55 protein-coding genes and 1 pseudogene (2 of these 56 only partly in view) are annotated in these 57042 nt (G+C 68.9%); 21 read left to right on the top strand and 35 right to left on the bottom strand.

Annotated elements, in window-relative coordinates; genetic code table 11:
- Window positions 1–59: the final stretch of an amidohydrolase family protein gene (locus tag EDD30_RS29495; RefSeq protein ID WP_071803084.1), read on the top strand. It extends 1108 nt beyond the left edge of the window; only the last 59 of its 1167 coding nucleotides appear in the window; the start codon falls outside the window, past its left edge; it ends in the stop codon at window positions 57–59.
- On the opposite strand, the gene EDD30_RS29490 is transcribed toward EDD30_RS29495, so the two are convergent.
- From EDD30_RS29490 to EDD30_RS29455, 8 genes are all read right to left on the bottom strand, one after another.
- Window positions 12–1166: an MAB_1171c family putative transporter gene (locus tag EDD30_RS29490; RefSeq protein WP_342353749.1), complete on the bottom strand. Its 1155-nt coding sequence runs from the start codon at window positions 1164–1166 to the stop codon at window positions 12–14. The two genes, EDD30_RS29495 and EDD30_RS29490, sit on opposite strands and share 48 nt — an antisense overlap.
- Before the next feature lie 51 nt (window positions 1167–1217).
- Complete coding sequence (locus tag EDD30_RS29485; protein ID WP_071803086.1) at window positions 1218–1859, bottom strand: NADPH-dependent F420 reductase; 642 nt, start codon at window positions 1857–1859, stop codon at window positions 1218–1220.
- Between the two features lie 310 nt (window positions 1860–2169).
- Window positions 2170–2631: a flavin reductase family protein gene (locus tag EDD30_RS29480; RefSeq protein WP_211277658.1), complete on the bottom strand. Its 462-nt coding sequence runs from the start codon at window positions 2629–2631 to the stop codon at window positions 2170–2172.
- A gap of 58 nt (window positions 2632–2689) precedes the next feature.
- Window positions 2690–3928, bottom strand: a complete 1239-nt coding sequence (locus EDD30_RS29475; RefSeq protein ID WP_211277659.1) for a cation:proton antiporter — start codon at window positions 3926–3928, stop codon at window positions 2690–2692.
- A gap of 32 nt (window positions 3929–3960) precedes the next feature.
- The gene (locus EDD30_RS29470) at window positions 3961–5544 is read right to left on the bottom strand and encodes a tryptophan halogenase family protein (RefSeq protein ID WP_071803089.1); all 1584 of its coding nucleotides are present in this window, start codon (window positions 5542–5544) and stop codon (window positions 3961–3963) included.
- A gap of 98 nt (window positions 5545–5642) precedes the next feature.
- On the bottom strand, window positions 5643–6314 hold the full coding sequence (locus EDD30_RS29465; protein WP_071803090.1) for a response regulator transcription factor: 672 nt from the start codon (window positions 6312–6314) through the stop codon (window positions 5643–5645).
- Complete coding sequence (locus EDD30_RS29460) at window positions 6239–7636, bottom strand: sensor histidine kinase (protein WP_084556096.1); 1398 nt, start codon at window positions 7634–7636, stop codon at window positions 6239–6241. The genes EDD30_RS29465 and EDD30_RS29460 overlap by 76 nt, the downstream gene beginning before the upstream one ends.
- A 96-nt stretch (window positions 7637–7732) precedes the next feature.
- Window positions 7733–8158, bottom strand: a complete 426-nt coding sequence (locus tag EDD30_RS29455) for a hypothetical protein (RefSeq protein WP_071803091.1) — start codon at window positions 8156–8158, stop codon at window positions 7733–7735.
- Window positions 8159–8744: 586 nt separating this feature from the next.
- On the opposite strand from EDD30_RS29455, the gene EDD30_RS39375 reads away from it, so the two are divergent.
- Complete coding sequence (locus tag EDD30_RS39375; protein WP_170047098.1) at window positions 8745–8897, top strand: hypothetical protein; 153 nt, start codon at window positions 8745–8747, stop codon at window positions 8895–8897.
- 37 nt (window positions 8898–8934) lie between these two features.
- Here the strand turns inward: EDD30_RS39375 and EDD30_RS29445 are convergent, their stop codons facing one another.
- Genes EDD30_RS29445 through EDD30_RS41600 form a run of 5 tightly spaced genes read right to left on the bottom strand, consistent with a single transcriptional unit; the run spans window position 8935 to window position 17383 of the window.
- Window positions 8935–9324, bottom strand: coding sequence for a TY-Chap domain-containing protein (locus EDD30_RS29445; RefSeq protein WP_071803093.1), 390 nt, complete (start codon window positions 9322–9324; stop codon window positions 8935–8937).
- 7 nt (window positions 9325–9331) lie between these two features.
- Entirely contained in the window at window positions 9332–9814 is a 483-nt protein-coding gene (locus EDD30_RS29440) for a DUF6301 family protein (protein ID WP_071803094.1), read from the bottom strand.
- Window positions 9815–9854: 40 nt separating this feature from the next.
- Window positions 9855–16502 (bottom strand): toxin glutamine deamidase domain-containing protein, encoded by a 6648-nt coding sequence (locus EDD30_RS29435; RefSeq protein WP_123678570.1) that lies wholly within the window; start codon window positions 16500–16502, stop codon window positions 9855–9857.
- A 4-nt stretch (window positions 16503–16506) separates the two neighbouring features.
- A complete protein-coding gene (locus EDD30_RS29430; RefSeq protein WP_071805259.1) occupies window positions 16507–16833 on the bottom strand; it encodes a hypothetical protein in 327 nt (108 codons plus the stop codon).
- Window positions 16823–17383 (bottom strand): YbaB/EbfC family nucleoid-associated protein, encoded by a 561-nt coding sequence (locus tag EDD30_RS41600; protein ID WP_084556378.1) that lies wholly within the window; start codon window positions 17381–17383, stop codon window positions 16823–16825. The genes EDD30_RS29430 and EDD30_RS41600 overlap by 11 nt, the downstream gene beginning before the upstream one ends.
- On the opposite strand from EDD30_RS41600, the gene EDD30_RS29420 reads away from it, so the two are divergent.
- The gene (locus EDD30_RS29420) at window positions 17355–18590 is read left to right on the top strand and encodes an SUKH-3 domain-containing protein (RefSeq protein WP_071805263.1); all 1236 of its coding nucleotides are present in this window, start codon (window positions 17355–17357) and stop codon (window positions 18588–18590) included. The genes EDD30_RS41600 and EDD30_RS29420 overlap by 29 nt on opposite strands.
- A gap of 11 nt (window positions 18591–18601) precedes the next feature.
- The gene (locus tag EDD30_RS29415; RefSeq protein ID WP_170047252.1) at window positions 18602–19858 is read left to right on the top strand and encodes an SUKH-3 domain-containing protein; all 1257 of its coding nucleotides are present in this window, start codon (window positions 18602–18604) and stop codon (window positions 19856–19858) included.
- An 8-nt stretch (window positions 19859–19866) separates the two neighbouring features.
- Here the strand turns inward: EDD30_RS29415 and EDD30_RS40010 are convergent, their stop codons facing one another.
- Window positions 19867–20211: an APC family permease gene (locus EDD30_RS40010; RefSeq protein ID WP_211277775.1), complete on the bottom strand. Its 345-nt coding sequence runs from the start codon at window positions 20209–20211 to the stop codon at window positions 19867–19869.
- Window positions 20212–20327: 116 nt separating this feature from the next.
- On the opposite strand from EDD30_RS40010, the gene EDD30_RS41595 reads away from it, so the two are divergent.
- A complete protein-coding gene (locus tag EDD30_RS41595) occupies window positions 20328–20657 on the top strand; it encodes a hypothetical protein (RefSeq protein WP_211277776.1) in 330 nt (109 codons plus the stop codon).
- A 167-nt stretch (window positions 20658–20824) separates the two neighbouring features.
- A complete protein-coding gene (locus EDD30_RS29400) occupies window positions 20825–21607 on the top strand; it encodes an IS5/IS1182 family transposase (protein ID WP_071805267.1) in 783 nt (260 codons plus the stop codon).
- A gap of 7 nt (window positions 21608–21614) precedes the next feature.
- Here the strand turns inward: EDD30_RS29400 and EDD30_RS29395 are convergent, their stop codons facing one another.
- From EDD30_RS29395 to EDD30_RS38475, 7 genes and pseudogenes are all read right to left on the bottom strand, one after another.
- Window positions 21615–22028 (bottom strand): DUF2550 family protein, encoded by a 414-nt coding sequence (locus EDD30_RS29395; protein ID WP_170047254.1) that lies wholly within the window; start codon window positions 22026–22028, stop codon window positions 21615–21617.
- A gap of 172 nt (window positions 22029–22200) precedes the next feature.
- The gene (locus tag EDD30_RS29390; RefSeq protein WP_123678569.1) at window positions 22201–23058 is read right to left on the bottom strand and encodes an IS5 family transposase; all 858 of its coding nucleotides are present in this window, start codon (window positions 23056–23058) and stop codon (window positions 22201–22203) included.
- Between the two features lie 267 nt (window positions 23059–23325).
- On the bottom strand, window positions 23326–23838 hold the full coding sequence (locus EDD30_RS29385) for a hypothetical protein (protein WP_143162863.1): 513 nt from the start codon (window positions 23836–23838) through the stop codon (window positions 23326–23328).
- Window positions 23839–23999: 161 nt separating this feature from the next.
- A pseudogene (locus tag EDD30_RS40985) lies at window positions 24000–24383 on the bottom strand (transposase); the annotation flags it as partial.
- A gap of 84 nt (window positions 24384–24467) precedes the next feature.
- Window positions 24468–24803 (bottom strand): hypothetical protein, encoded by a 336-nt coding sequence (locus tag EDD30_RS39370; protein WP_170047499.1) that lies wholly within the window; start codon window positions 24801–24803, stop codon window positions 24468–24470.
- A 280-nt stretch (window positions 24804–25083) separates the two neighbouring features.
- Window positions 25084–25482 (bottom strand): beta/gamma crystallin-related protein, encoded by a 399-nt coding sequence (locus EDD30_RS29375; protein WP_071807791.1) that lies wholly within the window; start codon window positions 25480–25482, stop codon window positions 25084–25086.
- Between the two features lie 115 nt (window positions 25483–25597).
- A complete protein-coding gene (locus EDD30_RS38475; protein WP_071807792.1) occupies window positions 25598–25879 on the bottom strand; it encodes a hypothetical protein in 282 nt (93 codons plus the stop codon).
- Window positions 25880–26131: 252 nt separating this feature from the next.
- Here EDD30_RS38475 and EDD30_RS29365 point away from each other — a divergent pair, with 252 nt between their 5' ends.
- The 4 genes from EDD30_RS29365 to EDD30_RS42105 all read left to right on the top strand — a co-directional run bounded on the left by EDD30_RS29365 (window position 26132) and on the right by EDD30_RS42105 (window position 30305).
- Window positions 26132–26761: a hypothetical protein gene (locus tag EDD30_RS29365; protein WP_071807793.1), complete on the top strand. Its 630-nt coding sequence runs from the start codon at window positions 26132–26134 to the stop codon at window positions 26759–26761.
- Window positions 26762–27224: 463 nt separating this feature from the next.
- On the top strand, window positions 27225–28184 hold the full coding sequence (locus tag EDD30_RS29355) for a hypothetical protein (RefSeq protein ID WP_071807794.1): 960 nt from the start codon (window positions 27225–27227) through the stop codon (window positions 28182–28184).
- Entirely contained in the window at window positions 28181–29863 is a 1683-nt protein-coding gene (locus EDD30_RS29350) for a peptidase M16 family protein (protein WP_071807795.1), read from the top strand. The genes EDD30_RS29355 and EDD30_RS29350 overlap by 4 nt, the downstream gene beginning before the upstream one ends.
- Window positions 29864–30077: 214 nt before the next feature.
- Window positions 30078–30305: a hypothetical protein gene (locus EDD30_RS42105; protein WP_071807796.1), complete on the top strand. Its 228-nt coding sequence runs from the start codon at window positions 30078–30080 to the stop codon at window positions 30303–30305.
- Between the two features lie 491 nt (window positions 30306–30796).
- On the opposite strand, the gene EDD30_RS29335 is transcribed toward EDD30_RS42105, so the two are convergent.
- Complete coding sequence (locus tag EDD30_RS29335) at window positions 30797–31192, bottom strand: hypothetical protein (RefSeq protein ID WP_143162864.1); 396 nt, start codon at window positions 31190–31192, stop codon at window positions 30797–30799.
- Window positions 31193–31919: 727 nt separating this feature from the next.
- On the opposite strand from EDD30_RS29335, the gene EDD30_RS42100 reads away from it, so the two are divergent.
- Both EDD30_RS42100 and EDD30_RS29320 read left to right on the top strand, forming a co-directional pair.
- Window positions 31920–32129: a HEAT repeat domain-containing protein gene (locus EDD30_RS42100; RefSeq protein ID WP_394328293.1), complete on the top strand. Its 210-nt coding sequence runs from the start codon at window positions 31920–31922 to the stop codon at window positions 32127–32129.
- A gap of 492 nt (window positions 32130–32621) precedes the next feature.
- Entirely contained in the window at window positions 32622–32960 is a 339-nt protein-coding gene (locus tag EDD30_RS29320; RefSeq protein ID WP_071807799.1) for a hypothetical protein, read from the top strand.
- Window positions 32961–33246: 286 nt separating this feature from the next.
- Here EDD30_RS29320 and EDD30_RS29315 read toward each other — a convergent pair whose 3' ends face one another.
- Together EDD30_RS29315 and EDD30_RS29310 are read right to left on the bottom strand one after the other, a co-directional pair.
- Window positions 33247–34164: an alpha/beta fold hydrolase gene (locus tag EDD30_RS29315; RefSeq protein ID WP_071807800.1), complete on the bottom strand. Its 918-nt coding sequence runs from the start codon at window positions 34162–34164 to the stop codon at window positions 33247–33249.
- A gap of 312 nt (window positions 34165–34476) precedes the next feature.
- A complete protein-coding gene (locus EDD30_RS29310; RefSeq protein ID WP_071807801.1) occupies window positions 34477–35022 on the bottom strand; it encodes a hypothetical protein in 546 nt (181 codons plus the stop codon).
- A gap of 552 nt (window positions 35023–35574) precedes the next feature.
- On the opposite strand from EDD30_RS29310, the gene EDD30_RS29305 reads away from it, so the two are divergent.
- Entirely contained in the window at window positions 35575–36627 is a 1053-nt protein-coding gene (locus EDD30_RS29305) for a glycoside hydrolase family 26 protein (protein WP_123678567.1), read from the top strand.
- Between the two features lie 150 nt (window positions 36628–36777).
- The gene (locus EDD30_RS29300; RefSeq protein WP_071804795.1) at window positions 36778–37242 is read left to right on the top strand and encodes a DUF4262 domain-containing protein; all 465 of its coding nucleotides are present in this window, start codon (window positions 36778–36780) and stop codon (window positions 37240–37242) included.
- On the opposite strand, the gene rph is transcribed toward EDD30_RS29300, so the two are convergent.
- A complete protein-coding gene (gene rph, locus EDD30_RS29295; protein ID WP_071804796.1) occupies window positions 37231–39861 on the bottom strand; it encodes a rifamycin-inactivating phosphotransferase in 2631 nt (876 codons plus the stop codon). The genes EDD30_RS29300 and rph overlap by 12 nt on opposite strands.
- On the opposite strand from rph, the gene EDD30_RS40975 reads away from it, so the two are divergent.
- On the top strand, window positions 39860–40360 hold the full coding sequence (locus tag EDD30_RS40975) for a hypothetical protein (protein ID WP_244945443.1): 501 nt from the start codon (window positions 39860–39862) through the stop codon (window positions 40358–40360). The genes rph and EDD30_RS40975 overlap by 2 nt on opposite strands.
- Before the next feature lie 50 nt (window positions 40361–40410).
- Window positions 40411–41184, top strand: a complete 774-nt coding sequence (locus EDD30_RS29285) for a class I SAM-dependent methyltransferase (RefSeq protein ID WP_084556300.1) — start codon at window positions 40411–40413, stop codon at window positions 41182–41184.
- Between the two features lie 16 nt (window positions 41185–41200).
- On the opposite strand, the gene EDD30_RS39995 is transcribed toward EDD30_RS29285, so the two are convergent.
- The 5 genes from EDD30_RS39995 to EDD30_RS29260 all read right to left on the bottom strand — a co-directional run bounded on the left by EDD30_RS39995 (window position 41201) and on the right by EDD30_RS29260 (window position 46928).
- On the bottom strand, window positions 41201–41332 hold the full coding sequence (locus EDD30_RS39995; protein ID WP_211277747.1) for a hypothetical protein: 132 nt from the start codon (window positions 41330–41332) through the stop codon (window positions 41201–41203).
- Between the two features lie 318 nt (window positions 41333–41650).
- Window positions 41651–42826 carry a pyridoxal phosphate-dependent aminotransferase gene (locus EDD30_RS29275; RefSeq protein WP_071804797.1) on the bottom strand — a complete coding sequence of 392 codons (1176 nt, stop codon included), beginning with the start codon at window positions 42824–42826 and terminating at the stop codon, window positions 41651–41653.
- A gap of 29 nt (window positions 42827–42855) precedes the next feature.
- A complete protein-coding gene (locus tag EDD30_RS29270; RefSeq protein WP_071804798.1) occupies window positions 42856–44454 on the bottom strand; it encodes a thiamine pyrophosphate-dependent enzyme in 1599 nt (532 codons plus the stop codon).
- A gap of 10 nt (window positions 44455–44464) precedes the next feature.
- Entirely contained in the window at window positions 44465–45592 is a 1128-nt protein-coding gene (locus EDD30_RS29265; protein WP_071804799.1) for an SDR family oxidoreductase, read from the bottom strand.
- Between the two features lies 1 nt (window position 45593).
- Entirely contained in the window at window positions 45594–46928 is a 1335-nt protein-coding gene (locus EDD30_RS29260; RefSeq protein WP_071804800.1) for a phenylacetate--CoA ligase family protein, read from the bottom strand.
- A gap of 354 nt (window positions 46929–47282) precedes the next feature.
- Here EDD30_RS29260 and EDD30_RS29255 point away from each other — a divergent pair, with 354 nt between their 5' ends.
- The gene (locus EDD30_RS29255; protein ID WP_084556296.1) at window positions 47283–48107 is read left to right on the top strand and encodes a PIG-L deacetylase family protein; all 825 of its coding nucleotides are present in this window, start codon (window positions 47283–47285) and stop codon (window positions 48105–48107) included.
- A 7-nt stretch (window positions 48108–48114) separates the two neighbouring features.
- On the opposite strand, the gene EDD30_RS29250 is transcribed toward EDD30_RS29255, so the two are convergent.
- From EDD30_RS29250 to EDD30_RS29230, 5 genes are all read right to left on the bottom strand, one after another.
- Window positions 48115–49659 carry a DHA2 family efflux MFS transporter permease subunit gene (locus EDD30_RS29250; RefSeq protein WP_071804802.1) on the bottom strand — a complete coding sequence of 515 codons (1545 nt, stop codon included), beginning with the start codon at window positions 49657–49659 and terminating at the stop codon, window positions 48115–48117.
- 9 nt (window positions 49660–49668) lie between these two features.
- Window positions 49669–50859, bottom strand: a complete 1191-nt coding sequence (gene solA, locus EDD30_RS29245; protein ID WP_071804803.1) for an N-methyl-L-tryptophan oxidase — start codon at window positions 50857–50859, stop codon at window positions 49669–49671.
- A gap of 2 nt (window positions 50860–50861) precedes the next feature.
- A complete protein-coding gene (locus tag EDD30_RS29240) occupies window positions 50862–51842 on the bottom strand; it encodes a methyltransferase (protein WP_084556297.1) in 981 nt (326 codons plus the stop codon).
- On the bottom strand, window positions 51835–52671 hold the full coding sequence (locus tag EDD30_RS29235; RefSeq protein WP_071804805.1) for a pyrroline-5-carboxylate reductase family protein: 837 nt from the start codon (window positions 52669–52671) through the stop codon (window positions 51835–51837). Before EDD30_RS29235 ends, EDD30_RS29240 begins: the two co-directional genes overlap by 8 nt.
- A 66-nt stretch (window positions 52672–52737) precedes the next feature.
- Window positions 52738–53676, bottom strand: coding sequence for a TauD/TfdA dioxygenase family protein (locus EDD30_RS29230; protein WP_071804806.1), 939 nt, complete (start codon window positions 53674–53676; stop codon window positions 52738–52740).
- Window positions 53677–54249: 573 nt separating this feature from the next.
- Here EDD30_RS29230 and EDD30_RS29225 point away from each other — a divergent pair.
- From EDD30_RS29225 to EDD30_RS29210, 4 genes are all read left to right on the top strand, one after another.
- Complete coding sequence (locus EDD30_RS29225; RefSeq protein WP_071804807.1) at window positions 54250–54930, top strand: cytidylyltransferase domain-containing protein; 681 nt, start codon at window positions 54250–54252, stop codon at window positions 54928–54930.
- A gap of 2 nt (window positions 54931–54932) precedes the next feature.
- Entirely contained in the window at window positions 54933–56117 is a 1185-nt protein-coding gene (locus tag EDD30_RS29220; RefSeq protein WP_071804808.1) for a M20 family metallopeptidase, read from the top strand.
- 28 nt (window positions 56118–56145) lie between these two features.
- A complete protein-coding gene (locus tag EDD30_RS29215; protein WP_071804809.1) occupies window positions 56146–56913 on the top strand; it encodes a helix-turn-helix domain-containing protein in 768 nt (255 codons plus the stop codon).
- Between the two features lie 75 nt (window positions 56914–56988).
- Window positions 56989–57042: the start of a glycosyltransferase family 2 protein gene (locus EDD30_RS29210; protein WP_071804810.1), read on the top strand. 795 nt of this gene lie beyond the right edge of the window; the window shows 54 of its 849 coding nt (coding positions 1–54); its start codon is at window positions 56989–56991; the stop codon falls past the right edge of the window.

The following is a 57042-nucleotide window of genomic DNA, read 5'->3' as shown; positions in this document are numbered from 1 at the left end:
ACGTGTCGGCCCTACGGCACCCTCTCGCGATTCACCGCGCGGGAATGCTCGTCAGCTGACGGCTGAGGAAGCTCGCGGTAGGCAGTTCGCACGGCCGTCAACCAACGCAGCTCGCTGTCGAGATCGTCCCCGCCGCTGGTGGCGACGGCGGGGACCTCCATGGACCGCGCCGCGCCGGCCTGCTTTGCGGCTCGGCCGAGGGCGAGACACCGAGCGGTGACGGCACCCGTCGCCGCCATACCGGACAGTCCCTGTTCGGAAACCTCAGCTGTCACCGCGGCCAGCTGCTCCGAGGTAACCCACTCACGAAGAGTGATCGCGGCGTCTCGAATCTCGATGACTCGCCGCTGGAGTCGCATGGCGTTGCGGCGTATCCGGAGGAGATCGCGTCCGAGTGACGGGGTTTCCTCCAGCACGACACCAGGCACGGCTTCTGTCAGGCTGCGCCAGAGGTGGAAGAGTCGGCACCGCTGCCACCAGGCTCGAACCCCAGCGACAACCGGGGCCACCACCACAATCGCGCAACCGAGGACGAAGCATAGGAAGTAGGTCATCGACGCATACATGACGAGGAGCGCGCTGGGAGAGCCGGGCTCCGAACCGTCCACGATCGTGACGGCTCGACCGGCTACGTAGACGACGCTCGCGCAGGTGCCGAGGCAGAGCAGCGCGAGGGCAAGCCGGAGCGCTCCGAAGCTCGCAGCCCGCCCATGACGCCACAGCCGCCGGGTGGAGTCGGTGGAGGCAACTGCCATGAACACCAGGTAAGCGGCCCAGCCGACGGTGATGATGTTCCGAGATGCCGACATGGGTAACGCCCGGTGGCGCGTCATCTCCGCGCCGACGATGGACCACAGCTCCACGACCAGCATTACGGTCACGGTCAACGCGGTGAACCAGAACCGGAATCGGCGGCCGAGCCTCGACGGCGTACTGGACGAATCCGCACTCGCGATGGTCCACAGGATCGACATCATGGCGACGTGACAGAAACCACCGAGGTAGACGTCGAGATTCGGCACGCCGCTGACCCTGAGCACCGTCGCCGCGACGACATCTTGGAGCAGGGCGATCTCCACGGCCAGGGCCAGCAGCACCAACCACACGGGACGTTGCCGCGCCGAGAAGGCGGCCTGCGTACGGAGGATGAGCGCTGTCCAGCTCACCACGAGGAGAACGAGCCGGACGATCTGCTGGGACGTCACGGACAGCAGGCCCTACGAGCCTTCGCGCAGCCGACGTTTCATATCGGCCACCGTGAACATCTGCGGGAAGAGCACCCCTCCAGGGTCAAGCGGTGCGGATTTAGCCAAGCTGCCGATGTCGACCGGCACGAAGCCTGTTGCCTTCACGATGTCGCCGACGGTTGCCTTCGCCCTACTGTCGTCACCGGCGATCGCCATCGCCCACAAACCGGGCTGCCGTCGGCCACGAACGGCGAGCAACTCCTCCATCACATGCGTGAATGCTCGCACCACGATCACCGATCGCAACGACTTCGCCAACCGGGATCCGACGGTGTCGTTCCCGTCCAGCCCGGAAATGATGTGCCCGTCGGGCGAGAGTGCGACCGGATTGGTCGGATCCACCACGATCCGGCCCGCACCGCCAGTGGGCCAATCGGCCACGACGTCGTCCACAGCGACGTACGGAACAGCCAGGACGACGACATCCGCGCGCTCCACGGCAGAACGCCAGTCCATACACGGGACGTCAGCCGCAACGATGCCCGACGTCAGCCGGTCGGGGTCGCGGCTACCGATGATGACGTCATGCCCCTCGTCGCGCAACAACGCGGTCAGAGCTCTTCCGACAGGTCCATAGCCCACTATCGCGATCCTGCCCGGACCGTCCATCATGTATCGATCCCCATGATCGCGACCTTATCAGACATTCCATCCGGCTCATGCCCGGTTCGAAACCGGTACAGCTAGCGATAGTCATTTCTTACAACCAGGGCTACAGCGCGATCCGACGACGCGGTGCTTCACTGACATACGCAACAGCGCAGCGAAGTCCTTCCGGCGGTCGGCACGCTTCCCAGTGCGACCCGCCCGCCGAAGTTCCCCACGGCACGGGGAACGGCGAGGAAGCCGGTCCGTGCGGGTCGTCCCCCGTTGATCCGCACGGACCGGCTTCCCGGTCGATCACCAAGCAGTCTCTGACATCTCAAGCAACGGACCAGGACGAGTACTGCCGCAGTCCGTACAGCAGCGGCGACGGGTCGGCGACCACAGGGTGCTGCACGCGAAGCACCTCACCGAATACCACGATGTGGTCATGGGCCGAGACCGTCCGGCTGATCCGGCAATCGGCGATCGCATGTGCGTCGTCGACCAGGTGCGGACCGCCCGCCTCCGGATCGGCCGACCAACGCACGAGGTCGAACCGATGGGGGTTTCCGGAGGCGAACAGATCCGCCGTCGCCCTGCCGCGGGTGTGCAGCAGGTTCACCGCGAGGGTGGAGCGACGCAACATGGCAGTCAGGGTGGGACTCCCTCGGCGGAGGCACAGAAGCAACGTCGGCGGTTCCAGCGTAACGCTGCACACCGACGAGCACGTCATTCCCCACGGCTGCCCGTCGAGGTCCGACGTGGTCACGACGGCCACACCACTGGGAAACGTCGACATGAGCGAACGGAACTGCGCTGGAGTGGCTGTCGTCGCCGCTGCGGAGCATCCGGCCGAGCTATCCAGCGCGGAGTGTCTCATGATCAACTATTCCTTCCACTGAGAGGGCCGCCACGTTCCAGCGGCGCGGCACGCGTCGTTCGAGCAGTGCGTAGGCTGGTCCGGTCATTGCCGTGGTCACCAACGCCATGACCACCAGGGCGAGGAACACCGGTGCGGTAAGGATTCCGGCGCTGTACCCCGCCTGGAGCACCACCAGTTCGGTGAGGCCCCGGGTATTCACCAGCACCCCGACGCGCACCGCGTCGGAGGCCGGCGCACCGCCGAACCTGGCTCCGAGGTACCCGCCACCCACCTTGCCGGCGATGCCCAGGACGGTGGCGAGCACGATCGCGAACCACGGCGTCGCACCGAACTGCGCGCTGAACACGCTGATCCCGGTGACCACGAAGAACACCGGCACCAGAGGGCGTCCGACGCGGGTCACCAGGCGCACCACCCCATGCCATCCGTCGCCGGGGATGGCAAGCCCGACCAGCAGGGCGCCGAAAATTTCGGTCACGCCCTGTTCCTGGAACGCCCAGGAACTCACCAGCGCGGCCACCCCGACCAGAACGGCCGTGAGCCGGCCGAAGCGGTCCCGGAACGCCGTCACGGCGGCGGTGCGCAGCAGCCGCCTGAGGCAGAACATCACCACCAGCCCGGCGGCGACCACCGTGGCGAGCCGCGGCACGCCACCCGCCCCGCCCGCGGCCAACCCGATGGCGAGCGCGAGCAGGAGCCAGGCGACGACGTCAATGATTATCGCCGCGGTCATGGAGAGCTTGCCGACCGGCGTGTCGAGCAGTTCCCGCTCTTCGAGGATGCGCGCGAGCACCGGCACAGCGGTCACCGACAACGAGACCGCGAGCAGCAGCGCGAGCGCCACGGCGGGCGCGGTGCCGCGCAACGCGGGATCGGCCAGCACCGCCACCGCGAATCCGCAACCCGCCAGCATCGGGACCACCAGGGCGCCCGCGGTGGTCCAGCCGACCAACCGCCCGCGGGCCGGCGCGGTCGTGCGACGGAGCTCGTGCGCGACCCCGACAAGGAACAGCACCAGCCCGATATGCCCCGCGTAGCGCAGCCAGCCGATCGCCTCCGCGGGCAGGGCCTGCTCACCGCCGAGAGAAAGCACGATCGGACCGATCGTGAGCCCGAGGGCGATCTCTGCGATGACGGTGGGCTGCCGCAGCAGGCGGGCCATCGCGCGGCCGAGGAACGCGACCAGGAGCACCACCAGCAGTGCAAGCGCCACGTGGCCGGTCCTGGCCGCAAACTCGGCGAGGTTCATCGCCCCGCGGTCGCCGTCCGCCGCGCCGGCGGCAGACCGTGCAGGTGGGCGAAGTACTCGTACTGGCTGGGCAGCTTCTCGAGCAGCGCGGCCGCCTGGTCGGCCACCTGCTGGAACTCCCGGTCAGCCGCGGTGCCGTCAAGCTTGCCCAGCACGGGCAGCGATGGCACCGGCAGCCCGCCCAGGCCGAGGATGATCGCGCGGTAGGAGTACGACTCGAAGCCGTGGTAGTGCGGGTAGATCGAGTCCTGATCGGGCAGCTTGACCTTCCACTGCTCCAGCCGCTCGGCCAGGCCATCGGGGATCGTCCGCGTCTTGGTGTCCTTCCAGTACTGGTTGTCGGCGCGACCCGAGGCGTACCAATGGAGCACCATGAACTCCCGCAGGCCGTCCATCACGTGCGCGGCCTGCCGGTTGTAGGCCTTGCGGAGCCCGTCGTCGGTCTCCGCGTGACCGACAGGGAAGTTCTTGACCAGCTGCTCGATACCGTTCTGGATGATGAAGATGCCGGTGGACTCCAGCGGCTCGACGAACCCGTTCGAAAGGCCGATCGCCACGCAGTTCTTCACCCACGCCCGCTGGCTGCGGCCGATGCGCATCCGGATGTGGTTGGCGGCGACGTCGTCCGCGGCCGGGCCGACGAACTCCCGCAGCGTCCGCTCGGCTTCCTCGGGGGTGGCGTACTCGCTGGCGTACACGTAACCGGTGCCGACCCGTTCGAACAGCGGGATCGTCCAGATCCAGCCCGCGTCCTTCGCGGTCGCGGTGGTGGCCGGGCGCAGACCTTCCGCAGCCATGTCCGACGGCACGCGCAGAGCCACCGCGCTGTCGTTCGGCAGGTGGTCCTGGAACGAGATGAACGGCTCCTCGAGCGCCTTGTGCACCAGCAGGGCGCGGAAGCCCGTGCAGTCGACGAAGAGGTCGCCGTGGACGTCACCCTGCTGGCGGGTGCGGACGTGGTCGATGGCGCCCTGGTCGTCCAGCACGACGTCCACCACGTCGTCGAGCACGTGCCGCACCCCGCGCGCCACGCCGTAGCGGGTCAGGAACTTCGCCAGCAGCGCCGCATCGAAGTGGTACGCGTAGGGGAACTGCGTGTTCTGCTCGCTCAGCGTGGTGCGTCCCCCGTCGCTCAGATCGAAGATGCTGTCGAACAGCGAGCCGTCCAGATAGCGTGGCGAGCTCTTCGCGTCGCACATCGAGGCGAGGAGGAAGGAGTCCCGGTCGAAACGCTCGGTCGGCTTCTTCTGCACCCACCAGTCGGTCAGCGGGAACCCGTCGACGATGCGATTGCGCTCAAACGGGTGGTAGAAGACGTGGCCCGGCTCACGCCAGTCCTCGAACCGGACGGCCAGTTTGTAGGTGGCGTGGCACTCCGGCATCCACTCACCCTCGTCCACGCCGAGGTAGTTGAAGAAGTGCCGAATGGTGCTGAAGGTTGCCTCCCCCACCCCGATCGAAGGCACATTCTTCGATTCGACGAGGGTTACGTTCACCCGGTCGCCGAATGCCGCTTTCAGGTAGGACGCCGTCATCCACCCCGAGGTACCGCCGCCGACGATGACCACGTTGCTAGCCATGCAAACCCCTTATTCGCCGCTGATGAATGTGCTTGGTCGAGTCTCTCGGAACCGCCTGCGCACAGCCATCTCTTTGAGCGACGGGCGAAACTGGACGGTCAGGGCGAGGAACGCAGGTACGTCAGTACGGCAAGCACACGGCGGTGACCGTCGTCCTCGGACAGCCCGAATTTCAGGAAGATGCTGCCGATGTTCTTGGCGACGGTGGGCTGGCTGACGTTCAGCGCCGCCGCGATGACGGCGTTCGTCTTGCCCTCGGCCATCAGCGCCAGCACGCCTCGCTCCCGCGGACTCAGCCGGCTCAGCGGCTCGTTCATCTGCCGGCGCCGCAAGAGCTGCCAGACGACCTCCTGGTCGATGACCGTGCCACCGGTGCCCACGCGCTCGATCGCCGCCAGGAACTCAGCCACCGCGCCGATCCGATCCTTGAGCAGGTAGCCGAGGCCACCGCCGGAGTGCTCACCGGACTCCAACAGCTCGCACGCGTACGCCGTCGCGGCGTACTGCGTGAGCACCAGGACCGCGAGCGCCGGGTAGCGACCGCGTAGGCACATCGCCGCCCGCAGGCCGTCGTCGTTGAAGTCCGGCGGCATCCGTACGTCGGTCACCACGATGTCGGGCCGGTACATCTCCACCGCCTCGCTCAGGCCGCGGCTGTCGTCGACCGCCGCCACGACCTCATGCCCGAACCGTTTCAGCAGTTGGACGAGTCCTTCTCGCAGCAGGACGTCGTCCTCGGCGAGCACGATGCGGAATTGACTGTTCGCCACGGCAGCTCCACTACGAGTTCGGTTGGTCCGCCGGGCGGGCTGAGCAGCTTGAGCCTGCCCCCCACCACTGCGACACGATCGGCAAGGCCTTGCAATCCGCTGCCGCCCTCGGGCCGGGCGCCGCCCACACCGTCGTCGACGACGCGCAGCACCAGGTGGTCCCGCTCCTGGCGGCCGGTCACCCGCGCCGCTCGGGCGCGGCTGTGCTTCACCACGTTGGCAAGCCCCTCCTTCACCGCGAAATACGCGACCGACTCCACAGCAGGCACGAGGCGCTGCGCGATGGTGATGTCGACGTCCACCGGCACCGGGCTGCGGTCGGCGACCTCGGCCACCGCGGCCGCGACGCCGCGGGCGGTCAGCAACTGGGGGTGGATGCCGTGGATCAGCTCCCGCAGCTCGGCCAGCACGCCTTCGGCCTGCTTGCGGGCGTTGGCCACCAGCTCAGCACGGTCGGACTGCTCCTGAGCGAACTCGTGCTCCACGACACCCAGCGTCATGATCAACCCAACCAGCCGCTGCTGCGCGCCGTCGTGCAGGTCGCGCTCGATGCGCCTGCGTTCGGCCTCGAACGCGTCCGCCAGGCGGATGCGCGAACGGGTCAGCGCCTGGACGCGGGCGACCAACTCGGACTCGCGCGGCGCCAGCAGCAGGCGTACGAACGACGCCCGGCCCACGGCCAGCACGGTCACCAGGTAGGCCGCCAGCGGGAGCAGAGCGAGGCCGAGGAGCACCACCAACCCTTTGTCGAGCGGGGTGGAGACGTGCCAGAAGCCGAGGATGACCAGCGGACCAAGGTCGACAAGGGGTTCCACGAACGGAGCGAGGACGAGGATGACCACGACCCCCACCAGCAGGACACCGCTGAGGTCGATCAGCGGCAGCAGGCTCGTCCAGGCGATCGCATAGCCGAACTCGCGCCAGGTCGCCGCCTCGCCGACGCGCAGCCACAGCCAAGCCCTCAGGCCGGGCTCGCCCGGAGTCACGTGGGGATTACCGACGGGCTCGGTGTCCACCATCCGCAGGCGGAAGCGTTCCACCGCGGCGACCGGCATGGCGATCAGGACGGTCAGGAGCAGCACCACCATCAGTTCGGCGTAACCGGGCAGGCTCTTGATGAAGAACAGCCCGTTCGTCACCCCGCCCGCCACCGGAAGCGCAACCAGCGCACCGCAGAACAGGTAACCGAACGACCGCCACGGCCAGCTGGACGTCAACAGCAGGCGAGGACCCCGAGCCAGCGCCTGTCGGCAGTTCAGCGGGATCGCGTCCGGCGGGCACGCGTTCGCTCGCACCTGAGCCCCGATACTCGGATTCGACATCACTAAAGGGTGACACCTGCGCAGAGTTCCACGGGCCACAGCGAACACCGACGGGCCGCAAACACACAAGGGCGCCGCCATGCCTTTCCCTACAATTCAACATGGCATGGCTGCGGCGGCACGGATCTCCTCCGCCGGTGGGGCGTCGCCGTAGCTGGCAAGGGTGACCGTGCGCTCATGTTCGACCCAATCGACGGCCCCATCGCAGACCTGCGCCAGGGCCTGCTCGGCCAGTCGGGCGTCGACATCGATCTTCTGGGCCCGGGCCAGCACGGCCGCCGGGCTACTGTCGGCACCGTGGGCGCCCTCGTCGAAATAGAACCGCGAGAACAGGCTCCCGTCGTGCGCCACGTCTCGTGCGCACAACACCGGCCAGCGACCTGTCCGGTCGACCACGGCCCGGGCCGCCGCCCACCTGTCGAGCATCTCGTCCGGGGACACGTCGACGAGCAACGCCGTGCCCCCATCGGCGGCATCCTGCACACGGGCCTGCCGGCCGCTCAAACCGGTGGCGTCGAGCACGGACTGATCATGCGAGTCCACGGGCCAACCATACGTTTCGCCGAACGCTGTGCACTGCCGCTCCGAGGCTCGGATCGGTCGATCACTCTGCTGGCGCTGTCGTCGTCACGGCAGGTGAGCGCCACCACGGGTTCGGAAAGCGACCGGGTGGGGCCAGCGCTCGTCCAAACCACTTCGCGACTGAGCCGGGTGGGGCCACAACCCGTCCGTAGGTGGAGCCAGCTTCCATCCGCAGAGCCATCCATCGGCAACTACGCCGTGACGGCATCCGAGTCGGCCGCAAACGCGTCGAGCGACTGACGACTGTCCGGCATCGTCACCTCGGGCATCGTCAGCGCCCTCGACCGGACCATCCAGGCGCCCGGCGACGGCGGGCAGGCGGGGGCTTGCGCCTCAGCGCGGACTTGCCACGGCTGGTGCTCCTGGTCGGGGCGGGGAGGATAGCGCGACTCGTCGCCTCCGACCGACCCCTGCGGCGTGCCTATTTCCGGCCGCAAACGCGAGGACGGCTCACCGGTCGATTCGCCGGAGGCCAGGGCGTCCACCGTGGGGTCCGGTGGCGGATGGTCCGGGCGCGGCTCCGCGGATGCAGGACACGCCTGACGCGGTGGTCGAATGCCACACGGACTGGTATCTGACCGAGGCCTCCGAGCAGGACCGTGCCCGCGACACCGGCACGGAGAACGCCGATCCGGCCCGCGAGGCGGCGCTTCTGGAGTGCCTGAAGAAAGCGGCGTGACCGTTCCCCAATCGGCATGGGATCAGCTGCGCTCAGCTCAATCGAGGATGTTGTCGGTCTGCTCGACGAGCGTGTCGGGGCTGACGATGCCGTAGACGTCGCGCAACGCGGCCACCATCCGCTCGGCCAGGCGCAGGCCGTCGCGGGTGGAGAACGGCGCGGGCTGCCTGATCCACCAGTTGTAGGTGGCCGGCGGCGCGGGCCGGGTCCAGCCCGCCGCGGCCAGTTGCTCCTGCTGCGCCGCCGACAGCTGCTGATGAGCCGGCAGGTGGTGGTTAGACACCGCCTCGACGTCCAGCTCGTCGGTGTCGCGGTGCACCTGGGTGTAGTGGGCACCGCTCTGCAGGATCACGATGTCGCCCACCGGCAGCAGCGGCAGCCGCCGGCCGAGGTCTTGGGTCAACTGTTCCCACGACTGTTGCGTCACGACGGCGTCACTCCTGGCTGAGGGCGTCCCAGTGGTCCTGGAACGCGTTGGTCGACCAGACCAGCGTCACGGCGACGGCGGGCACCTGCAGAACGAGCGTGGCCTGCTCGCCACGCCACCGCACCTGTCCGCCGCCGGCCGGCCCGGTGGTGGGCTCGCCGAGGACCTCCGCGCCCAGGGCAGCGGCCTGCTGGCATACCTCCCGCAGGAAGGCCTGGTCGGTCTGGTCGTCCTCGTCGATGATCGAGGTGATCCGCATGGTGATCCGCCGCACCTGGCCGTCGTCGAAGGCGAACCGGACGGCCTTTCTGCCGAGGCCGTGTCCCGGGTCGGCGACCGCGCCGGTGCCGGTGACGACCTCACCCAGATGCCAACCGAGCCCGGCCGCCAGCGCCGGCACGTCGGCCTCGCGCCAGGACCAGGACGTGTCGCGCAGCCCGCTCAGCAGTGACCGCAGGGCGTCCTTGTCCAGGCTCCGGTGCGCTGTCACTGCTCGTCACTCCCGTCGAGGGCCGGTGCGTCGCCACTGGTCAAGGCGATCCTGCCACATCAATGGTCCAGTACTGCCACCTCTCGGGCGGCAGGCTGTAGGGCTTCACGTTGACGGTGCCGTCGATGCGGGTACGGGCCACCAGATAATCCACCTTGCCCTGCGTGATGGCCTGCTGCACGGCCGCGCGCAGCTCTTCGTCGCCCGCGAGTTCCACGCCCAGCTTGTTGTCGTGCCGCAGGAGGTCCCGGAGATACTCGGGGCTCATCTGCTGGGCGACGACCTTCTCGGCGCCCGGGTCGGCAGGGTCCTCGACCCGCCTGGTGCCGAGCGGGCTGTCGACACCCTTCTCCTCGATGACCACCAGCCGGCCGCTGTCCGGGTCGTAGAGCACCCGGTCGAAGTTGCCCGGCGTGCCCCGCTCCCACACGTCGCCGCCGGTGATGCGCTCCGCGTCCGGATACCTCGTCGCCTGGACGAGGTTGCCGCCCGCGGTGCCGAGCCGCTCGCTGGCACGCCGTAGTTCGGCCGACAGTTCGGCCCACCGCAGGCCGAGCTTCTCCAGCGTCACCAGGTCCTCGACGCTGAGGTGCTCCTCGGCGTGCAGCATGAGTTTATCGAAACTGCTCGCCGACTGCCCGCTCTTGACGGTGGTGTCGAAGGTGGACTCCTTGACCTCGATGCCCTCGTCGCGCAGCGTGTCGACGATCGCACCGAGGCCCTCGTCCCAGACCCGCTGTTTGTCGGCGGCGACCTGTGCCCGCTCCGCGGCCGCGTCGAGGACGGCGGTATCGGCGGCCTGCGGGTCCTGCGTGTTCGGGGTGAGTTTGTACCGGTCCGCCTTGGGCCCCGGCACCGGAGTCTTGTCGATTCCCCGATCGGCCGCGCTGTTGGGGTCGTCGCAGAAGTGGCCGGTCTGGTCGCGCAGCTGGCCGTCCTCGACTCGCCGGTAGGTGCCTTCCGGATCGTTCACCCGGTGGTACTTGCCGTCGGTGCCGAGCCACATCTCCTTGCCGTTCTTGGCGTCGCGCACCGGTTCCTGACCCTCGAAATCCGCCGCCGAGTACAGGCGGGGCTCCTCCTGCGCGCCGGTGCCGCCGGGGGCAGTGCCCGGGTCGCCGGACGGTGCCGCACCTGCGGTCGCCGGTCCGGCCGGGTCGGCGGCGACGAGCGGCCGGGCTCCGTCGCCGGTCAGCGGCCGGTGGCGGCCTTCGCCGTCGACGGTCAGCGCGTCCATGCGGACCACGTCCGACGGGAAGCCCATGCCCGTGTGCGTGCGCAGCGGCCCCGATTCGCTGATGCTGCGGTTCTGCGGGTCGAGGTAGAGGATCGTGCCGTGGTGGTTCACCGCGGCGATCGCGTGGGTGCGGCCACCCTGGTCCTGCGTCACCAGGAACGCGAACGACCCGTGCCCCGATCCGAGCAGGTGGTTGCGCACCCGGCTCTCGGCCAGCCGCACCTGGGTACGCGCGTCCTGCGGGTCGAGGCCGCGCACGTCGGTCATGCCCTCGAAGCGGCCACCGACCGTGGCTTCGATACGCGCCGAGACACCCCGCTCCGCACCGCTGGGGCGGCTCGGGTCACCGTCGTGGTAGCCGTCGAACGTGCGCGGCGCGGACACCCGCGGCCGGCCGTGCAGGTACGTGTCGAACAGCGACAGCACCGTGTCACCACAGTTGATCGACCGTGTCGGGTCGGCCTCCGGACCACCGTCGTTGACCAGTGAGAACCAGGTGCCTTCGCGTGGATCGGCGTGCCGGACGACGATGCCGTCGGTGTCGCGCGGCATGGCGCGTTCGAGGTCGGTCTGGTGGATCCGCAGCGGCGGCCGCAGCCCGCCGCGCTCGAAGTACCGGCGCGTCCGGTCGATCGACAGCGGCCCGTCGTCTCCGGTCAGTGCCGACCGGTCACCGGTCTCGACCGGGCCCGGCGCGAGGTCGCTCACGCTGTCGTTGGCCCGTTCCCAGTCGCGCCCGGACAGTTCGACGTCGCCGATCTGCCCGCCGTTGTCGACGGTGATCGCGCGATCCACCAGGTCGTCCGCCGCGGCCAGCTCCCGCTCGCGTTCTTCCCGGTGCGCGGTGGCCTGCGCGTCGTTGCCGCGCTCGTCCGCCTGCCGGATCAGGACGCCCAGGTCCTCTGCCCGGGCCCGCTTCGTCGCCGCTTGCTCCCGCAGGTCCTGCGCCAGCCGCTGCCGATGCGACTCGTCGGCCTCGCGCCGGACACGATCGTTGGCGTACTGATAGTCCGCCCGCGCCCGCTGCTCGGCGATGTCCTGGGGATCGATCGTCGGTGTCGGCGTGGGGTGCGGCGCGGGCGTCACCGGCGTGTCCGGCGACAACGCGAGCCTGATGTCCTCCGCCTTCGGTCGCGGCGCAGGGTCCAGCACGACGAGCGGATCGCTGCCGTCCGGTCTGGTCATGGAGTCCGGGTCCAGCACCGACAACAGGTCGAGCGGCCGTCGCTGCGGCTGCGATTGCCGGGTACGCGGTGAGCGCTCGTCGTCGGGGCCGAGCTGAGTCGGCGGGATGGCGTCCTGCACGGCAGGCGTCGGGGTCGGCGGCTCGTCGGATCGTGGCCGCGGGACCGTTGCTTCGTCCGCCGGCGGCTGCTGCACGCTGGGTGTCTGCGGCTGGACGACCTGCGGCGCCGGTGTCTGCGCCTGCTGAGTGTTCACCACCGGAGCCGGCGCAGGTGTCGGAGCCGGGCCTGGCGCCGGCGGTTGCGGCGGATTCACCACCGGAGCCGGCGCGGGAGCCGGAGCCGGGTTCATGACCGGGGCCGGCGCGGGGGCCGGAGCCGGGTTCATGACCGGGGCCGGCGCGGGGGCCGGAGCCGGGTTCATGACCGGGGCCGGCGCGGGAGCCGGCGTCGGCGCGGGAGCTGGGGCCGGTGTCTGTGGCGGATTCACGACCGGAGCCGGCGGCTGCTGGTGCACCACCGGCTGGGGCTGCTGGACCGGCGGCGGAGGTGGCGTACTCCGTCCGCTGTAGAACGGCGCCGGCGGCGTGTTCGGCACGGCCATCGGCCTGCCCTGGCCGTCGACCATGAGGGCGTTGATCTCGACGACGTTGGAGCCGTGGGCGGTTCCGGTGTGGCCGTAGAGGGTGCGGAGTCCCGGAGTGCCCGCGTCGGCGTAACGCCCGGACTGCGGATCGAGGAAGACGATCGTGCCGTGGTGGTTGACGGCGTTCCAGGCGTGGGCGCCCGCGCCTTCCCACTTGTTGATGATGATTGCGGTGGAGCCGTGGCCGCCTTGCAACAGGGTACGGGCCACTGCCGCGAAACCCTGGTCGATCCGTGCTTGGGCCTGGGTCGGCGACAGGCCGCCAACATGCGGGGTGACCTGGGTGAACCCGCTGCCGGTGGCCCGTTCGGCGCGGAGATGACCATCCGTCTCGCCCACGTGGCCGTCGGGTTGGCCGACCGTATAGCTGTCGAAGGTGCGCGGCGCGGACACGGTGGGGCGACCGTGTACGTAGGTCTCGAAGAACGACAGCGAACAGTCGAGGCAGTTCACGCCTCGGGTGGGGTCCGCGCCGGGACCGCCGTCGTTCAGCAGCTTCAGGATCGCGCCTCTAGGGTCCGGGGTGCGCAGCGGTACGCCGTTCTGGTCCCGCGGCGCGACCCGCTCAAGGTCCGCCTGGTGCTGCGCGAGCGGCATGCGCAGGCCGCCGACGGCGTAGTAGGGCCGCAGGGTCCGCGCGTTCGGCGGGTTGCCGCTGCCGGTCAGCGCCGACTGATCAGTGCCCCAGATCGGCCGGTCGGACAGATGCGCCCGCTCGGTATTCGCGTCCCGGAAGTCGTGGCCCTGCAGCGGCAACTCGCTGCCCGGTTTGTCAAGCTGCTGGCGCACCTGGATGGCCTGCTGCTCCCGGGACCGGTACATCGATTCCATGGCCCGGTAAAGGTTCTCGCTGTGCTTGTCAAACCTCAGCTTCGCCTTCAGCGCCTGTCGCCAGGCCTGTCGCCGGCCGGATCGAACCTGGGCAATGTTGAGGTCGGCTTCCCGCCGGTACCCGTCGATCACCCTGCCGATGAGAGCCTGCTTCGTACGCTCGGGGGCGTCGAAGTAGGCCTGCTCGGCCCGCGCCTGCTCGGGCGTCCGCATGACCAGCAGCGGGTTGGCATGAGAGCCGCCCGCGGGCGGCGGCTCAGCACGCCCGGATGCGTCGTTACGCCCGACCGCCTCACCACGGACTGGCGCGTCACCACGCGCAGGCGCCTCGGTACGGCCTGATGGGTCGGTGCGTGCGGCCGAGTCGGTACGGCCCGGTGAATCGCTGCGGGCGGGCGGGTCGGTACGGCCGGTATCCGGGCTCGGTCGATCCGATGGCGCCGACGCATGGGGCGATGTCGGCTCCGACGCCGACGGTGTGGCGGGAGTCGGGGTGCCGGCGGCAGTGCCAGGGTTCGGCCGCCCCGGCTGGGTCCCGTCCGAGGGTGTCGAGGGTGCCGATGTCGCCGGCAGGGTTCCCGTCGCCGAGGCGAGCGGGGCGTCGATCCGCGGCGTGCTCGAGCGGGCAGTGTCAGTGGTCGGATTGGGGCCGGTGGCGGTCGTGCCGGTGTCCGGCCGGCCGCCGGTGAGCGGGCTGTTCGGCTGCGGGCCGGTGGTGTTGGGGCCTCCGGCGGCAGGCCCTGTCGTGTTCGGGCCGGTGAGGTTCGGGCTGGTGAGGTTCGGGCTGGTGAGGTTCGGTCCGGTGAGGTTCGGGCCGGTGGTGCGCGGGCCGGCGGTGACGTTGGCCGGCGCGGCGCTGTTCGGGGAGGAACCCGCGGCGGGGCCGTTCGTGACCGAACCGGAGTGGGGACCCGCCGGGGCCGACGTCGACGGGCCCGAGGTGGACATGGGCCCTGTCGATGACGGCGGTCCGCCGGTGGTGAGCGGGCCACCGGTGGTGACGGAACCGCTGGTGGTGAGTGAGCCACCGAGGCCCAGAGACCCGCTCGTGCTCGGCCCGCCCGCGGACACCGGTCCTGCCGGCGCGATGGAGCCGCCGGCGAGCATGCCGCCCGGACCGCTTGTCCCGCCGGCCGGGGCGAAGCCGACCGGACCCCCACCCGCCGGTACGCCGCCGGTGGGCGGGCCCGCCGAGGTCGGCGCGGGCGGGGAACCCGTCGGCGCGGAGGCGCTGCTCGGCGCGGGGGCATCGATCGGCGGCGCGACCGACGACAGCGTGGCGCCGCTCGAGGCCGGCGCGGCCACGGTCGGTGAGGCCGCGCTCCCGGCGGAGGACGTGTCGACGGTCGGCGCGGCCGCGCTCGCGGCGGCCGACGTGTGAACGGTCGCGGGCGTCCCGCTCGGCGCGGAAGCGTCGTGCACGGTCGCGGTGGCCCCGCTCGGCGCGGAAGCGTCGTGCACGGTCGCGGTGGCCCCGCTCGGGGCGGCAGAGGTGTCGACGGTCCCGGACGCCGGGTGCGCGGCCTCGGTGGTAGGCGGGCCTGTGGACGCCGACGAACTCGACGGGGAATGCGTGGACGATCCCGGTGCGCTGTGATTGTCCGAGGAGTTCCCGCTGCCGGCCAAGTCGGACGACGTCCCACTGAAGGCACCGCCGCCACTGCCCGTGGCGGTGCTGCCCCCGCCCGTCGCGCCGCCGTTGAAGGCGTCGGGGTTTACGGAAGTGGTCCCCGTACCCAAGGAATTCGGTCCGCCGGACGACGCGGACGGCAGATCGCCGAGGCTGAGATCACCGGCTGTACCCAGGTTGGCGCGCATGGCGCTGAAGTCGTGGCGAGCGCCGTCGACGGCAGAGCCGGCGGCGCCCGAGGTGCCGGCCTTGGCGAGGCTTTCGAAGCTGGGCAGGTCGCCGGTGACAGCGGCGCCGCCGAACTCGCCGAGGACCTCTCCCGCTGCGCCGCGCAGGAGCCCTCCGCGGCCTCCGGCACCGATGTAGGCGCCACTGGCTGCCGCGCCGCCGGCAAAGCCGGCGGCGGTCGAGATGCCGAGTTCCTTGACGTCCAGGCCGTCACGGCGGCCAGTCGAATTCTGGTACGTCTGGATGGCGAGATTGGTGGCCGCCTCCTCGCGCGCCTCGTCCAGGCCTTCCCGGAGACCGTTCTTGCCGAGTTGCTTCAGGCCCTGCTTGGAGAGCAACTGCTTGGCGGCGCGCTCGCCGGCTTCCTTCAGCGTCTTCTTGATGGCCTTCTTGGAGAGCTGCGCAATCAGCTTCTTGAAGATCATCTGGATCGCCAAGCGGGTCGCGGCGATGATGCCGCCGGCCGCGGGCGAGGCGGCGCCCAGCGTCAGGACGACGGTGACCGAGAGGGCGATCAGCTCGGTGACGAAGATGCCGAGTTCGATCCAGGCCTCGAGCTTGGCTCCCTCGATGTCGCAGCCGCATTCCTCGACCATCTTGCCCATCTCGTTGCTGAACTCGAGCAACGCGTTGAGCGGGGCTTCGGACCCGTCGGCAACGGCCTTCCACGCGGTGATGAACGCGTCGATCGTGGTGCCGCTGCCGCCATAGGCATTGATGATCTGCTGTGCGGCCTCGCTGGCGTCCTGACGGGGTCCGACGATGGAGTTCGCGAGTTCGTACCACTGGTCGGCGATATCCCATGTGGTCTTCTCGTTGCCCTCGGGCCAGTCGAAACCGACGACCCATTCGAGGCCCTCGTAGACCCAACCAGGCAGATCCCAGGGCGAGAAGTCCAGCGGATGCGGGATGGGGCTGGGCAGAATGGACATCGGCTCAGGACCGGTAGGCCTTGGTCACGGTCGCCTGGGCGCGGTCGTCGGCACCGGTGTTGTCGTGGACGCTCTGCTCCGCGGCATCACCGAGGCCCTCGACGTACTGCGCGACCTTCGCGAAGGCAGCCGTGAACTGTGTCAGCAACGGTGCATAGTTCTTGTGGAATGCCGCACCGATCTCGTCCTTTCCCCACGGCTGGTCCCCGCTCGCCTGAGCGATGTCGGCAACGACGCCGTTGTTCAGGTTGACCAGGTGGGTACCCGACGCGGAGAGGTCGCGGCTGGCCGCGATGGCACGTTGCGGATCGAGATTGAGTTCACCGGCCATCGTTCTCATCCGCCTCACGCATGATTTGGTCCTGGCGGCTGAGCAGCTGGCCGAAATCGCCGTCGCGCAGGAAGCCGGCAGCGCCGGAGTCGGGCGGCAGATACTCCGACAGCATCTCCTGCACCTGGTCGGTCGTCCTGGCGACGGCCTCCTCGACGGTGCGCAGGATCGTACGGGCGAGTTCGTCCGGGTCGCCGCGGCGGTAGATCTCGCGGTCGAGCTTGAGGTCGACGAGTTGTCCGCGGGGACCGACGGTGGCACGGACCAGAGCGTCCGGTGACTCGACCGTGACGGCCATCCTCGCGAGGCGCTGCTGCATCTCATCCATGCCCGAGCGCAGGCGCTCGTAGCGTGACCGTACGTCGTCAAAGCGGGCTCGTAGGGCACGGTTCGCATCACGGTCGGCTTGGTGCGGCACGCAGGCCCTCCCCCGGGACTCAAGTGGGGGTCGAATGCTACCGGCATCGCGCGAGGTTGCTGTCCGGTAGTTTCTAGGCCTCGACCGAAGGGGGACGGCCTCGATGATCTCGCTGGCGGAGGCGCAGTACATCGCCATCAGATGGGCTCACCGACAGTCGCAGCGACGTGGCTATGCGTGCACCCCGCACGTCGACGAGTTGTCACTCGGCTACGCGGTGTGGATGCAACTGCCGCCCGAAGTGCGCACGGAACCCGGCGAAGATGTGACGACCATCATCGACCGAGAGACCGGCCGCCTCTCGCATTGGCCCCCCGCGCCGCCCAGCGAGCTCGACCATCGCTACCGCGAACGCCGCGACGCCATCGTCGCCCCGCACCAGACCTCCGACCCCGAGGCGGAGCTGCGCCGTGAGGCCGACCGCCTGGTCAGCCCTTCGGTCGCCGCGCACCTCACGCTCGGCGACCGGCTCTTCCGCGCCCGCGGCGCCAAGGGCGACGTCGCGCCACGCCACCACCCGCTGGTCGCCCAGTGGCTGGAAGCGATCCCCGTCGTCAACCTGATCCGCGGCGCCGAGCGGCACGCCGAACTGCTGGTCGTCTCGGACGTCCTGCAGGAGGCGGACCGGACCCGGGCAGCAGCCGCCGGTTCGCCGCTCACCCTCGACGAGGCGCGAGACCTCCTGAAACACGGCCAGTTCGACACGTTCCACATCCGCGAGCGCGGCGACCAGCTCGGCGGCCGGCCGGCAGAGTCGTGCGCCACCTGCTACGACGTGCTGGCCCGGCTCGGGGTCCTTCCGCGAGAACACCGGACGTGCCTGGACGACCGGAAGCTGAGCGACGGCACCGACCCGCAACCCGGCCGCTTCCCTGCAGAGGTCGCCTGGGAACTCGCCGCCGCCGGCTGGGACCCCCAGGTGCTGCGCGAGGAGGACAGCGACCGTGCCCTGGCGAGGATCGAGACCCGGGCGGGACTGGAGTTCGGGCAGCAGCGGTTCCCTGCGGCCTCCGCCGCCTACGCCGAGTTCCTCCGTGTCGCGCCGAGCCGCAGCGGCCCCGGAATAGCGCAGCGGATCCGGCGGTTCCGCATCGGCAGCGGCCAGTTGGCGGGCCTGGCCGATCCGCTGCACGAACTCGGCACCATCATCGGCGCCCGGATGTTCCCGCTGGGCGTCGAAGGCCTCGACGAGGCGGTCCTGGCAATCGACGAGCGAGGCCGGGTCTTCTCCCTGGACCAGGGTGGTGAATGGTTCATCGCCGAGACCCTCGACGAGGCGCTGACCGCGCTGCTCACGGGTGCTCCGGCGACCCGGATCCGCAACAACGGCACCTGGTGAAGGACAACATCATGATCACCCGTGAGGACGCGGAAGCCAGCGCGGCGGCGTGGGCCCGCGCCGAGTCACTGACCAAGGGCAACGAGTACCGCGCAACGGTCGAGGAGTTCGACCTCGGTTTCATCGTCACCACCGCCTCGGTAAGGCGCCTGTTCTCCCGCTCCGAACTCGGCAGCGGCACCACGGTCATCGACCGCGAGACCGGCCGGGTGTCGATCTGGCCGCGCTGGCCCTCGGAAACGGTGCAGGAGGTCTACCGCGAACAACGCGCCACCATCGTCGACCCGCCCCGCACCGCCGACCCGGAGGTACAACTACGCCGCGAAGCCCGGCGCCGGACCGCGCCGGGCGTCGCCGCGCACGTCACCGCTGACGGCCGTGTCTACATCGCCCGCGGCGCCAAAGGCGATCAGAAACTCCACCACCACCGCCTGGTCCTAGGCCTGCTCGCCGAGCAGACCCCGGGGCAACAGGTACGAGGCTGTGAGCGGCACGCCGAACTGATCGTCTGCTCCGACGTCCTGCACGACGCCGACCGCAAACGCGCATCGGAAGGCCTGCCACCGCTGACCCTCGCCGACGCACGACAACTGCTCGGGGCCGCGCAGTTCGAACGGTTCCGCATCCGCGAACCCGGCGACCCTCTCGGCAAAGAGCCAGGCAACCCGTGCGAGAGCTGCATCTACGTCCTCACCCTGCTGACGCTCCTGCCCTGGGCCGAGACCGGCGCGCTCTACGACTCCATCGCCCCGCAACAACCCAATCCCGACCCCACCCGCTTCCCGGACGAACTCGCCTCGGAAATGCTCAAGTGGGGGTGGGAGCCGGTTCCGCACGAGCTCTACGCAGGTATAGCCGAACCCATGGTCCAGGACATCGTCGCGATCAGAGGCCAGGAACATCGCCACCAGGTATTCCCGGCTCTCTTCGAGGCGTACGGTCATACGGGTTCGCTGGGCATCGGCCGCCGGTGCGCCGGCGTCGAGCAGCGCTCCCGCTTCTTCGAGATTTTCCCGATCCGGGCCGCCTACAGCGCCGACGTGTTGCACGAGTTCGGGCAGGTCATCGGTGCGCGGCTCTTCCCGCTCGGGTCGATCGACGAGGAGTCCATTCTCGCGATCGATGAGCGGGGGCGGGTCTTCGACCTGGACCAGGCCGGCGAATGGTTCGTCGCCGACACCTACCTCGAAGCACTCGCCACCCTCGCCCTCGGCAAGCGCACCTACCGCGTCCACGACGACGGAACCTGGGGACCCGGAACCGACTGAGCCACCGCCTAGTGCTTGAGGCCGGTCGGGTCGAGGGTGGTCTCCTGGCGCAGGACGTAGCGGTTCGTCAGGAACGTGAGGATCCAGAGCACGACCCCGATCACCAGCAGGATGCCGGCCACCCGATAGTCCGCGGTGGCCCGGCCCGACAGCGGACCGGCCAGGTAGGCGCAGGCGATCGTGCCGAGCACCGGAACCACGGTGGGCGCCCGGAAGTGGCGGTGCTCGACCGGGTCGCGTCGAAGCACCAGCACCGCGACGTTGACGACGGTGAACACGCACAGCATCAGCAACGAGGTGGTCCCGCCGAGCGCCGTCAGGTCGGCGAACCAGATCAGCCCGAACGCGAACACCGTGGTGAACAGGATGCCGACCCCACGGCGTGCGCCGGGTGCGGTGCACCCGGCCGAGGATCCTGGGCAGCATCCGCTCGTTCGCCATGCCGTAGAGCACCCGGCTGGCCATCAGCATGTTGATCAGCGCTGAGTTCGCCACGGCGAACATCGTGATGAACGCGAAGATCCACAGCGGCAACGCCGCCGCGCCGGCCTCGACGACCTTGAGCAGCGGTGCGTCGCCCTCACCCAGTTCGGCTCGTCTCGGCGTGGATCATCAGCAGTTGCAGCAGTTCCTGACCTCGTCGACGTGGGATGTCATCGGCGTGCGCCGGCGGGTCGCGACGGCTGCCGTGCAGGTGGTGGCGAGGTTATCCGTTGGCACACGAGTGGCAGGTTGCGCACGGAGAGCTGGAGATCGGCGATCGATTAGTGCCGAAGCGGCCATTCGTCCTGGGAGGTGAGTACAGCTTGGCGAACATCGTGGCAATGGAGGCCGTGAGAGGAATGAGCGTTTTCCAACTGGGTTTGCGCAGCTCGAGGCGTGTCCTGAGGCGAGGTGCGGGTTGAGGTGAGGCTCCCGGTAAGACAAGCAATCGACCAAGAAAGATGCCCCTTCCGGGGAGCCTCGTTGCTGTCTTACCCTGCCGCGATCCCGCTGTCCACCCGATCGCTGAACCACCTCGCCGACCTGATCCGTGCCCACCGCCACCAGCGGCGATCGCACTGGCGTCGCCTGGATCCCGGCCGTCAGGCGCTGCTCGCGCTGGCTCACCTGCGCAATGGCGACACGTTCACCCGCCTCGCCGCCGGCTTCGAGATCGGCGTGGCCACCGCCTGGCGCTACGTGCGTGAGGCGATCACCCTGCTCGCCGCGACCGCCGACGATCTGCTAGCGGCCATGACACGCATCCGCCTGCTGGCCTACGCAATCCTCGACGGCATCCTGATCCCGATCGACCGGGTCCACCACCAGAAGCCGTACTACTCCGGAAAACACCGACGGCACGGTATGAACGTGCAGATCATCGCGGATGCGGTAGGCCGGCTGGTGTGGGCCTCAGCGACCCTGCCGGGATCCACGCATGACCTGACCGCGGCCCGCAAGCACGGCATCATCACCGCGCTGACCAGCGCCGAGGTGATGACCTTCGCGGACAAGGCGTACCAAGGCGCCGGCGGCACCGTGCGCACGCCATTCAAACGCCACCGTGATCGACCGAAGCTGTCAGCCTGTCAGAAGGCCGTGAACAAGGCCCACGCCCGCATCCGGGCTCGCGGCGAATGCGCGGTCGCGACCTTGAAGACGTGGAAAATCCTGGCCAAGCTGCGCTGCAGCCCGTCCCGGACGACCGCGATCGTGCAGGCCATCATCGTCCTACACCACATCGAGAACCCGATTTATCGAGCCTGAACGCTCATCAGCCACGGCGGAACCTTGCAACGGCACCACGGACGAATTGAACTTCGTTCTGAGGAACCGCCAGCTCAACCGGCCCGCCCGGCGTTTCGCAGTACAGGACAGTCAAGTCACCGTTGAGAAACCATCGCTCCCATGCCCTCAAGTCACGCTGCTCAACGATCCGAAGGTCTCTCAAGGCAACCGGGCTTCGCCTTGCCGTACGCAACCGGTCCGCGACCCACGCCAGGTCGTCGTCGCAGGCACGGATGTAGCCATGCCGCCACCGGCCGCCGATTCCATCCCTTGAGCGATCGCGGTACGCCGCTATCACGCGCCGCTCGTCCTGCGGCCTTCGGCGAGCGAATCGACCAAGCTTGTCGCCAATCCAAAAGCCAACGGCGTCGGCAAGGAAGTCTCCCAGCAGGCCGAACACGGACCTAGGGTACCTGGTAACCATGTTCGCCATCGGTAGGTGAGCCCTCAAACAACCTACCTGCCCTACCACGCACCCAAGTTGGAAAGGGCTCAATGTGTTCTAGGGGTGATCTCGCGGTCCAAATCCGGAACTTGCCTAAGAGGACGTCTGATTAACGTATTTTGTGGTGTTATGTAATTTGGGGGTCTCGCCAGGTTGGGGTGGTTTCACCGGTGATTCGGCGAGCGAGGTTGTCGATCATGGCAAGGGTGATCATGGCTTCGGAGTTGCTGGGCCGGGTTTCGTAGTCGCGCACCAGGCGGCGGTGGTGCATGAGCCAGCCAATGGTGCGCTCGACGACCCAGCGTCGTTTGACCACGTTGAAGCCTTTGACCTGCGGTTCTTTGTTGACGATCTCGACGTCGATGTCGAGACTGGCGCCGTGTTCGACGGTTTTGACTTTGAAGCCGGCATCGACCCAGGTCTTGGTCAGGGCGGAGTGGGTGGCGGTGGCCTGGTCGAGCAGATCGTTGCCGATCACGTTGTCGCTGACGCTGGCGGCGGTGACGATCACGGCGAGCAGCAGGCCGAGGGTGTCGGTGATGATGCCGCGTTTACGGCCGGCGATCTTTTTGCCGGCGTCGATGCCCTGGGCCTTGAGCGGCACGTTGGTGGAGGTCTTGACGCTCTGGGTGTCCATGATCGATGCGGTGGGTTCGGCGGATCGGCCGTGGTGGTCACGGACGAGTCCGGTGAGGTTGTAGTTGAGGGCGGTGAAGATCCCTTCCTTACTCCATAGGGCGAAGTAGCCGTAGACCGTCGCGTGTGGAGGGAAGTCGTGCGGGAGGTAACGCCAGGCAATGCCGGTGCGGTTGACGTAGAGGATGGCGTTGAAAATCTCCCGCAGGTCGTGGCTGGGGGTGCGGCCTTTGATGCCGATCGCGGTGCGGGCGTCGGTGCGGGCCTGACGCCACGCGGTCAGCCGGGGCGCGATCAAGGCCCAGCGGGCGTCGGACAGGTCGGACGGGTATGCGCGACGTTCGGTCATAGCAGTGGATTACGGTGGTGGAGTCGTGCGGTGAGGACACCATGTCCGCCGATTCCGAGGTGGAAGTCAATGAAACACGATCGAGGGACGAAAAGCCGCGGACCCTCACAGATCTGAAGCACCTGATACTGCGTTATTCGGTTAGATCGGCCAGGCGGGTACTGCCATCGCCTGCTGTTAACCGTTCTTTAGCACCATCAATGCCAACAAAACGTCCAGTTAGTGTCCTCTCGTCCGTTCTGGTCCTCGTCGACATTACACGCCGTGCTATTTTCCCTCATCGGGATCCTCGTCATGGAAACGCCACTGGTGTTTGGAGAGGAGAAGGACGAAAACGATGCCGCCGATGGACCCGATCGGAGCGGCGATGACTCCGCGCAGCCAAAGGTCGGTCGAATCGCCGGTGATTGCGTAGGTGTCGATGGCGAAGGTTGTGGGATCGGCGGGATCGGTACAGATCCTCACGGTGGAGTGTCTCTGCAGTGTCTGGTCACTTTGGTAATGAAGCGTGCCGTGGTGGCGGACGCCGTTGACCACGTAGGTGAGGTCCGCGGACTTGCCGAGCCGCAGGCTCTTGAGCCACCCGGCCTTTTCGACTTTTGCGTCCAGACAGTGTCCGTTTTCGCCTAGGTCGCCGACCGCGTCGATTTCGCTCTGAATGACCACGATTCCGATGATGGCAACGAGGAAGGATGTGACGGCGATCGCCGCCTCGAGCGGTTCGAAGCGCATTGCCCTGCGCAGGGAGAACCGGCCTTTCGGCTGCGATCGCCGTCCCATCGCTGTTACTCCTTCTGTTGGTGCGTTACGAGGCCATGGAGGGTGCTGTCCGTCACGGACCGATGACGTTGAGGACGACTCCGTAGGTTCCGAGAGCGAAGGTAAAAGCGTTCTCGACCTTGGTTCTCATTCGGGAGGGCACCTTCTTGATGATGCCCTTCTTGTGATGTCGGAGCTGGTACATCATCTTGCCACCGTCCCGGCGCCCCTTTTTTCGCGTCGATGTGGCTGCCGTCCATCGCCGCCCTCGACCAGTCGATCTGGTTCGCCGCGTTCAGCTTGGCGAGCAGGATCTGATGCACCTGGTCGAACACGCCCGCCACGGTCCAGCGTTGCAGCCTGCGCCAGCAGGTCATCCCGGAGCCGAACCCGAGTTCCTGTGGCAGGTCTTCCCAGCCGATCCCGGTATGCAGCACGAACAAGATGCCTTGCAGACACAGACGGTCGGGGACCGGGCGCGGTCCGGGAGCCTTGTCCGGCCACGGTGGCAGCAGCGGTTCGATCAACTCCCACAGGTCGTCATCAACGATCCACACCTTGCTCATGCCCGCCGAAACGAGCCTGATCTCCACCTCGTGGCGCTGATCAACATCGATTCAGCAGATCGTGTTAGGGGCAGTTAACTGCTGCTAACACGATCTCTGGCCGGGCCAGTTGATCAGCCGGCGCCAGCAGATCAGGACGCATGCGAGGCTGACGAAGCCGTCGTGGATGTCGAGGCGGCGTTCCCAGCGCACGGCCAGGCGGCGGAATTGATGCAGCAGCGCGAAGGTCTGCTCCACGACATAGCGCAGCTTGCCCAAGCCTTTAACACCGGCCGTCTTGGGCTTCGGGATGACTGGCTGGGTGCCGAAGGTGATTGACGCCCCGTTGCTGCCCCTAACACGATCTGCTGAATCGATGTTGATCTGCCCGACATCAGCCGTGCCCTCGATTTGTTCAACCGGTTCCTTGGATGCCTCCATCACTGCCTACTCGAACGCGATCACTTCAAGGAACCGATCGCCTTCCCCAACGCCGTCAACGCCACAACTTGATGCTTCCGCCCATCGGATGTCTTGTCGGCCAGCGCCGTGTCCGGGCGTGTTCGCGGCCGGCCGAGGTGTGGTCGGCCCAAGGGAGTTAGGGCCAAGGAAATCTTGGCGGTGCGGCAGTGGATGGCCGCGCATGCGGCAGCGGAATCGGAGGTTGAAGCGACAACCGCAGGGGGCCGGTGACCCGGCCCCCTGCGTCACCCCCGTTGGATCAGAAGGTGGGGTAGCCGTTGCACGAGGTGACACCGAGCCGCTGCACCGAGCTGATCTTGTCCCCGAAGTCCCACCGGGAGTCGTGGAGGTTGCTGATCCTCTGTCCCGGCTTGAGACAGTAACGGCGGCCCTCGAAGTTGTCATGCTGGTACAGCACCCAGGCGACGGAGCTGTGGTTGTAGGCCGAGCTGGCCTCGTCTTCGGGGTTGATGGCCCGGTTGGTGCTCCGGTAGTCCCAGGTACTCCCGCTCAGGCTCTGGTGCTCACCGAGCGTCAGCGGAGAGTCTGCCACCGCGGCCTGAGCCGTCGGAGCCGCGCTGGCGCCGGTCGCTCCCAGGCCGATCAGGGCCGCGGTCCCTGCCAGGATGAGCGTCGTCTTGGCCAGGATCGTTCGCATATTTACATTCCCTTTCGTTGATGTCGCCGCCGATCCGCCGCGTCGGCAGATCCGACTCAAGGATTGGTTGGCCACGTATATCGGCCGTATAGCGGTCGAATACGTTCGGGCGTCGTCAGCCGCAGGACGCAGCAGTGGACGCCAGACCGAACACGGCCGCGCCGATACCGGCGAACCACCCGGCCTGCTCGGTCCCGGTCCAGCCAAGCTTCGGCGGCCGCCATCCGGCCGGATTCCACCCGGACAGCACAGCCGCCACGATCAGCACGGTCGCCGCGGTCAGCAACCACCACACCAGCCGCCGGCGCCGCCGCGGCGGAAAGACCCGACCTGTCACCACACCAGCACGGACGATGGCGACCGCCGAATCCCGCAGCCGAGGGGCGAGGACCTTCACGCACCACCGGGCGACGGCCCTGGCTCACACGCGGCCGACGCCTCGGATGATCGACGACAGTACGGAGATTGCGCGGAGAAGTATCAAGGGAAGCGGACCTCCGCTGCAGGTCAGCATCGGTTCGACGCCTGGACTGTAAATCCGCGCTCGTCAGCGGGGCGCCGCCTCGTGGCAATGGCACGAATCGGCGAGGTGCGGGCGGCGGCGGGCGCCTAGCCTCACGAATGGTTGCCTGCCCCTGAGGAGATCATCATGGAACCCCACCAGCCGATCCGCACCACCGACCGGCGCCTCACCCTCGCGCTCGTCTTCCTCGGCGTGCTGGCCCTGCTCAGCGCCGTCGCCGCCATCGCCATAGTGGTGCTGGACAGGCCGGACGGTCGACAGCAGCAGATCGCCCGGGACCGGGCCGGCACCGGCGCGAGGGCCGACCTGGGCGACATCTCGTCGACACCGGCCGTGAGCCAACCCCCGATCGGTGACAACCAGGCACCGGCGGCGACCGGGACACCCGCCGGCGGCGGCGACCACGCCCCGAAGCCGGCCGGCCCGCAGATCGTCTACTTCCGCGTCCAGCAGCAGCCGAGGTGCGACACCGCTGGCAACCACACGCCCGCCACCGTGCAATGGAAGCTCAGCGGCGCGACCGGCGCCGCGCTCTCGGTGGACAATCCCGGCTTGGTCGGCAGCTATCGCAGCTACACCGGCACTACCGGCACCGAGACGCTCAACTTCTCCTGCGGTGGGGGGCCGGGGAGCACCGAGACCCACGTCTACACCCTGTACACCGTCGGCGGCGGGCAGCAGCGCTCCCGGACCATCAACGTCTCCGCCACCGTCCCCGGTGCCCCGCCGATCCCGACCGCGTCGACGACGCCCTGATCCGCCTACCCCCGGGTCGCGCCGCCGGTGGTCGGGCCACCTCGACCTGGGAGCGCCTCGGCCCGGCTCCCGGTTCAGCTGACGTCCGGGCTCCGACTCAAACTTCGCCTCATTCGCCATCGTTCGCGGAGGGGGTGACATGAGTCAATTCCAGCGACCAATAGTCACGCGACTAGAATGCGGATATAGCTGCCAAGACTCTGCGGCTCATCGGAGCACACGAGACCCGCGTCATGCTCGGTTCGATCAGCCGTCAGCGGGTGTATCAGCTCACCAGCCGCCGGGACTTTCCGGCGATGCTCCTGCGGGTGTCGCCCGAGCTCAACCTTCGGCGCGGTGTCCGCGCGCCGGGGAGGTATGCCCTCCCGCGTTGCGCCGGGCCGTCCGCGCCGGTTGATCCCTGCGACCGGACCGCAACCTGCCAGCACCTGGTTCGGCAACCGTTCGTCCTCACCCTGTCCCGATGCTCATGAACCCCGGCGAGGTGGTCCTCGACCCGGCAGCCGCCCATCCCGAGCTGGCGGCACTGCGCGCCGCGCTGGCGCGGCGTGACTGGTGGAGCTGCCGCGCCGTGCTCGACGCGGCAGCGCCGGACGCTCGCTCGAGGTTGTTGCTCTGGGCGACCGGCGACGGGACGATCGGCGACTTTCCGCGCATCGTCTGGGACTCGGACGCCACGGACAGCACTGCCGCCGCCCTGCTGGCTCTGCACCTCATCCATACCGGCTGGGAAATCCGCTCCGGGGCCTTGGCGCAGCACGTCAGCCAGGATCAGTTCGCGCGCTTCCACGACTACCTGCGGCGCGCCGAGGCGGTGCTGATCGATGCAACCGCACGGCAGCCGCGGGACCCGGCGCTGTGGACGGCACGGCTGACGACGGCCCGTGGCCTGCAACTGGGCCAGGCCGAGACCCGCCGCCGCTACGACCGGCTCGTCGCGGCGGACCCACACCACCTCACGGGCCAGCTGCAATACCTGCAGAGCCTGTGCCCGAAGTGGGGCGGAACCTGGGACCATCTGCACCGGTGGGCCTGGGATTCCATGCTCGCCGCCCCGCCCGGCGCACCTCAGGGTGTGCTGGTCGCCGAGGCACATCTGGAACACATGCTCGGCCTGGAGCAGACCGACCCTGCAGCATCCCACGCCTACCTGAGCGACGTCACGATCCGGGAAGCGCTGCACCAGGCCGCACACCGATCGGTATGGCATCCGGACTTTCGCCGAGAGCCGGGCTGGGTCGGCACCGCCAGCACGTTCGCGATGGTGTTCGCCCTCGGCAGGGACCACGCCGCCGCCGCGCCCGTCTTCGCCATGCTCGGCGACCTGGCCACCGAACATCCGTGGCATTACCTGGAGGACGACGTGGTCACGACGATCCGCCGGTACCGACGCGCCGCACTGGCCACCGGAGCCGTCCGATGATCGCCCGGACCGAGATCGGCGGAGTGCCGGTCCTGCACGGCCCCTCCACCGGCCCCGCCCGGGCCGGGCTGGTGTTCCGCGTCGGCTTCGCCGACGAACCGATGGCCCGCCGGGGCATCACCCACCTCATCGAGCACCTCGCCCTGTCCCCGCTGGGACTCGCCGACTTCCACTACAACGGATCGACCGGCACCGAGTACACCTCGTTCCACATGACCGGCACGCCCGGCGAGCTGGCCGGCTTCGTCGACGGCGTATGTACGGCCCTGCACGACCTACCCATGCACCGCCTCGATACCGAGAAGGACATCCTGCGGGCCGAAGCGCACTCGCGGTCACACAGCGCTCACGAGCCGCTGGCGCTGTGGCGGCACGGCGCGCGCGACCACGGCGCGGTCGCGTACCCGGAGTGGGGCGTGTCCGCCATCACGCCGGACGACCTGCGCTACTGGGCAGCGCGGTACTTCACCCGAGACAACGCCGTGTTGTGGGTGGCCGGGGATGAGGTGCCTGCAGAGCTGCGGCTGCACTTGCCGAGCGGCACGAGGCAACCCTCGCCGGCACCGTCCTCCGCACTGCCCGTCACCCCAGCCTGCTTCGCCGGCCCCGAAGGAGTCGTGGGGTGGAGCGGCATGGTGCCCTACGGGCCGGCCGCCATCGTCTTCGCCGACGTCCTGGAACGAGCGATGATCCGAACTTTGCGCCAGGAAGCGGGCCTGTCCTACGCCGCGCACACCGACTACCACCCGATGGGTACGGACACCGCGCTCGTCACCGCACTCGCCGACTGCCTGCCCGACAAGCAGGGCGCCGTGCTGGGTGCATTCGTCGACGAACTCGCGGCACTGCGGGTCGGCCGGATCGACCCCGCCGACGTCCAGGCAGTGATCCGCAAGCGGCACGAGGCGCTGGTGCTCGCCGACCAGCAGGGCGACCGGCTGGCCGGGCACGCGCGGGCGCTGCTCGCCGGTCGTCCGGTTCCGTCTATCGAGACGGAGCTGGCGTTGCTCGCCGCGGTCACTCCGCAGGACGTCACCGCGATGGCTCAGCAGGCGGCCGGGACCGGCCTGCTGATGACGCCACCGGGAACCGCGGGCACCTGGGCCGGATTCACCGCCGCGCCCGCCGAGTCGGACACGGTGGTGATCGGCACGCCGTACGCCGCCGTGTCGGAGCCCGATACCCACCTGATCGTCGCCGTGGACGGGGTCAGCCTGGTCAGCGGCAATCATCGCGCGACCGTCCGCTTCGACGCCTGCGCGATCGTCCGCGCCTGGCCGCACGGCGGGCGGACCTTCGTCGGCCATGACGGCATCGTCGTCTCCGTCGAACCGACGCTGTACCGCGACGGCCACCAGGCTGTGGCGTGGCTGGACACGCACTGCCCGGCGGCGCTACGCGTCGACGAGGCACCGCGCGATCCCGGCGCCATCCCCCGGCCGGATCCGGCCCCGGCCTACGCGACCGAGCCACCCATCCGCGAGGAACGGCGTCAGGTTCGCGCGATGAGCGTGCTGGTGACGATCTTCCTGATCAGCGGGGTGATCCGGGGCTTCATCCTGGTTCGCGACGAGTTCCACGACAACGGCACGACCGCCGGCCTTATCACCGCCGCCGCGGTGGTCGCCGTGATCGGCGGGTCGCTGCTCTGGCGGTACCGGGGCCGCTTCCTGGCCTGACCGCTCAGTGCGGTCCCGCCGCCTTGATACGGATCGCCGCGGCGCCGGCCTGGTCGCTCTCGACAAGGTACTCCAGCGACCGCACGCCCGACTCCGCTGCAATGCTGGGACTACTCGGTCTGCGAATCTTCGAAGCCTGCCGGGCTAGTGTCGGCGACCTGGGCGAAGAACACGGCCACCGCGTGCCGAAGGTACGCGGCAAGGGTGGAAGACTGTGCTGGTCCCACTGCCGCCGGCCGTGACGCGCGCGATCGACCGCGCCGTCCACGGCCGGGACACCGGACCGATCTTGCGGAACACGCACAGCGTCAGCCTGCGCGACGTTCAGATCGCCGCCCGCCACGCCGACCCGCGCACGACCATGCGCTATGACCGCGCCCGCAAGAACCTCGACCGACACCCCAACTACATCCTCGGCGCCTACATGGCATCCCACACCTGACCGACCGGCACGCGGAACTGCCGAGAAGCGGATGGTCGATCATGGCGACGACAGCCGCATTGTTGTGAAGAGCCCCCTGCCGGCCCCGTCGGTGGCGATCGTCGAGGAGTTCGATGGGCTGGCCGTGCGATGATCGGATAATTGCGGGTGGCGTTGGCGACCGATGCTGGGCACCCTGGGCGTACCAATGAGGACTTCGCCGGCGCCGTTGCGGCCGGCTTGGTCCTGGTCGACGGCGCGGGTGGCATCGCCCGACGCCGAGGAGGTCTGCCGGCACGGCGTGACCTGGTACGCCACCCATCTCAGCGGCGCCTTCCTGGGCACACTGTCCCAAGACCGGAGCCTGCGTGATGTGCTGGCCGAGAGCATCGAGCGGTCCACCGGCTGTCCTGGCCGCCGCCCGGCTCGTCGCGATGGTCACCATCTCCGGCATCGCCGCGCTGGTGTCGTACCGGCACATGGTCGAAGTAGCCGACCGTTATGGCGACGGGTCAGCGTGCGGAGGCGTGCGATACGGCGGCGGTCACGCAGGCGGCCAGCGTGATCGAGGCGACGGTGCCGAGGGCCGCGCGGCGGATTCGGCCGGTGGTGCCACAAGCGAGGAAGACTGCCGGTCCGCAGGCCAAGGCGGCCAGGGCCAGCAGCGTGGTGGCCACAGGCTCGCCGTCCCCCAGTGGCTGCAGCGTAGAGACGATCCTTGCGGTCACCCCGAAGACCATCGCATGCGCGAGAAGCGTCAGCAGCACCGGCGCCGCACGTCGGCCCGGAGGAAACACCCTCCGCGCGGCAACCGTCAGCGCGGCGATGTACACGACGACGGCGACCAGCGCCCCGACGAGGAAGCCGAGGACAAGGGCGCCAAGACGGTCCCAGTTGTTGCTGCTCATTCCCGCCGACCCCACGGCGGCGACCGCGCTTCCGACGAGGGTGCCCACACCACCTGCCGCTATGAGGGCAAGCGCCGCAGCAAGGGCCAGTATCCACGGACGGGGTTGCTGCGCTGCAGCGCCCTCGGTCCCCGGGAAGGGCCCACGGCCTGTCGGATCGTCCGTCATTCGATCACCTCAGTCATTGCCGTCGATAGCTTCACCCGGCCAGCCGGTCGCACCGATGATCATGACCTTGGTTACCGGCGCGAGGAGGCCTCAACCGCCCGCTGCCACCTGGCCGGCGCGTGGACCAACGGGTCTACGAGGCGCCGCGCCGCTGAGTGCTCGCTGGCCGGGGCTCGATCCAACCGACCTGAGAGCATCGCTTGCAGCCGTGCCCGCGGTCGTGTGCCGTCATGCAGATCTGGAGCTGCAGGCGGAAGCTTCACCGACTGGCGTTTAGAGCCGCCAACCTCGCCGGGATCGTCCCCACATCAGGTAGGACTTAAGCAATGGATTCATTCGCCTACGAGGTGCGTCGGTTTCGCATCTGGGTCGACAGCGGTGCACCCGATGTGCTCGGACTCGGCCATGGCGGCGAGTGGGAGTGCAACTACCCCCACTGGGATGAGCTTGGGACGCGGCACGCCGGCACATCGAAACCTCGCCGGAGCTTAGTGACCTGGAACGCCGGGAGCTGCTCTACATCTTGGCTCGCGACAACGAAGACGAGCAGATCGCTGAGATGTTGAGCGCTGCGCCTCGAGTCGTCGAAGGTCTGCTGCCGCTGGCTCTTGAGTATCCCGACTCCCAGGCACGGTGGCAGATCGCGATGATCCTCCCGGCTGCCTTAGGTGAGCGGGCCATCGAACCTTTGAGGCGGCTCGCGCAAGATGGCGATGAATACGTCAGACGCCGAGCCTGTACCGCTCTCTCCAGCATGGGTAGCACCTGACCGTCATACCGCATTCCATCGTTGACGGTCGGTTGCACTCTCCTGCCGCGGACAAGGCGCTACCGCTTTTGCGCGCGGTATCGGCAAAGCAGTGATCCTCGCGTAGTCTCCGGCCCCGTTCAGTTCCTCCAGCAGCTCATCCGGACAAAGCTCGTAGAGGTCACCCCACCATCGGCGCGACTTGTTGTCCCAGATGCGGTAGCCACCTGGGACGCCGCGCGCCACGTACCGTCGCCTGCTCATCGCCGATGCAAGGTAACAAGCTGCTCGCATGATGCGCCGTAGTTCCGGGCAGGATGGTTGACTCGCTCACATGCCGCCGTCCGTGCGCGCCGAGCAGCGCGGGCCGTCACGCGTCGTGATCGGCCCTCTGCTGCCTGATCTGCCGATGAGACTGCGTTGGTCGCCGGCCGTGAGGGTATGTCCGGCAGGCGGAGCGAAACTGTCGGAGCGTGCCCGTATGGTGATCAGCGCACGAGGAGGTGTTCATCGGTGAGCCCGGAAGACCGTTTCAATACGTTGGTCGACGAGTTGGCGGCCCTCCCGGGCGTTGCTCCACCTGGCGGTGGCGGCTTCGGCTCACGTGCGCTGCGGATCCACAAGAAGATCTTTGCGATGCTCGTAGACGGACGGCTCGTACTGAAGCTTCCGAAGGCGCGGGTCGACACTCTCGTCGCTGCTGCGGGCGGAACACGTCTCGAAGGGAACAAGGGCACACCGATGAAGGAGTGGCTCGTCCTTGATCCGGCCTGCGACCTGGCGTGGGCGCCGCTCGCCCGCGAGGCGGTGGCCTTCGTCGGCCGCGGTCGGACAACCGACATCGCAGAGTGAGGCGCCGGCGTTCATGTCCACGACGACCGTGTAGGTGGCCACAGACGCTGACGCGGCCGGTCCCATGATGAGCGTCGCGGTCTCGGAGTACGGGCCGGCAGCGCCCGTTCGACTCCCGCCCCGTGATCGCATTGCAGCCTCACACTGAATGCACTGATCCGCCGATCGTGCGCGCCGGCTCCGTCGTAGCGTCACGCTCCGTGTCGCCGTCTCGGCGTGCCGAGCACACGCTCGTGCCCGGATTGAGTGCACCGAGCCTCTGCCGGTAAGTGCCTCGTGCCGCCTTTCAGTTGGCGATTCGGCCGCTGCCGGTCAGGTCGACTTCTTGTGTGTGGTCGGCGATGGCGGTGACGAGGTCGGCCCAGAGTAATCTCGGGCGGTCGTGTCCCATATCGGGTACTAGCATGAGCTTTGCGCCGGGGATGAGCTCGGCCGTCCGCCTGCCCCCGCTGGGGTCGATGAGGGTGTCGTCCAGCCCATGAATGACCAGGGTCGGGACCTGTAGTTTCGCGAGGTCTCCGGCACGGGACCCGTCCAGGACCATCGCGCCGAGCTGGCGTGGGATGCCGGCAGGGTAGTAAGCGCGGTCGTAGCTGGACGCTGCCAACCGCCGCAGTCCCTCGACATCGGGGTAGCGGCGCGACGCCCACACCAGCTCACGTTCGGCGGCGGAGATGTAGCCGTTGCGGTCGGCTGGTCTCGGGGTGAACAGGACTTGTTGAGCCTGCGGCGTGGACTGCCCCACCTCGGGTTCGCCGGTCGAGGACATCATGGATGTCAGCGTGCGGATTCGGGCTGGATGCTCGATCGCCATTCGTTGGGCGATCATGCCGCCCATCGAGGCCCCGACAACGTGCGCGTGCTCGATCCCCACCGCCGTGAGCAGGTTGATGCCGTCGGCAGCCATGTCCGAGAGGGTGTAGGGAATCATTTTCTGAGCTGCCAGAATGTCACCGCCGCTGACCGCACCGATGAACGCCATCAGGTCGACCGGGTGTTGTTCCCACGTCGTGGACAGGCCGCAGTCCCGGTTGTCGTACCTGATCACATAACGCCCCTGCTCGGCGAGCATCTGGCACAGGCCTTCGTGCCAGGCGATCATCTGCGCTCCGAATCCCATGACAAGCAGCACCGCGGGATCGCGCGGGCTCCCGAACGTCTCGTAGGCAATCTGAACGTCGGAGGAAACGCTGGCTACCGGCACCCGATGATCATGTCAGCGCAACGTCGCGATCGGCGCGGGAATTTCGCCGCCGCGTGGACACGGACCAGTGCACTCTCATGCCGCCGTCCGTGCGCGCCGGCCGACGGAGTGCGGTCACTCGCTGCGGTCACTCTATGTGATCGTCGGATTGGCTTGCTCTCCGTGCACCTGTCCGGTCCGGCCTGACCTGGCATGGCCAGCCATTCGTGAGCTACGCCGGTGTCAGGTAGCGCGGACATTCTGCGCAACGCCGTCCGGACCCTTGGCATCTTCCGGGTGATGACACCAGGTCCGCTGCTGGGGACTTGAGCTTCAGCGTCCTCCAAGGCCGATCGTGGTGGCGTGACTGGGTGAGAGCGTGATCGGTCCGACCCAGCCTTGGACGACCGCCGCGATCTGGGCGCGGCGGGGTTGGAGGGGGTGCACGTCGCGGCCGTGTGACCAGTTGTCCAGCAGTGCGTGGGTGGCGTCCAGGGCGGTGGTGACGACGGTGTGGGCGCGGGCTTTGTCGTCCCAGGTGTGCCAGAGCGCCCACCCCTCGTCGCGGGTGTCAACGCCCAGGCGGGCGCAGCCGGTCCGGTAGCTTTCCTGCTGCGCGGGGCTACTGCCTGGCGTGATCACGGTGGCGCCGCCGAGGTGGAGCAGGGGACGGTCATCATCCAGACAGCCGTCGTCATCAAAGTGCCAGTGTCGAAGGGCGCGGGCCAGTTCGTTGACGGCTCGGTGCATCTGGGTGGCATTGGCCGGGTTCGGCCCGTAGGTCTGCCAACCCTCCTCCTGGGCGGCGTGGACCACGTCGCGGGCGAGAAGCTCGATCTGTCGCAGGTAGTCGTGTTCGGTTAGCTCTGGCTCCAGCACCTGGACAGTGTGGTCAGGCATCGCGACGCCGGCCGGACCGCCACCCCTGCGCCGTGACGATTCCGCCCGGATGGGTGCCCAGGCTGTTGTCAACGTCGGGCCGACAGTGCCGCTTCGGCGCGGACGTGACAGCACGCTCGTGCCGCTGCGCGCACCTCGACCGCTACTCGCGAGGTCGGCCGGACCACCGCCGACCGAACCGGCGAGGGCATGTGAGATGGCTGCCCTAATCCGGGAGGACCGCGTCAGCCCTGAGATGGCCGCCCCGATCCGCGAGGGCCGCGTCGGCCCGTTATCGAATATCACGCCAGGTCGGCGGTCGCGGTGGGGCGCGTCGGCCTACCGCGACAGCCCGGTTTCTCGGCTGTACTCCTTCGTGCCAGTTCTCAACTAGGCCGTTCCCCCGCCGATTCAAGGGCCACCCGACGTGGGCCGGACCCAGGACAACCGGACGGCACCCGTGCGGGTACCGGCGGCGCACCGCGGCCCCGTGAATCTCTTTCGTATGCCCGGCCGACAAACGAGGCCGGACAACGCGAGGGAGATCGGATTTTGCGTCGCTCGACCATTCGTAAGACGGTGCTGTCGCTGACCGCAGTGCTCGCCGGGATCGGTGCGGCGCTCGCCGGGCCTGCCGGGGCGCACGCGGCACCTGGTTCCGCCGATGAATGTGTGACCGACGCCAGGCTGGTGCCGTCGTGTGGGGTGTTGTGGGGTGCCGCCGCGGGTGGTTTCACCGACGCGCCGCGCGATGCCGCGCTCAAGGACTGGGAGAAGCTGTCCGGTCGCACCGCGAGTATCTTCCACGCCTACCACAAGGGTGACGAGCCGTTCCCGACCAAGTCCGAGATGGCCATGGCGCGTGACACCACCCGGCCGCGGGTGCTGCTGCTGAACTGGAAGATCGCCTACGGGTCGACCTGGGCCAAGGTCGCCCGAGGTGAGCAGGACGCCCGCATCGACCGGTTCGCCGCCCGGATCAAGGCCACCTTCCCGGAGAAGTTCTTCCTGGTGCTCAACCACGAGCCGGAGAACGACGTGATCGCGCGTAAGGGGTCGGGCTGGGAGGCCAAGGACTTCGCCGCCATGTACCGCCACACCATCGTGCGGCTGCGGGCCAAGGGCGTGACGAATGCGATCAACGTGATGGCGTACATGGGTAACGAGAAGTGGATGGCGCAGTCCTGGTGGGCCGATCTGTACCCCGGTGACGACGTCGTGGACTGGATGGGTCTGGACTCCTACGTCAGCGCGGAGAAGGGCTACTACCACTACGGCATGTTCGCCGACCTGCTCGACCGTAAGCCCACCGGCGGTGGCCTCGGCTTCTACGACTGGGCGAGCAGCAAGCACCCGTCCAAGCCGTTGATGGTCGCCGAGTGGGGCGTCTACCACCGGGTCGGCAAGGTCACCGACAAGACCGCGGGTTTCCGGAGCGTGCTGCCGGAGCTGGTCAAGCGTCCGAACATCAAGGCCATCGTCTACTTCGACACCAAGCACGACGACCAGGGCGACCGCGACATCAGCATCGACAGCACCAAGGCCAACCTCGCCGCGTTCCGCAAGCTGGCCGCCAACCCGATCTTCAACGTCAAGATCGGCTGAACAGGCACCGCACCACGGGCCGCCCGGCAGACTGCCGGGCGGCCCGTCGCGGCGTTGGGACGCCGGTGGCCCCGATGGGCGGTTCACGTCGGTAGTTGAGTGTCGGTGGTCATCCTGCGGGTATGCCCTCCCGGGGACGGGAGGGCACTGATGACGGCCCGACAGCGGGACACCGGGCTCCGCCGAATCGGCGAGGCCATCGAGCGCTGCGGCGTGTACCTGGAGTTCGTGCCGCAGCCGACTCCTCTGGAAACGTGCTGGTACACGATCGGTCTGACCGACCACGATCACCCTGAGCTGATCCTGTTCGGATTACCGCCGGACATCTCGCGCCCCGTGCTGCACACCGTTGCCGGCGACGTCATCGCGAGACGGCGGACGTGTGTCGCGGGTCAACGTGCCGATGACGTTCTCGAGGGACACCAGGTCCAGTTCGTGGCGGTGACCGAGCCGGATCGCCACCTGCCCGTTGCCGCGCAGTTCTATGCCGGCACGGGCGCCGCCCTACAGGCGCTGCAGCTCGTGTGGCCGGACCGGTATCACCGCTGGCCCTGGCAGCCCGGCACCCACGTGGACGACATGCCGGTCCTGGGCCGGCACGTCTCATCCGGCTGATTCGACCCTGCCGGTGAGTGGGCGGTCAAGCAGGAGCTCGATGTAGCCGTCGCTTCCGTGGACGCGGATGCGCTGCCCGTCGGGGATCAGGCGGGTGGCATCCACCACGCTCACGACGGCCGGGAGGCCGTACTCCCGGGCGATCACGGTGCCGTGTGTCATCAGGCCTCCGACCTCCGTCACCAGGCCTGCGGCGGCGACGAAGAGGGGCGTCCAGCTCGGGTCCGTGTGGGCCGTGACGAGGATGTCGCCCGGTTCGAGATCGGCCTGGGCCAGGTCCAGGATGACGCGGGCGCGCCCTTCGACGGTTCCGGCGGAGACCGGGAGGCCGATCAGGGCGCCGGGCGGTACGTCGTCGCGCCGGTATGCACCGGTGATGACCTCGCCATCCGAGGTCAGCACCCGGGGCGGGGTAAGCGCGTGGTACGACCGGAACTCGTCCTTGCGCCGTTGAATCAGCTCGACATCGACCTGCTGCGCGCGCACGACGTCGTGGTACTCCGGGAACGTGAGGTAGAAGACGTCCTCCTTCTCGGAGGTCACGCCGGCCTGCACGAGGCGCTCGGCCTCGGCGAGCAAGGCCTGCTTGTAGACGAAGTAGCGGCTGACGATGGCGTACTTCGGGTACTCCCGGTAACCGATGAAGGTCCGGACCCGGTCGATCATTCGCTCGGTCTCGGCGGCCTTCCGCTTCCCATCCGGCAGTGTCCGCAGACGTTCGAGCACCTCCTGCGCCCTATTCTGCGCCGTCTGCCGGCCTTGCTCGAACCGCCGCCCGGCGGCGCCCGGCTCGAAGTTCCTGATGTGGTCGAGGAGCACGGGTACGAGTGTGGTGGGGCGTTCGCGCCACCGCGGCCTCGTGATGTCGATCTCGCCGACGCAGCGCATGCCGTACCGGTCGAGGTAGGTCTCGATGGCGTCGCGCGCTTCGGCCCCGCCGGTAAGCCTCGGCAGCTCGGCCAGGAAGCCGTCGTCCTCGACGCCTTGCAGGAACGCCACCACCTCCGGATGTGGGCGGATCACGTCCGCGACGTCGAGCAGCGCCAGTCCCATCTCCGACGTGATGTTGCCGGGGGCGGATAGTGTGAGGGTGTCGGTCGCGTTCTTCTCCCCCAGCCACTCCTCCAGCCGGTCGTTGAGCCACCAGGTGGCCTCCATTCCCGCCATGATCGCCTGGATGCTCAACGGGTCACCGAGGATCCGCTTGTGTTCCTGGAAGGCCTCCAGCAGGAAGTCGAACAGCGCCGCTCCGGTCGTCGTCGCGATGTCGCGGCGCAGGGCGGCGATGGACTCCTGGCTACGCTCGATCAGCTCGGTGACGATGGCCGGATCGGCCTCGATCGAGGCGGACGGGCCGCCGGCCGGCGGCCCGCCAGGACCGCCGTCCGGAAGCTCCGGGACGAAGCCACGGTCGAGGATGGTCTCCAACGCGTCCCTGATCAGCGGATCGGATTTCCCCATCATCTCCAGGAAACCGGCGCGGCTCACGGGCGAGGCCAGCCGCGGGGTGGCGTCCACGAACAGCCGCCCGCCGGCCTCGAGCATCGGTGCCATGGCCGTCAACTGCCACACGGAGACGCCCAGTGGCTTCATGGGGTCGGTCATCATCTGCTGGTGGCCGACGGAAAGGTAGACGTGGTTCTCCCCGTCCTGGGCCGCGGGGACGGGGAACAGCGTGGTGATCGGCCGGCTCTGCACGATCTGGAAGTCGCCGTCGGCCAGGCACCATTCGATGTCCTGCGGACGGCCGAAATACGCCTCGATCCGCCGCCCGAGCTGCGTGAGCCGCACGACCTGCGCATCCGTCAGCGCCGGCCGGTCCTGCCTCCCGGGGTCGACCGCCTGTTCCTGCGTCCCGCCCGCCGGCGAGGCGTGGATGGCGAGCCGCTTGGTGCCGACCGCCTTGGCGACCACCTCGCCGTCGCGCACCTTGTAGACGTCCGGATTCACCAGGCCGGAGACCAGCGCCTCGCCGAGGCCGAAGCCGGCGTCCACCGTGGAGACCTTTCGATTGCCCGTGACGGGGTCGGCCGTGAACAGGATGCCGGCCGCGTTCGGGAAGACCATGCGCTGCACGACCACGGCCATATGGACCGTACGGTGATCGAAGCCGTTCCGCAGGCGGTAGGCCACGGCCCGCTCACTGAACAGCGACGCCCAGCAACCCCCGACGTGCCGGAGGATCGCCGCCGGCCCCACGACGTTCAGGTATGTGTCCTGCTGGCCCGCGAAGGAGGCCGTGGGCAGGTCCTCCGCCGTCGCGCTGGATCGCACGGCGTAGGCGGCTTGCTCGCCGAGCCGGGAGAGAGCGCGGGTGATCGCCGCCGCCAGATCGCCCGGGATGGCAGTCCCTTCGATGGTCCGGCGGATCTCCGCGCTGAGCACGCGGATCGCCTCCCGGTCGTCCGGATCCAGGCGCGACAGCCGATCGAGTCGATCGTCGATCGCCGGCGCTTGCGCCACGATCCGCCGGAAGGCCCCCGTCGTCACGCAGAACCCGGCCGGCACGCGGACGCCGTCGATCCGCGACAGCGCCCCTAGATGCGCGCCCTTGCCGCCGACGACCGCGACCTGCGTCTCGTCGACGTCCTGAAGATCCCGCACGTACTGCTCGATCATGGCGATACCTCCGAGGCAGACGGCGCGGGAGTGCAGCGGCGATTCAGTATGCGATGCCGACGGTGTGGGCGAACGTCGAAGGGTCGTCGACTACGGCCGGCATGTGCCGGGCCACATCGGCGCGCGCGACGAACATGCCGCCGCGGACGTTGATGTCCACGGCCGCTCGGTAACGCCGGCGCAGGCGGTGGTGGAGCAGTCGGGGCGGCCGGATGACCGTCCAGTCCAGGTCGCTGTCGCGCAGCTCGTCCTCCGTGATCGCCAGACCGACGTAGTGGCGGTGGAAGAGCTTCTTGGCGACGGGTGCGAGGACGTGCCGCGTGACAGGCCCGTCGGCCTGCTCTACCTCACCTTGACGGACCGCTGGCCGTGGCAGACGCTCGTTCTCATCGTCACCAACGATCTGATCTGGTGGGTGCCGTTCGCCGCGTACTTGCGCGCGGCGTGGCCGCTGTATCGCCGCACCTGGAAGGCCGACGCAACGTCACTTCCCTCGTGACCGCCGACACCGGAGTCGTGGCGCATCATCGACGCGACACAATGTACGGCATGACCGAGACGACAGCAGTGGGTGTGGCAGCGGACGACTACGACGCGGCGCATGCGGGTGTGCAGGGAAGTCCGCTGATGCAGCGCCTGTGGGCGCAGGCCATGGGCGAGGAGTATCCGCATGAGGTCGAGCCCTTCAGTTCCTGCTCGTGGTGGCTTCTCGGACACGTCGTGTCGGCGCTGCGCATGCGACCGGGCGGACGGCTGGTCGACCTCGGGTGCGGTCGCGGTGGTCCGGGGCTGTGGCTGGCACGGGCACTGTCGGTACGGCTGGTGGGTGTCGACTTCAGCGCCGTCGCGGTGGCTCTCGCGGCCGAGCGGGCCGACGATTTCGTGTCCGCCGGGCAGGCGGAATTCCGTCAGGGAACGTTCGAGCAGACCGGGCTGCCTGACGGTGGTGCCGACGGGGTGATCAGTATCGACGCTCTTCCGTTCGCCAAGGATCGGGTGGCGGCGTTGCGGGAAGCGCGTCGGATCCTGGTTCCCGGCGGCCGGTTGGTGCTGACGGTGCGGGAGCAGCCGGCCGGGGCGGACGACTGGCAGACGATGGCCGCGCATGCCGGCCTCGAGGTCGAACAGGCGCTGCTCAACGAGCACCACCATGATTTCTGGTTACGTCTGTTCGCGTTGTGGCGCGAACACGCGGACGAGCTGCGCACCGAGCTGGGCGAACGTGCGGCCGCCAACCTGCTGCGAGAGGCGAGCCAACCGCGGTCGGTGCTGGAGGAGAGGCCCGCATTCCTGATGGTCATGCGCCGGCCAGACGACACGTGACCTTCCGCTGAGCGCCTCACCGGTCGGCGGTCACCATCCCTGGATGCGGGGGCCAGACCTCGTCGACGACGCGGGAGCCGGGCTGGGTCACGTGATAGCGGTCGTGCTGGGCGGCGGTGGCGCAGGCGTGGTTGGGCAGGATTCGCACACGGGCGCCGATCGGCAGGTGAGGTAGGGCTCGGTGCTTCCGGGCCGGATCGACAGCACGCCGTGTTCCTGGCTCGCGTCGGTCATCGGCGCCTCGTGGCCGGCTGTGCGCAGGGCTTCGGCGGCCTGCACGGCGCACTGGCGCTCATTCTCGGCGGCGGTGCGAGTTGGTCGTCACCGTCGGCGTAGTACGACTCGCCGGCGTGGACCCGCACACCCCGCACCACGGCGCCCGTGTCGGCGAGTGCGTGCGCGGTCTCCCTCGCTGCCGGGAGCCCCGCGCCGCCGACCGCTTGATCAACCAATGGTAGAGGCCCCGTCAGACCGCCGCGATGAGGCGGTTGAGGGCCACTTCGAGGCGTTTCGGGTCCTGGGCGAAGCAGATGCGGAAGTATCCGTCGAAGCCGGGGCCGAAGGCGGTGCCGGGTGCGATACCGACGCCGGCCCGGCGGACGATGTCCTCGGCGTAGGCCAGGGGGCTCTCCGTGGCGCCGGCGATGCGGAAGAACGAGTAGAAGGATGCCGGCACGTCCGGGGCCATGATGCGTTCGTGACCCTTGAAGGCGTCCGCGACGAGCTGGCGGCCGAGGGTGCAGCGCTCGCGCATCTCGGTGACGAACGGCTCGCCGTGGCGGATCGCCGCGGCGCCGGCATGCTGGACGAAGGTCGCCGAGCCCGTGCTGTTGATCGCGCTGAGGTTGCCGACCTGGTGCGCCAGACCGGCCGGGTGGACCAGCCAGCCCAGCCGCCAGCCGGTCATGGACCAGGTCTTCGAGAAGCTCTGCACCACGAAGAGAGCGTCGTCCTCGGCGGCGACCTCCAGGAAGGACGGGGTGGCGACCGAGCCGTCGTAGACGATGCGGTTGTAGACCTCGTCCGCGATCACCCAGGTGCCGCGCCGCCGGGCGAGGTCGAGGAGGTCGCGCTGCTCCTCGGAGGTCATCGTCCAGCCGGTGGGGTTGTTCGGGGTGGCCACGAAGATCGCGCGGGTGCGATCGTCGCAGGCGGTATCGACCCGGCGGAGGTCGAGCGACCAGACGCCGTCGTCCGCCTCCAGCGGGACGAACCGTACGGTCGCGCCCATGGCCTCCACGGCGATGACGATGTTCGGCCAGATCGGGGCCACGACCACGACGTTGTCGCCGGGTTCCACCAGACACTGCAGGGAGATCATGATCGAGGTCATTCCCGACGACGTCGCCGACAGCCGGTCCAGGGAGATCTCGAGGCCGTGCGTACGCCGGTGGTAGTCCTGGATCGCCTGGCGCAGGGGCGCGACGCCCCGGCGGTCCGCGTAGGTCGTCTTGCCCTGGGCCATGGCGAGCTCCGCGGCCTCACGGACGACGAGCGGTGTGGGCAGGTCCGACTCTCCGAAGCAGAGGCTGACGGCGTCGGGATGTTCGTTGCACAGACGCGCGATGTGCACGATCTCCTGGGTGCGCATGTGGGCGAGGGCCGAGCGGAAGGGTGGGACGTTCGTCGAGGCCGAAGTCATGGCGGTGGTCTCCTTAGAAGGAAGCGGTCTCAGCGAACCCGCGGCAGCCGGATCCACGGCCACGGGTTCGCCATCTCGCCGACGGGAACCTCGATGACCGTCGGCGTCTGCGTGCGGGCGAGGGCCCGGGAGATCTCTGTCCGCAGCTCCTCCGGGTCGTTCGCCCGGACGCCGACCGCGCCGAACGCCTCGGCGAAGCGGACGAAGTCGGGGTTCCGCAGGTCCGTGCCGATGGTGGACTCCATGAACTTGAGCTGCGACCGCTCGACATTGGAGAACGAGCCGTCGTTGAAGACGACGGCGACGACGCCGATACCGTGCTGCACCGCCGTGGCCAGCTCCGCCGCCGTATAAAGGAAGCCGCCGTCGCCCGAGATGGACAGGACCGCCCGGCCCGGATGGGCGATCTTGACGCCGAGCGCCGTGGCGAAGCCGAAGCCGAGGGCACCGCAGTACGTCGGCAGCACGTAGGTCGAGGGCTCCCGCACCGGGAACGCCAGCCGCGCGACGTAACCCACCTGGGTCATCTCGTCGACGAAGAAGCCGTCATCCGGGAGGGCGCTGCGGATCGCGCGCAGGTAGTCGACCTGAGGGGTGAGCCCGGCGATCTCGGCGTCCAGGCCGCGCCGCGCCTCCGCCGTCGTGGCCAGCCACTCCTGCCGGTCCTCGACATGCGCCAGCCCGTCCAGAAGGGCGCGGACCACCTCCGCCGCGTCGCCTACGAGCGCTACGGCCGGCGCGGACACCCTCTGGATCTCCTCCTCGTCGAGGTCGACCCGGATGATCCGCAGGCCCTCGACGCCCCACTCGACCTGCGGCCGGTAGAGGCGGGTCCCCACGGCCAGGACGACGTCGGCGTGCGGCCACAGCCGGTGGGCGACGGGCAGGGAGACCGACAGCCCGTGCTCGTCGCTCACGATCCCGCGGCCCCCGAGCTCCGTCGTGACGGGTGCCTTGATTCGCATCGCCAGCTCGGTGATCTCCGCCGCCGCGCCGCGCGCTCCGCTGCCGACGAAGACGATCGGTGCGCGGGCGCCGGCCAGGACCGCCCGGGCCGCCTCGATCGCGCGGGGATCCGCGGGCTCGCGGACCGGCGGCGCCACCCACGAGTCGCCCGAGGCGACCTCCGCGGCCAGGACGTCGGTCGGGACCTCGATCGCCAGGGGTCGCGGGCGGTCGTGCCGCAGGCGGTGGAAGGCCTCGTCGAGCGCGCTGGTGACCCCGCCCGGCTTCTCGACCCGGGCCGCCCAGGCGGTGAGGCTCTGGAGCACCCCGAGCTGGTCGGGGATCTCGTGCGGCACACCGAGGTCACGGCCGAAGAGCGGCGTGGCGATCTGGCCGGTGAGGCAGAGGACCCGGGCGTCACCCGCGTACGCGGTCGCCAGCCCGACCGTGGAGTTCAACACGCCCGGCCCGGAGATGACGGTGAAGACGCCGACCCTGCGGGTGGTGCGGGCGTACCCGAAGGCCATCAGGGCCGCGGCCTGCTCGTGCCGGGCGTGCACCACCCGGATCCCGGTGCCGGCGAGCGCCCCGAAGATCGGGTCGAGCTGTTCGCCGGGCACGGTGAAGACGACGTCGACGCCTTCCTCGACGAGTCTCGCGACGATGTGCTCCGCGACGTTCATCGGTACGCGCTCACACCGCCGCGCCCTGGACCGGGGACAGATGTCCCGGATCCGCGGCGGCACGACGCGCCGGCCGGGCCTCGGCGCTCAGCGCCCGGTCCTCGGCGTCGATGAACTTCATCAGCTCGTGCAGGGAGACCGACCGTTCCGGGCCCCGGCTCCGGACGAACCGCTTCTCCCGGCGCAGATAGTCGGAGAAGAAGTCGATCCGCTTGGCGAAGAAGCGCTCGAAGGTGGACGGGTCGTCGAACTCCTCGTCGATGATGAAGAGCCGATCCTGCAGGCCGAGCAGCTTCAGCATGTAGTCGGTGATCTCGCCGACCGCGGACTCGGACCGCCCGCTCACGTGGTGGATGCTCTGGCGCGGCGCCGCGAGCTCGTCCGCCACGATGGCGCGGGAATCCTCCACGACGTGATCCACCGGAATGAACGAGATGCGGGTGCTGCGATCCGCCGGATAGCGCACGGACTCCTCGGAGTCGCCGAGCATCTCCCTGAACTTGCGCAGCTCGCTGAGGTAGCCGTACAGACCCGTGTAGCTACCGCTGGGGCTGTAGGTGTGTGACGACCCGACGATGACCGACGGGCGCAGGATCAGCGTCCTCGGCCCCTCGAACCCGGCCACGAGGTGCTCCGCGGCGCACTTGCTCTCCTCGTAGACGTTGCTGAAAGCCGGGGGCCGGTGCAGCTCCTCGACGATGTCACCGTGCACCGATCCGCACGTGTACGCGGTGGACATGTAGACGAAGAGGTCCGCACCGACGCTCGCCGCCAGTTCCAGGGCGTGCCGGGTGCCGTCGACGTTGGTGCGGAACACCTGCTCCCGCTGCCCACGCCGCCACTGCAGCGACGCGGCGAGGTGCCAGAAGACGAGCGGTCCGTCGCCACGCGGCAGGGAGCCGGGCGTGACGCCGCACAGCGGCTCGGTGAGCTCCGACTCCACCACGGTGGGGTGGCCGCCGGCGGAGAGGTCATGCGCGGCGACCCGCAGGGCCGTGTGGACGCGTTCGGCGGCCGGATGGCGGGAGTCGCCGCGGGCCAGCGCGTACACGGCGCCGGTCGGGTCGTCCGAGAGCAGGTCGGCCAGCAGGTGGCTGCCGACGAATCCGGTCGCGCCGGTGAGGATGTGGTCGGTCATGTCAGATCGCCCGCTCTACTGCTCGGGCCAGATCGGCGGCGGACCGGGCTTCGATGTCGTCCGCCACCTCCGGCACTCGTCGGTCCTTGATACGAGCCGTCTTCCAACTCACCCATCCGCCGGTGGCGCTCTTGAGGTCCAGCAGCGGATGGATCTTGACCTCCGCGGGTACGCCGAACGCGGCGGTCAGCCGGCCGGAGACGAGCTTCTTGATCTCGTCGTGGTCGGCGCCCTCCTTGGCCTTGGCGCGCACCTCGAGCCGGTCCTCACCGTCGTCCGAGAACACGTCGATCTCGTATCCGTAGATGAGTTCCGGATCGGCCAGGATCGCGTTGTCGATCTCGGCGGCGCTGCGCTTCGCGCCGCCGATCCGGGTCATGTCCTTGACCCGGCCGAGCACCTGGACGGCCCGCCGGCCCGAGGCGTCCGGGGCGATCTCGACCAGGTCGCCGGTGCGGTACCGGATGAGCGGCTTGAGGCCGGGCACCAGTGTGGTGAGGCAGAGCTCCCCGTAGCCCTGGAGGCCGAGGCTCGCCTCGGTCTCCAGGTCGAGAACCTCCAAAAGGTACGTCGGTTCGACCGCCATCACCGTGCCGTCGGCCCGCGTCACCGCCGGGCAGCCGGCCTCCTGGGAGCCGTACATGAAGTTGTACGACTCGGCGTGCCACGTCTGGGCCAGCAGGTCCCGCATGCCGTCGGAGCACATCTCGCCGGTGGTGAGGAGGACCTTCACGGAGAGGTCCTCCGGCACCTCCACGCCGTACGTCGAGCTCATCTCGGCCAGAGCCATCAGCAGGCCCGGCGAGCAGAGGATCATGTTGACCTTCAGCTCGACGAGGACCTCGAAGAAGCGGGCGAAGCCGAGGGTCGGCGTGATCGGGAACAGGTCGAGCTTCGCGATGCCCAGTTGCTTCGCCGCGAACGACAGGCTGAGGCAGGCGGCGTGGACGTCGTTGGGGGCTACCACGGCCAGGACGGGTCGCTCCTCGGTGCCGGTGAAGTGCTTGCGCACGATCGCGTCGAGGGCGTGGGCCAGGGGCAGCACATTGAGGTCGAAGTCGATCGGGGCCCGGGGGCACGGGGTGGGCCGGCCGGTCGTTCCCGTCGTCTCGAAGTAGAACGCGGCGTCGGCCACGGTGCCGCTGAGCATGTCGTGCATGGCTTCGCGGAGGTCGTCCTTCGTCGTGAAGGGAATGTCCGCGAGGCCCGTCAGTTCTTTGATGTCAAGGTTTACGCCCGCCAGGCGCCGGCCGTAGAAGGGGGACTTGTCGTAGACGTGACCGAGCACCGTCCGCAGGGCCGATGTCTGCCAATCGGTGAGCTCTTCCGGAGTCACCTTTCCGTCGTTCCAACGCGTTATGAAATCAGCCCACGGAGCGATAGCCACGTTCAGGACTCTCTGTGAGTGGTGACATTTTCTTCAGGCATGACAGCCGTCAGCGAGCGGGATGACCCTGGATGGCGGACTTGCAGGTGGAGGGCGCTGAGCTGGACGGTCGGCACCGGAACATCCACTCACGACAGACCAGGCTTCCCCCGTCATGAACCAGGACCGTGTCACATTCCAAGCCAAGATCACAAGGGACAGTCCATTAACCGACGCGGATGTCCGGCGACATTCCCAAACAACCGGGGCAAGAGTGATAACAAGGGTCTCGTCTGCTTCAGTCGCGGCGTGTATGTTGCGGCAATGGTGCCTGAATCCCAGGCGGACTTCCGTCCTCGGTTTCCCCTTCCCCGCCGCTTCCACCGGGTGCTGGTCATCGCCGCGCATCCCGACGACGCCGAGTTCAGCTTCGGTGCCACCGTCGCGCGGCTCACGGACGAGGGCGCCCGGGTGACATACCTGGTCGTCACCGACGGATCGCAGGGCGGGGAGGACCCGACCGAGCCGGCGGAGGACCTGGTCGCGAGGCGATACGAGGAGCAGCGGGCCGCGGCGCGGGTCCTCGGCGTCGCCGACGTGGTGTTCCTCGGCTTTCCGGACGGGCTGGTCGCCGACACGCCCGAGCTTCGCCGGGCCCTGACCCGCGAGATCCGCCGGCACCGCCCCGATCTCGTGCTCACCCATCAGCCGCTGCGGTCGCTGCAGTTCCCGATCGGCGCCTCCCACCCCGACCACCTGGCGGTGGGGCAGTCCGCGCTGAGCGCCGTCTATCCCGACGCGCGCAACCCCCGGGCCTTCCCCGAGGTGCTCGCCGAGGGCCTCGCCCCGCACAAGGTGGCCGAGGTCTGGGTGCCGGGCCACGAGCACACCGATCTGCTGGTCGACGTGGATCGCACGGTCGACCGCAAGGTGACGGCGATCCTCCGTCACCGCAGCCAGTTCCTCGGCTCCGCGGATCCGCGCGCGGACGTGCAATGGGTTGTCGACCGGATGCGCGGCAACGGCACGATCCTCGGGTGCGGGTACGCCGAGGCGTACAAGCGCATCATCACGGACGCGCCCGCCGCCGCCGGCCCCACTCCCCCGGCCCCGCAGAAGGGCGGCGAGGTCCCGGTCGCCGCGCCCTGACGGCCGCTCACTCACGGGACAGGTGGACCGGCGTGGCGAAGAACTGCACCACCACGAAGGCGAACACCAGCACGATGGCGGGCAGGAAGACGCTGGCCCCCATGGCCTCGGCGAACGGGCCGCGCAGCAGTTCCGGCAGCGGCCCCAGAGATTGGGCGACGTCCTGCCCCGCCCCGGCCGGCATGCCGGGGACGAGCGGCTCGAGCTTGTCTTCGACCTGGTGCTGCATGAGCACCCCCACCGCGGCGCTGCCCAGCACGGCGCCCACCTGCCGGGTGGTGTTGTAGACGCCGGATCCGGCGCCGGCGAGGTGCAGCGGCAGGTTGCGGTTGGCGGTGGCGGTCAGCGGACCCCAGATGAAGGCGTTGCCCACGCCGATCAGGGCGATCGGCGCCAGCACGTCGGCCACGCCGCTGCTGCCGTCCGCCACGAGACCGACCCAGACGAGGGCGGCGGCGCTGACGACGAAGCCGAAGCCGGTCAGATACCGCGGGTGCACCCGGTCGGCCAGCCTGCCCGCCGGGGCCGCCAGCGCTCCCGAGAGCACGGCCAGCGGGATCAGCAGCGCCGCCGACTCCGTGGGGCTCAGTCCCATCGACTTCTGCGCGAACAGCATCAGGGGGACGGCCATCCCGGTGAACGCGAATCCCATGCAGGCGACGGCCAGATTGGACAGGGTGAAGTTGCGGTCCCGGAACAGGCTGAGGGTCATCAGCGGTTCCTCCGCCCGCGACTGCCACCATACGAACACCGCCAGTGCCCCGACGCCGGCGATGATCAGTCCCCACACCGAGATCGGCAGCGGCCCGATGTCGCGGATGTGCCCCCAGTCGTACCGCTGTCCCTCCTGGAGCCCGAAAACCAGCAGGAACAGGCCGACACCGCTGAGGAGAATGCCCGGGTAGTCGATCCGGTGCCGGTGCGTGGGCAGGTTGGGCACCAGCAGCACCGCGGCGACGAAGGCGAGCACGCCCAGCGGGACGTTGACGAAGAACACCCACGGCCAGCCGAAGCCGTCCACCAGGAGACCGCCGGCCAGCGGTCCCACCAGGATCGCCACCCCCGCCGCCGCGCCCCACAGGGCCATGGCGGAACCCCGCTTGTGCGCCGGGAAGGTACGGGTGATCACGCTCATCGTCTGCGGCGCCATCAGCGCGGCGCCGAGCCCCTGCACCACCCGCGCCGCGATCAGCATCTCCGGCGTGCGCGAGAAGCCGCACCAGGCCGACGCGGCGGTGAAGACCACCAGGCCGATCAGGTAGAGGCGCTTGGGTCCGAACATGTCGCCGAGCTTGCCCGACAGCAGCAGCGGCACCACATAAGCCAGCAGATAGCCGCTGGTGACCCAGATGACCGCATTGAGGTCGGTCTTCAGGTCCACCCAGAGGGCGTCGGCGGCCACCGCGACGATGGTGGAGTCCACCAGGATCATGAAGATGCCCGCCACCAACGCCCAGAGCGCCGGCCAGGGACGGTAGTCGGCGGGCAGCCCGGGCAGCGCGCTCGGCGCAGTGACCGATCCGGCCCTACCGCCGTGCTGTTCGTGATCCATGTGTGCCCCTCACCGTTGCCTCACGCCCGTGGGCGCCGCTCGTTGCGGTCCGAAAGCCGAGATATCGAGCGCCGATCGGCCGTCGATCGCGAGCTGCGCCAGCACTTCGCCGATGCCGGGCGCGAATTTGAAGCCGTGCCCCGAACAGGCGCTCACATAGACGACGCCGGCGATCTCCTGGGACCGTCCGATGTAGAAGCTTTCGTCGCCCGACATCGTGTACACGCAGGATTTGCCGCGTCCCGTGCTGCGCACCCCCGGCAGGAGGTCCTTGATCGTCCGCCAGAGCTCGAGCCGTTCCGCGTCGCTCGGCGGGCGCCGGTCCTCCCCGAGCTCGAGGGGTGACAACTGGCGGTTGTGAAACCCGATCTTCAGGCCACCGCCCACGGCCCGCCACCGGGGCAGCCCGTAGATCAGGGCTCCGGCGGAATTCTCGAAGAGGAAAACGGGGAACCGTCCGAGGAGATGGTCGCGCTGGGACGATTCCGCCAGGTCGAACTCGTAGACGGGGATGCGCATCGGGGTGACCAGCGGGCCGATCTCGCCGGGCAGGAACTCGCCGATCCAGCCGCCGACCGCCAGCACGACCGCGCCGCAGCTCACCTGCCACCCGTCGCCCGCGACCGTCAGAGTGCCGCCGGCCGCGGGATGCAGTGCCCGGACGGCCCGGCCGTGGACGAGGTGGGCTCCGGCGGCGGTCGCCTGCGAGAGGTAGCCGAGCCGGGCGCGATCGGAGAAGAGCATCATGGCGTCCGGCTCGTAGACGGCCACGGCATCGTCTCGGACGTGGAAGGCGGGGAACCGGCGGGAGATCTCGCCGGCGTCCAGATACTCGTGGGCGATGGCGCACCGGGTCGCCGTCTCACGCGAGCCGTGCACCAGCTTCGACGCGGGAGGACCGACGAAGAGGCCACCGGTCGTCACCGCGATGCTGTCCTGAGCCGCCTCGCCGAGCTCCATCCAGCCGGCGTACGAGCGGTTCAGCAGGGGGACGTACTGATCGCCTTCCCAGTACGCCCGGCGGAAGATGCGCGTCTGTCCATGGGAGGAGCCGAGTTCGTGCAGCGGCCCGCCCGCCTCGACGCCGAGGACCCGCAACCCGCGCCGGCTGAGCTGCCAGAGCGCCGACGCCCCCATGATGCCCAGGCCGACGACCACGGCATCGTAGGTGGGCGCGACGGCCGGGATGGTCGTGTCCATGGCTAACCGACGAGCGGCTCGGGTCCGGCGGAATGCTGGAAGGCCCGCACGGGAGCCGTCGTCATCTCCGCGAACGGGAGCAGCCGGGCATGGGCGGGAGCGGGGTCCGCGATCTGGGACACCAGGGAGGGCGTTGCCGGCTTTGTCACGGTGACCTCGGTGATCTCGTAGAACCAGTGGATGGTGTTGCCCTTGGTGACGTAGGTGGCCGCGTAGTCGTGGCGCCCCTGCTCGAACTGGGCCAGCAGGGAGTTGCGTACCTGCAGCCACTCCTCGGTGTAGAACAGCAGCGGGAACTCGTGCCGCTCCAACAGCCGGGAGTGGATGGTGGCGTCGTTCACCGGCCGGTCCGTCGATCGGGAACGCCCGAAGATGTCGGCGATGCCGATCAGCGAGTTCAGGCCGATGATTGCGCGACCGTTCTCCGCCAGATGCTCCGGCAAGTGCTGAAGGAACCGCAGCAGGACGCTGTCGCCGTAGAACATGGCCTCCAGGTCGAGCGAGTGCCGCTTCGCCTCCAGCTCCGCCTTGAGCAGCTCGGACGGGCTGCGCCATCCCGGCGGATTGAAGACGATGAGGTCGAAGCGCTCCCGTTGACCGTCCTCGGCGCCGGGGAACAGATCGCTGTGCCAGAAGTCGATGACCGAGTCACCGAAGTTCTCGAGTTCGTTCTGCCGGGCCGTCGACACCGCCGACGCGGAGATGTCGGTGGCCGCGATGGAGGCGGCTCCCAGCGCGCGGAGCAGCAGCGCGATCGCGCCGCTTCCGGTGCCGATGTCGAGGATGCGGCCGGCGAGCTCGCTCTCGCGGACGTTGCCGACCAGATGGTCCCCGAGGGCGAGACCCGCCTGGCTGACCCGGAACGTCCCCGGCCGGTCGTGCAGGCGGAAGCGGTGTCCGAGGTCGAAGCAGGCATCGTAGGTCTCGCACCCGGGATTGGAAGCCGTGGCGGCGTCACCACCGCCGAGCAACCCTTCAGCCATCGGTCTCACCGACGCGTACGCCCGCGCTCATGGAGGCGAGCTCCCGCGAGCGCAGTGCGGACGCGGTGAGAGCGGCCAGAACCGACTTCTTCAGATCGGCGGCGTCGAACGCGGCGATCCCGCGCTCGGTGGTGCCGTTCGGGGTCATCACCTCGCGGCAGAGCTGCATCGGCGGCTTGCCGCTCTCCGCGATCAGGGTCGCGGTGCCACCGAACACCTGCACCGCCATCTCGCGGCCGGCCGCCTCGGTGAAACCGCAGGACGTGGCGAACTGGCAGAAGGCGTCGACGATGTAGCTGACGAACGCCGGCCCACCACCGCAGATCGCCGTGGCGTCGTCGACCAGCTCCTCGGCGCCGACCCGGAACGCCTTGCCGATCGCCCTCAGCAGCTCGTCCGACTGTGCGATCGTCCGCGGTGACACCGCCGCTTCCGCGAAGTAGACGGACATGCCCTCGAACACCTCGGACGGGGTGTTGGGAATGGCGCGCACGACTTCGGAGGTGCCCAGCGCCGTGGCGATGGCGCGGGACGTGAGCCCCGCCATCACCGACAGCACCGGCGTCCGCGGCGTGAACCGGTGGCGCTGGGCGTCGGCGAAGGCACCGAAGACCTGCGGCGGGATGGCGAGTACGACGAAGTCGCCCTCGGCGATCTCCAGCTCGGAGGCGATCGTGAAACCGCCGTACGCCGACAGCACCGCACGCCGCTCGGCGCTGGTCTCCACGACGACGATGTCGCGGTGAGGCGGCACGCCGAGCAGCCCCCGGACGATCGCGAGCCCCATGTGGCCGCAGCCGACGATGATGAGACGCGCGGCGTTCGTCATTGTCCATCCCCGTTCGAGTTGAAGTGTCGTGGTGCCACGACGAACGCCGAGCAGGACTCGTGCGGATCAGCCGGCCGCACGTGGGCCGGCCCCCGATGCCCCCTGGCGCGAGCCGGCCATCTCCCCGGGCATCGCCGGCGGCTCGAGGTACGAGGTGGCGATGTCGGAGACCGTGGTGCGATGCAGCACGCGGCGCTGCGTCGGGTCGTACGGCCGGCCGCGGTGCATGGTGCACCGGTTGTCCCACAGCACCAGGTCCCCGACCGTCCACTTCTGGGTGTAGACGAAGCGCTCCTGGGTCGCGAACTCGATGAGCTCCTGGAGCAGCGCCTCCCCCTTTTCGACCGGCCAGCCGACGATGTGCGAGGCGTGGGAGGCGAGATAGAGGCTCGTGCGCCCGGACTCCGGGTAGTAATCGACGAGCCGCTGCGGCACCGGCGGCAGGGTGGCGGTGATCTCGCTGTTGAAGCCGTCGAACCCGGTCTTGCGGCGTGAGGTGGCGATGCTGTGCTCCGCGACGAGCCCGTGGAGCTGGCTCTTGCGTTCCTCCGGCAGGGCGTCGTAGGCCGCGCGCAGGTCCGCGTACTGGGTTTCGCCACCGGTCGAGGTGACCTCGCGGGCGGACAGCAGCGAGCACTTCGCCCGCCGCGCCTTGAACGAGCTGTCGGTGTGCCACAACTGGTTGCCCAGGTTGTACTGGTTCAACCGGTCCTTCGGATCCAGGATCCTGCCCTCGTGGTCGAGGTTGGAAATGTCGGTGAACTCGTTGCGCAGGCGCAACGCCTTGCCGGCATAGTTCGGGGCCGTCTCCAGCGGGCCGAAGCGCTCGGTGAAGGCGAGCTGCTGGTCGTCGGTCAGCGGCTGACCGGGGAAGACCAGCACTGCATATTGGTGGAAGGCCGCTTCGATTTCGGCGAAGACATCGTCGTCAATAGGCGAAGCAAGATCGACACCCGTCACTTCGGCGACGAAAACTGGATGCAGTGGTGCAAGCTTTATAGCCACGTGTCTGCTCCTAGCGCGTAGGTATTCACGTCGGAGGTGCGCCGGGCTGTGGCGACGGGGGAAGGGACGGCCTGCCGGTTACCACAGGGCGGTTCCGGCGCCGCGCGAGGTGCCCCGCGAACCCGTCGGCGCCCGGCGGTGAGGTGCGATTCCGTGAGGTGCGGCCCGACCACGCTCCCCGCTGCTGGATCCGGGCGCCGAGCTGGATGATCAGCGGCCGAACATCCACTCGCGACGGATCATGCCCCCGGCCATGAACCGAGACCGTGTCACACGCCAAGTCATGATCACAAGAGACAGTCCATTAACTGACGCGGATGTATTGGTCACACGACATCGAAGCTCCGGCCGTTGACACCTATTTCGGGCAAAGCAGTGGCCTTATGGACCCATTCGGCGGATCACCGAAAAGCGTCGCTGATGCCGCGACGCTTTGCCGACACCGACGAGACCGGGTCGGCAACCGTCTTTCAGCGCTGTTTCATCCGGGGTACAGTGACCTCCGCTTCGATGGATACCGGCCAATGTCATCCACGGTGAAGAACGGGTTCCCTCGCAGAGAGAGAGGACTGGATGAAGTACGTCATTCCCGCCAAGCGCTCGTCGAGCAGGGTGCCCGACAAGAACTACCGCCCCTTCGCCCACGGCAGGTCCCTGCTGGACATCCTGGTCGGGAAGTTGTCCCGCCTCGCCGAGCCCGGCGAGGTGTACATCTCCTCGGAGGACGAGTCGACGCGCCTGCTGGCCGACAAGTACGAGGCCACGTTCCTGCCGAGGCCCGCGCACCTCGCCGAGAACTCCTACCCGTTCCAGTCGGTGGTCAACGAGGTCTGCAAGCAGCTCCCGGACGACGACGACGTGATGTGGTGCCACGCCACGGATCCGTTCTTCGACGACCACGAGGCGGTGGTGCGGGCCTGGCAGACCCGGGACTCCTCCACATCGGACTCCATCGTCGTCGTCTATCCGATGAAGGAGTACCTCCTCGACCAGAACTTCTATCCCATCGGCTTCGGGTTCGGCTCCTGGCACCGGCCCTCACAGGAGCTGCCGACCTTCTACCAGCTCGGTTTCACCTGCTCGATCATGACCCGGCACGTCGCGACGACGCTGGGACTCGTCGGCGCCCGGCCGATGTGGCACCAGGCCTCGAACCTCACCATCGACATCGACACGCAGGCCCAGTTCGACCTCGCCGCCCGGCTCTACGAACTGGGTGACGCCCCCGCCGGGCGCGAGGGCACCGGAGCCTAGGCTTGCCTGGCATCGACGAGCAGACGCTGGCGCGGTCGGTCGCCGAACTGGTCCGCATTCCCAGCGTCAATCCGCTCCACGCTGGGCCGCGCGCCGAGGAGCACGGGCCCGTCGGGGAGAGCGCGCTCGCCCTCCGGCTCGCCGAGCGGTTCCACACGTACGGCGCGGACGACGTCATCCTGGACGAGGTGTCGCCCGGCCGCCCGAACGTGTACGCCCGCTTCCGCGGGCGGTCCGAGCGGCTCGTCGCGGTGGACGTGCACACCGACACCGTCACCGTCGAGCACATGACCGACCCGCCGTTCGACGGTCGCCTCGCGGAGGGCAGCGTGTGGGGCCGTGGCGCCCTCGACAGCAAGGCCACCATGGGCGTGATGCTCTCGCTGCTCGACGCGTGGCACCGCGACGGGCTGCGGCCCGGCCCGACCCTCCTGCTCGTCGGCTCCGTCGGCGAAGAGGCCGGCGGTCTGCTCGGCGCGACGCGATTCCGGCCGTGGGCGGAACACCAGAGGCTGGCAATCGACCAGATGCTCGTGGCCGAACCCACCGAGTTCCGTCCGGTACACGGCCTGAAGGGCCTGGTACTCATCGACGTGACCGTGCACGGCGCCGCCGCCCACTCGGCGCGTCCCGATCTGGGCGTCAACGCCATCGAGGCGATGGCGCCGGTGATCGCCGCCTTCGCCGCCGAGCACGAGCGGCTGCAGACCCTCCCGCCTGATACGGAGGTGGGCACCGGCACCGTGTCGGTCACCCAGATCTCGGGGGGCACGGGCGCCAACGTGATCCCCGACCGCTGCGCGATCTCGGTGGGCCGGCGCATCGTGCCGGGCGAGGATCCCGACGAGGTGCTGGCGCGGATGTCGGCGATCGCCCGGGACGCCTGTCCGGTGCCCTGCGAGGTCACCTCGCTCCTGCCGCCGACGCCGGACGGCAAGGCCGGATCGCCCGCCTTCTACCAACGCCCCGACAGTGGTCTCGTCCGGTTCCTGGCGGACGCCTGCGGGACCGCCCCCGCCGTCGCGCCGTTCGGCACGAACGCCCTGCGGTATTCCGGCCTGGCGCGGGAGCTGGTGATCTTCGGCCCCGGTTCGATCGAGCACGCCCACCAGGCCACCGAACGGATCGCCGTCGCCGACCTCGTCCGCCTCGCCGGCGTCCTCGAGGCCTGGCTCGCCCCGGGGTGAACCACCACCGGCCCAGGAGAGGAAAGAGATGACGACTGCCACGGCGGCAGAGACGGTCGACCGCGTGTTCGCGCCGGTCCAGCAGTTCACCCGCGGCTATCTGCTGGCGAAGTCGACCGATGCGTACGGCATCGAGCTGGGCTTCGCGTCCGGCAGCCAGTTCTGGGTCGTCGGCCGTGCCGGTGTCCTCGGCGGCTGCCCCGCGGAGGTCGCCGCGGCGGCCATCGCGTTCGAGCCCTTCGACGCGGTGCGTACGGCCTGGCACGCCGTACCCGCCGGGTTGACGCACTATGAGGTGGCGCGGCACTACCGGGACCGCATCGCCGCCTGGGGCGACCGCTGCCTCGCGGGCGTCGACCGGAGCGCCCTCGACGCCGTCGACGTCCTGGGGCGCCGGATCGTCGAAGCGGCTCCCGCCGCGCTCGGCACGCTCTTTGCCGGCTGGCGTCACCTCCCGGTCCCAGCCTCGCTGCCGGGCCGGGCCGGGCTGACGATCCACCTCCTCCGTGAGATGCGCGGCGCCGCCCACATCGCCGCGATCCTGGCGTGCGGCCTGACCCCGCTCGACGCCATCCTCGCCGCGCCCCATCCGCCGCCGCGCACGGGTCCCGCCTATGCCGAGCGGATGGGATACCGGGGGCCCTTCCGGGATCCGGAGGAGGTGCGCGAGCAGCGTCTGGAGGCCGAGCGGCTGACCTCGGCGATCCTCGTGCCGTACTTCGCCCCCCTCGGCCCGCAGGGGCTCGCCCGCTTCGGGGCAGCGGTCGAAGCCACCTGCGCCACAGCAGTCCCCTGAGACACTCTGATTCCTTGCCCTTCCTTTGAGATCCGCTAGAGGTTGGCTTGAGGTAGCCCTCCGATCTCTTGGGGCATGACCGCCACGCTGGAAATCGCCCCCGCCGCCCCGCTGAACGACGCGACCGCC

Source organism: Couchioplanes caeruleus (assembly GCF_003751945.1).
Taxonomy (GTDB): domain Bacteria; phylum Actinomycetota; class Actinomycetes; order Mycobacteriales; family Micromonosporaceae; genus Actinoplanes; species Actinoplanes caeruleus.
This window is presented reverse-complemented; position numbering and strand designations above follow the sequence as displayed.

Bases quoted from the DNA above. Each gene is read 5' to 3' on its own strand.
- EDD30_RS29415 (WP_170047252.1), top strand. From the start codon at position 18,602: ATGATCACCCGTGAGGACGCGGAAGCCAGCGCGGCGGCGTGGGCCCGC.
- EDD30_RS39370 (WP_170047499.1), bottom strand. From the start codon at position 24,803: ATGGAGGCATCCAAGGAACCGGTTGAACAAATCGAGGGCACGGCTGAT.
- EDD30_RS29480 (WP_211277658.1), bottom strand. From the start codon at position 2,631: ATGTCGACGTTTCCCAGTGGTGTGGCCGTCGTGACCACGTCGGACCTC.
- EDD30_RS39375 (WP_170047098.1), top strand. From the start codon at position 8,745: ATGCAGGACACGCCTGACGCGGTGGTCGAATGCCACACGGACTGGTAT.
- EDD30_RS29250 (WP_071804802.1), bottom strand. From the start codon at position 49,659: ATGGATCACGAACAGCACGGCGGTAGGGCCGGATCGGTCACTGCGCCG.
- EDD30_RS29420 (WP_071805263.1), top strand. From the start codon at position 17,355: ATGATCTCGCTGGCGGAGGCGCAGTACATCGCCATCAGATGGGCTCAC.
- EDD30_RS29300 (WP_071804795.1), top strand. From the start codon at position 36,778: ATGACGGCCCGACAGCGGGACACCGGGCTCCGCCGAATCGGCGAGGCC.
- EDD30_RS29255 (WP_084556296.1), top strand. From the start codon at position 47,283: ATGGTGCCTGAATCCCAGGCGGACTTCCGTCCTCGGTTTCCCCTTCCC.
- EDD30_RS29460 (WP_084556096.1), bottom strand. From the start codon at position 7,636: ATGTCGAATCCGAGTATCGGGGCTCAGGTGCGAGCGAACGCGTGCCCG.
- EDD30_RS29225 (WP_071804807.1), top strand. From the start codon at position 54,250: ATGAAGTACGTCATTCCCGCCAAGCGCTCGTCGAGCAGGGTGCCCGAC.
- EDD30_RS41595 (WP_211277776.1), top strand. From the start codon at position 20,328: ATGTTGATCAGCGCTGAGTTCGCCACGGCGAACATCGTGATGAACGCG.
- rph (WP_071804796.1), bottom strand. From the start codon at position 39,861: ATGATCGAGCAGTACGTGCGGGATCTTCAGGACGTCGACGAGACGCAG.
- EDD30_RS29435 (WP_123678570.1), bottom strand. From the start codon at position 16,502: ATGTCCATTCTGCCCAGCCCCATCCCGCATCCGCTGGACTTCTCGCCC.
- EDD30_RS42100 (WP_394328293.1), top strand. From the start codon at position 31,920: ATGTTGAGCGCTGCGCCTCGAGTCGTCGAAGGTCTGCTGCCGCTGGCT.
- EDD30_RS29375 (WP_071807791.1), bottom strand. From the start codon at position 25,482: ATGCGAACGATCCTGGCCAAGACGACGCTCATCCTGGCAGGGACCGCG.
- EDD30_RS29485 (WP_071803086.1), bottom strand. From the start codon at position 1,859: ATGATGGACGGTCCGGGCAGGATCGCGATAGTGGGCTATGGACCTGTC.
- solA (WP_071804803.1), bottom strand. From the start codon at position 50,859: ATGGACACGACCATCCCGGCCGTCGCGCCCACCTACGATGCCGTGGTC.
- EDD30_RS29385 (WP_143162863.1), bottom strand. From the start codon at position 23,838: ATGGGACGGCGATCGCAGCCGAAAGGCCGGTTCTCCCTGCGCAGGGCA.
- EDD30_RS29240 (WP_084556297.1), bottom strand. From the start codon at position 51,842: ATGGCTGAAGGGTTGCTCGGCGGTGGTGACGCCGCCACGGCTTCCAAT.
- EDD30_RS29275 (WP_071804797.1), bottom strand. From the start codon at position 42,826: ATGACTTCGGCCTCGACGAACGTCCCACCCTTCCGCTCGGCCCTCGCC.
- EDD30_RS29355 (WP_071807794.1), top strand. From the start codon at position 27,225: ATGCTCATGAACCCCGGCGAGGTGGTCCTCGACCCGGCAGCCGCCCAT.
- EDD30_RS41600 (WP_084556378.1), bottom strand. From the start codon at position 17,383: ATGTACTGCGCCTCCGCCAGCGAGATCATCGAGGCCGTCCCCCTTCGG.
- EDD30_RS29430 (WP_071805259.1), bottom strand. From the start codon at position 16,833: ATGGCCGGTGAACTCAATCTCGATCCGCAACGTGCCATCGCGGCCAGC.
- EDD30_RS29390 (WP_123678569.1), bottom strand. From the start codon at position 23,058: ATGACCGAACGTCGCGCATACCCGTCCGACCTGTCCGACGCCCGCTGG.
- EDD30_RS29215 (WP_071804809.1), top strand. From the start codon at position 56,146: ATGACGACTGCCACGGCGGCAGAGACGGTCGACCGCGTGTTCGCGCCG.
- EDD30_RS29235 (WP_071804805.1), bottom strand. From the start codon at position 52,671: ATGACGAACGCCGCGCGTCTCATCATCGTCGGCTGCGGCCACATGGGG.
- EDD30_RS29470 (WP_071803089.1), bottom strand. From the start codon at position 5,544: ATGGCTAGCAACGTGGTCATCGTCGGCGGCGGTACCTCGGGGTGGATG.
- EDD30_RS29365 (WP_071807793.1), top strand. From the start codon at position 26,132: ATGGAACCCCACCAGCCGATCCGCACCACCGACCGGCGCCTCACCCTC.
- EDD30_RS29335 (WP_143162864.1), bottom strand. From the start codon at position 31,192: ATGAGCAGCAACAACTGGGACCGTCTTGGCGCCCTTGTCCTCGGCTTC.
- EDD30_RS29350 (WP_071807795.1), top strand. From the start codon at position 28,181: ATGATCGCCCGGACCGAGATCGGCGGAGTGCCGGTCCTGCACGGCCCC.
- EDD30_RS29285 (WP_084556300.1), top strand. From the start codon at position 40,411: ATGACCGAGACGACAGCAGTGGGTGTGGCAGCGGACGACTACGACGCG.
- EDD30_RS29265 (WP_071804799.1), bottom strand. From the start codon at position 45,592: ATGACCGACCACATCCTCACCGGCGCGACCGGATTCGTCGGCAGCCAC.
- EDD30_RS29270 (WP_071804798.1), bottom strand. From the start codon at position 44,454: ATGAACGTCGCGGAGCACATCGTCGCGAGACTCGTCGAGGAAGGCGTC.
- EDD30_RS40975 (WP_244945443.1), top strand. From the start codon at position 39,860: ATGGCGATACCTCCGAGGCAGACGGCGCGGGAGTGCAGCGGCGATTCA.